At 63.8% G+C, this 57,671-nt stretch carries 28 protein-coding genes, 1 pseudogene and 2 riboswitches; of the genes and pseudogenes, 20 read left to right on the top strand and 9 right to left on the bottom strand.

Features of this window, described 5'->3' with window-relative positions; translation table 11 throughout:
- Window positions 1–386 precede the first annotated feature (386 nt).
- From BM279_RS15330 to BM279_RS15315, 4 genes are all read left to right on the top strand, one after another.
- A complete protein-coding gene (locus BM279_RS15330) occupies window positions 387–9,884 on the top strand; it encodes a non-ribosomal peptide synthetase (protein ID WP_093505053.1) in 9,498 nt (3,165 codons plus the stop codon).
- Window positions 9,881–27,592, top strand: coding sequence for a non-ribosomal peptide synthetase (locus BM279_RS15325; protein ID WP_093505051.1), 17,712 nt, complete (start codon window positions 9,881–9,883; stop codon window positions 27,590–27,592). Before BM279_RS15330 ends, BM279_RS15325 begins: the two co-directional genes overlap by 4 nt.
- 137 nt (window positions 27,593–27,729) lie before the next feature.
- A complete protein-coding gene (gene macA / locus BM279_RS15320) occupies window positions 27,730–28,878 on the top strand; it encodes a macrolide transporter subunit MacA (RefSeq protein ID WP_093505049.1) in 1,149 nt (382 codons plus the stop codon).
- Window positions 28,879–28,880: 2 nt separating this feature from the next.
- Window positions 28,881–30,878, top strand: coding sequence for a MacB family efflux pump subunit (locus BM279_RS15315; RefSeq protein WP_093505047.1), 1,998 nt, complete (start codon window positions 28,881–28,883; stop codon window positions 30,876–30,878).
- Between the two features lie 24 nt (window positions 30,879–30,902).
- Here BM279_RS15315 and BM279_RS15310 read toward each other — a convergent pair whose 3' ends face one another.
- Window positions 30,903–31,541 (bottom strand): response regulator transcription factor, encoded by a 639-nt coding sequence (locus BM279_RS15310; RefSeq protein ID WP_093505045.1) that lies wholly within the window; start codon window positions 31,539–31,541, stop codon window positions 30,903–30,905.
- Window positions 31,542–31,957: 416 nt separating this feature from the next.
- Here BM279_RS15310 and BM279_RS15305 point away from each other — a divergent pair, with 416 nt between their 5' ends.
- The 11 genes and pseudogenes from BM279_RS15305 to BM279_RS15255 all read left to right on the top strand — a co-directional run bounded on the left by BM279_RS15305 (window position 31,958) and on the right by BM279_RS15255 (window position 44,974).
- On the top strand, window positions 31,958–33,043 hold the full coding sequence (locus BM279_RS15305) for a polyamine ABC transporter substrate-binding protein (RefSeq protein ID WP_093505043.1): 1,086 nt from the start codon (window positions 31,958–31,960) through the stop codon (window positions 33,041–33,043).
- 192 nt (window positions 33,044–33,235) lie between these two features.
- Window positions 33,236–34,603 carry a Na+/H+ antiporter NhaA gene (nhaA, locus tag BM279_RS15300; RefSeq protein ID WP_093505041.1) on the top strand — a complete coding sequence of 456 codons (1,368 nt, stop codon included), beginning with the start codon at window positions 33,236–33,238 and terminating at the stop codon, window positions 34,601–34,603.
- A gap of 87 nt (window positions 34,604–34,690) precedes the next feature.
- A riboswitch (yybP-ykoY riboswitch) is annotated at window positions 34,691–34,857 on the top strand.
- A 40-nt stretch (window positions 34,858–34,897) separates the two neighbouring features.
- A pseudogene (gene mntP, locus BM279_RS15295) lies at window positions 34,898–35,425 on the top strand (manganese efflux pump MntP).
- 212 nt (window positions 35,426–35,637) lie between these two features.
- Entirely contained in the window at window positions 35,638–38,073 is a 2,436-nt protein-coding gene (locus BM279_RS15290; RefSeq protein WP_093505038.1) for a membrane-bound PQQ-dependent dehydrogenase, glucose/quinate/shikimate family, read from the top strand.
- Between the two features lie 268 nt (window positions 38,074–38,341).
- Window positions 38,342–38,537, top strand: a riboswitch (cobalamin riboswitch).
- A 169-nt stretch (window positions 38,538–38,706) separates the two neighbouring features.
- Entirely contained in the window at window positions 38,707–39,714 is a 1,008-nt protein-coding gene (locus tag BM279_RS15285) for an ABC transporter substrate-binding protein (RefSeq protein ID WP_093505036.1), read from the top strand.
- Window positions 39,711–40,745 carry a FecCD family ABC transporter permease gene (locus BM279_RS15280; RefSeq protein ID WP_093505034.1) on the top strand — a complete coding sequence of 345 codons (1,035 nt, stop codon included), beginning with the start codon at window positions 39,711–39,713 and terminating at the stop codon, window positions 40,743–40,745. Before BM279_RS15285 ends, BM279_RS15280 begins: the two co-directional genes overlap by 4 nt.
- Window positions 40,742–41,509, top strand: a complete 768-nt coding sequence (locus tag BM279_RS15275; RefSeq protein ID WP_093505031.1) for an ABC transporter ATP-binding protein — start codon at window positions 40,742–40,744, stop codon at window positions 41,507–41,509. Before BM279_RS15280 ends, BM279_RS15275 begins: the two co-directional genes overlap by 4 nt.
- A gap of 14 nt (window positions 41,510–41,523) precedes the next feature.
- Window positions 41,524–41,961 carry a pseudoazurin gene (locus BM279_RS15270; RefSeq protein WP_093505029.1) on the top strand — a complete coding sequence of 146 codons (438 nt, stop codon included), beginning with the start codon at window positions 41,524–41,526 and terminating at the stop codon, window positions 41,959–41,961.
- Window positions 41,962–41,985: 24 nt separating this feature from the next.
- The gene (locus tag BM279_RS15265; protein ID WP_093505027.1) at window positions 41,986–43,194 is read left to right on the top strand and encodes an MFS transporter; all 1,209 of its coding nucleotides are present in this window, start codon (window positions 41,986–41,988) and stop codon (window positions 43,192–43,194) included.
- A 2-nt stretch (window positions 43,195–43,196) separates the two neighbouring features.
- Window positions 43,197–44,549 (top strand): OprD family porin, encoded by a 1,353-nt coding sequence (locus BM279_RS15260; RefSeq protein ID WP_093505025.1) that lies wholly within the window; start codon window positions 43,197–43,199, stop codon window positions 44,547–44,549.
- A 44-nt stretch (window positions 44,550–44,593) separates the two neighbouring features.
- A complete protein-coding gene (locus BM279_RS15255) occupies window positions 44,594–44,974 on the top strand; it encodes a hypothetical protein (RefSeq protein ID WP_093505022.1) in 381 nt (126 codons plus the stop codon).
- Between the two features lie 11 nt (window positions 44,975–44,985).
- Here BM279_RS15255 and BM279_RS15250 read toward each other — a convergent pair whose 3' ends face one another.
- Window positions 44,986–46,122 carry a mechanosensitive ion channel family protein gene (locus BM279_RS15250; RefSeq protein WP_093505020.1) on the bottom strand — a complete coding sequence of 379 codons (1,137 nt, stop codon included), beginning with the start codon at window positions 46,120–46,122 and terminating at the stop codon, window positions 44,986–44,988.
- Between the two features lie 243 nt (window positions 46,123–46,365).
- Between BM279_RS15250 and BM279_RS23400 the strand changes: the two genes are divergently transcribed.
- Entirely contained in the window at window positions 46,366–46,506 is a 141-nt protein-coding gene (locus BM279_RS23400; RefSeq protein ID WP_167363152.1) for a hypothetical protein, read from the top strand.
- A 236-nt stretch (window positions 46,507–46,742) separates the two neighbouring features.
- On the opposite strand, the gene BM279_RS15245 is transcribed toward BM279_RS23400, so the two are convergent.
- Window positions 46,743–47,147 carry a hypothetical protein gene (locus BM279_RS15245; RefSeq protein ID WP_093505017.1) on the bottom strand — a complete coding sequence of 135 codons (405 nt, stop codon included), beginning with the start codon at window positions 47,145–47,147 and terminating at the stop codon, window positions 46,743–46,745.
- 186 nt (window positions 47,148–47,333) lie between these two features.
- The gene (locus BM279_RS15240) at window positions 47,334–48,338 is read right to left on the bottom strand and encodes an NADP-dependent oxidoreductase (RefSeq protein WP_093505015.1); all 1,005 of its coding nucleotides are present in this window, start codon (window positions 48,336–48,338) and stop codon (window positions 47,334–47,336) included.
- Window positions 48,339–48,521: 183 nt separating this feature from the next.
- On the opposite strand from BM279_RS15240, the gene BM279_RS15235 reads away from it, so the two are divergent.
- Window positions 48,522–49,418: a bile acid:sodium symporter family protein gene (locus BM279_RS15235; RefSeq protein WP_093505012.1), complete on the top strand. Its 897-nt coding sequence runs from the start codon at window positions 48,522–48,524 to the stop codon at window positions 49,416–49,418.
- A gap of 33 nt (window positions 49,419–49,451) precedes the next feature.
- Here the strand turns inward: BM279_RS15235 and dapF are convergent, their stop codons facing one another.
- The 4 genes from dapF to BM279_RS15215 form a co-directional block, all read right to left on the bottom strand.
- Window positions 49,452–50,273 carry a diaminopimelate epimerase gene (gene dapF, locus BM279_RS15230; protein ID WP_093505010.1) on the bottom strand — a complete coding sequence of 274 codons (822 nt, stop codon included), beginning with the start codon at window positions 50,271–50,273 and terminating at the stop codon, window positions 49,452–49,454.
- On the bottom strand, window positions 50,254–51,447 hold the full coding sequence (locus BM279_RS15225; RefSeq protein WP_093505008.1) for a benzoate/H(+) symporter BenE family transporter: 1,194 nt from the start codon (window positions 51,445–51,447) through the stop codon (window positions 50,254–50,256). The genes dapF and BM279_RS15225 overlap by 20 nt, the downstream gene beginning before the upstream one ends.
- A complete protein-coding gene (locus tag BM279_RS15220) occupies window positions 51,447–52,061 on the bottom strand; it encodes a LysE family translocator (protein ID WP_093505006.1) in 615 nt (204 codons plus the stop codon). Before BM279_RS15220 ends, BM279_RS15225 begins: the two co-directional genes overlap by 1 nt.
- A 96-nt stretch (window positions 52,062–52,157) precedes the next feature.
- On the bottom strand, window positions 52,158–52,604 hold the full coding sequence (locus BM279_RS15215; protein WP_093505004.1) for a MarR family winged helix-turn-helix transcriptional regulator: 447 nt from the start codon (window positions 52,602–52,604) through the stop codon (window positions 52,158–52,160).
- A gap of 80 nt (window positions 52,605–52,684) precedes the next feature.
- On the opposite strand from BM279_RS15215, the gene BM279_RS15210 reads away from it, so the two are divergent.
- Both BM279_RS15210 and BM279_RS15205 read left to right on the top strand, forming a co-directional pair.
- Window positions 52,685–53,851 carry an aminotransferase-like domain-containing protein gene (locus BM279_RS15210; protein WP_093505002.1) on the top strand — a complete coding sequence of 389 codons (1,167 nt, stop codon included), beginning with the start codon at window positions 52,685–52,687 and terminating at the stop codon, window positions 53,849–53,851.
- Window positions 53,852–53,874: 23 nt separating this feature from the next.
- On the top strand, window positions 53,875–54,477 hold the full coding sequence (locus BM279_RS15205; RefSeq protein ID WP_093505119.1) for a glutathione S-transferase family protein: 603 nt from the start codon (window positions 53,875–53,877) through the stop codon (window positions 54,475–54,477).
- Between the two features lie 135 nt (window positions 54,478–54,612).
- On the opposite strand, the gene BM279_RS15200 is transcribed toward BM279_RS15205, so the two are convergent.
- A complete protein-coding gene (locus tag BM279_RS15200) occupies window positions 54,613–56,724 on the bottom strand; it encodes a heavy metal translocating P-type ATPase (protein ID WP_244154170.1) in 2,112 nt (703 codons plus the stop codon).
- Window positions 56,725–57,141: 417 nt separating this feature from the next.
- Between BM279_RS15200 and cadR the strand changes: the two genes are divergently transcribed.
- Window positions 57,142–57,588 (top strand): Cd(II)/Pb(II)-responsive transcriptional regulator, encoded by a 447-nt coding sequence (cadR, locus tag BM279_RS15195; protein ID WP_075930373.1) that lies wholly within the window; start codon window positions 57,142–57,144, stop codon window positions 57,586–57,588.
- Window positions 57,589–57,671 lie beyond the last annotated feature (83 nt).

Raw genomic sequence — 57,671 nt, 5'->3', positions numbered from 1 at the left:
CGGCGCTCGATATATCTATTGTCAATTCGCTTATTTCTAGGCCATGAATGGGTACTACATCGCCAATCAGTTCCAGGACTCTGCTGGCGAAAGTGGGGCCGCCAGTACTCGCTACCACAAGAGCGAGGCGCTGGCAAAAGACTGGGTCGTCAGCTTCATCGGCGAATTTCGCACTAATCATGATGATTTCACAGTCCTCAAAAGTCCTCAGGCAGAGATGCTGGTGAGCTCCTAAAAGGCTCAGACTAGATTCAAACTTCGTGAGGAGGTCCTGTCAAAAGGTTACAAATAATTACTATTTCGGTTGCCCCGGTTTGAGGGGTCATGCATGACAAAAACGGCAATGTTTAATTCCCGCTTAAATTTGCCAAGAAGGACCTTGAGCCATGCCTGCCCGCGCTGTCGAACGCTTTCCGCTGAGTGCCGCTCAACAGGATGTCTGGCTCGACCAGATCAGCCATGGCGATTCTCCGCTCTATAACATCGGCGGCTACCTAAGACTGACAGGGGCTCTCGACATCAGCAGGCTGAGGCTGGCAGTTGAGCGCCTGGTGGCCGCTCACTCGGCGCTACGCACGGTGATAATGCCCATGGAAGAGGGCGATGGTTTGCCGGTGCAATCCTTCGCAGCACCCACTTCGGTGGATATGGCGCTACATGATCTGAGTGCCGAGCCAGAGCCGTCACTTTCTGCACAGCGACTAGTCGATGCACAGATGCAACGCCCCTACCAGTTATACAGCAGCTCTCTGATAACTTTCTGTCTGATCCGTGTGGCCACAGAGGAGCATTGGCTGGCGATCCATGCCCATCATCTGATTCTCGACGGCTGGGGCTTCGGGCAGTTGGTCAAGGTGCTGGGCGAGCATTACACAGCGTTAGGCGAGGGTGTAGAAGTCGAGGATCAAGGTCTTTGCTACAGCGCGTTCATTGAGGATGACCTGCGTTATCGGCAATCTGCCCCGTTCATGCGCGACCAGAGCTACTGGCTTGACAAGTACCAGAGCCTCCCCGAGCCGGTACTTATAGCGCGCCATCGGCGGCCTGACGAGACAGCGGCAACGCCATCAAATACTTGGGTACAGGCGCTGCCCGCGGATCTGCACCTGCGAATGCAGGCGCTCGCACAACATCACCGATCCTCTGCCTTCCATGTACTACTTGCGGCAGCGCACATTTACTTCACTCGCACCCTGCAGCGTTCAGAGTGGGTGGTGGGTGTACCGCTACTCAACCGCAGCGGGGCGCGCGGCAAGGCGACTCTGGGGCATTTTGCGCAGGTGAGTGCGGTGCGTCTGCAAAGCTCTGAACATGACGATTTCGGCGGACTGATCGTAGCCATTCGAGACAGCCTCAAGCGTGACTTTCGCCATCAGCGTTTTCCCTTGAGCGAGCTCAATCGGCAGCTGGGACTGTCGCGCGAGGAGCGGTCGCAGTTGTTCGAGGTGTCGGTATCCTACGAGCAGGAAAATCATGACTACCGCTATGGCGATGCCCAAGCCAGCACGTTCAAGGTCTCCAATGGGCATGAAAGTACGCCCCTGGCCATCCATCTGCGCAGCAATGCCCTAACTGGTGCTACATGGTTACACCTGGTCTATAACCGTGCGTGGCTGGGGGATGAGGACGCTGCCGCAATTGGCGAGCGCCTGCTGCAGATTCTAGAGCAGGGGCTTGAAAACCCTGAGCGGATGATTGCCGATTTCAGCTTGTCAACACTGTCCGAGCAGCAGCTTATGGCAGGCTGGAACGCCACCGAGATGATCTCGTCGAGCGAGCCACTGATTCATCAACGCATCGAGCAACAGGCTCGTCAGCGCTCGGATGCCCTTGCAGCGGTACACCTCGACCAGCAGCTGACCTACGCGCAGCTCGAGCAGCGCGCCAATACCTTGGCTGTGCACTTGGTCGACTGTGGTGCCGGCCCCGAGACCCGTGTAGCGGTCGTTTGCCAGCGCGGGCTGGATACCCTCGTGGGGCTGCTGGCGGTGCTCAAGGCAGGTGCCGCCTATGTGCCGGTCGATCCGGCGCACCCGCAGGAGCGCCTGGCCTATCTGCTCGACGACAGCGCTCCGGCCGTGGTGCTGACCCATACCACCCTGGTCGACCGCCTGCCGCCGCTGACGGCGCCGTTGGTCGCGTTGGACACCTTCGCGTTCGAGGCAGCGAGTGGTGTCACGGCGCCGCTGAGCGAACTGGGCGGCGACAATCTGGCGTATGTCATCTACACCTCGGGTTCGACCGGCCAACCGAAAGGGGTGATGGTCGAGCACCGCATGCTCGCCAACCTGGTGGACTGGCACTGCACTGCCTTCGATGTGAAGCCGGGTACCCACACCTCTAGCCTGGCGGGCTTTGGTTTCGATGCCATGGCCTGGGAAGTCTGGCCGACCCTGTGTGCCGGAGGCACCCTCCACCTGGCCCCCGTTCAGGAGGGTGGCGATGATGTCGAAGCCTTGCTGGACTGGTGGCGAGCTCAGCCGCTAGAGGTCAGCTTCCTGCCTACGCCGGTGGCGGAGTACGCCTTTGGTCTCGCGCAGGAGCACCCGACCTTGCGTACCCTGCTGATCGGCGGGGATCGCCTGCGTCAGTTCAGCCAGGCGCGTCGCTACCAGGTGATCAACAACTACGGCCCGACCGAAACCACCGTGGTCGCCACCTCCGGTGTGGTGCAGCCTGATACCTGTCTGCACATCGGCGGGCCGATCGGCAATACCCAGGTTCACGTGCTGGACGCCCATCTGCGATCAGTACCGGTCGGCGTGGTCGGTGAGTTGTACATCGGCGGGGCAGGGGTCGCGCGCGGTTACCTGAACCGGCCAGAGCTTACCGCCGAACGCTTTATCGACGACCCGTTCAGTAGCCTGCCCGGTGCTCGCCTGTACCGCAGTGGCGACCAGGTGCGTTGGAACGCCGATGGCACCCTGGAATACCTGGGCCGTAACGATGATCAGGTGAAGATTCGCGGCATGCGCATCGAGCCGGGCGAGATCGAGGTGGCCATCGCGGCCTGGCCGGTGGTCAAGGACGCTGTGGTGCTGGTGCGTGACGAGCACCTGGTGGCATGGTTCACCGAGTCGGCGGCTGTCGATATCGGCCAGTTGCGCGAGGCGCTGCGCGCGCAGTTGCCGGCTTACATGGTGCCGCGTGCCTTCGTGCGCCTGGAGCAGTGGCCACTGACGCGCAATGGCAAGCTCGACCGTCGAGCGCTGCCTGTTCCGGATAGCGCTAGCTTGGCTCTCAGCGCTTACCAAGCTCCGCAGGGTGGCGTGGAAACCCGCATGGCGGAAATCTGGGCCGAGGTGCTGGGCACCGAACGGGTCGGGCGGCAGGACAACTTCTTCGAACTGGGCGGCCATTCGCTGCTGGCCATCGAGCTGGTCAAGCGCCTGCGCAGCGCTGGCCTGGAAGCCGATGTGCACACCCTGCTCAGCCACCCGACCGTGGCCGCGCTAGCCGCCAGCGAGCGGCGCGCTGCGGCGCTCAATATTCCGGCCAACCGTATTCCGGACGGTTGCACGCACATCACTCCGGAGCTGCTGAGCCTGACCCGATTGAGCCAGGCTGAGATCGATGTCATCGTCGCTGGTGTACCGGGTGGCGCGGGTAATGTCCAGGACATCTACTCGCTGACACCGCTGCAGGAGGGCATTCTCTATCACCACCTGAGTGCCGGGCAGGGCGATCCCTATCTGCTGCAGTGGCGTCTGACTTTCGACTCGCTAGCGCGATTGCAGGCTTGGGCGGCGGCGTTGCAGCAGGTGATCGAACGGCATGACATCCTGCGCACCGCGCTGGTCTGGGAGGGCCTGGAGACTCCCCATCAGGTGGTATGGCGCCAGGCGCCGCTGTCGGTGCAGGCCATCAGTCTCGATCCGAGCGACACCCAGGGTTCGACCCTCGAACGCCTGCAGCGCCAGTTCGATGCCCGGCACCATCGCCTCGACCTGACCCAGGCCCCGCTGATTCGCCTGGTGCATGCCCGCCAACCGGACAGCGATGAAATCGTGGCGATCATCCTGTTCCACCATCTGGTGCTGGACAACAGCGCCATGGAAATCGTCAGCCGTGAGATGGCCGCCGTTCTCGAAGGCCGCCTGGCCGAGCTGGCAGCGCCGCTGCCATACCGCGACTACGTGGCCCAGGTGCGTCTGGCTGGATACGATGCGCGGCACACCGCGTTCTTCAGCGAAATGCTTGGCGATGTCGACGAGCCGACGCTGCCCTTTGGCCTGCAGGAGGTCGCAGCGGATGGCAGTGCCGTCGAAGAGAGCCGCCGCGCGCTGAGCGGCGAACTCGCCCGGCGGGTGCGTGAGCAGGCCAGGCGCGCCGGCGTGAGTGCGGCGAGCCTGTTGCACGTGGCCTGGGCGCGGGTGCTGAGCACCCTGGCCAATCGCAGCGATGTGGTGTTCGGCACCGTACTGCTGGGCCGCATGGGGGCGGATGATGGCGACCGCTCGCTAGGGGTGTTCATCAACACCTTGCCGCTGCGTGTCGCAACAGCCCTGGATACCCGTAGTGCGGTACAGGCCGTACACGCCCGATTGTCGGCGCTGATTGCCCACGAACAGGCTTCGCTGGTGCTCGCTCAGCGCTGCAGTGGCGTGCCGGCCGGCGCACCCTTGTTCAGCGCCTTGCTCAATTACCGGCACAGCGCGGCCGTGAAACCGCGCGAAGGCCAGGGCCTGTGGCAGGGCGTGCGGGTGCTGGGCGGCGACGTGCGCAGCAACTACCCGCTGACCCTCAGCGTCGATGACCTCGGTGAAGGATTCGACCTGCACGTGCTGGCCCAGCAAGGCCTGGGCGCGCAGCGCATCGTCGGCTGGGTGGAGCATTGCCTGGAGCAACTGGTGCAGGCCCTGGCCTCGGCGCCGGCCACCGGCCTGCAGCAACTGCCGATGCTCAGCGCCGACGAGCGTCGCCAACTGCTGGAGGCCGGACGCACCGAGGTGCAGGCGTTCCCCCGGCATGCCACGGTGCAAGCCCTGGTCGAGGCGCAGGCACGGGCGTATCCCGACGCTGCTGCGCTTATCCAGGCCGGACAGGTGCTCAGTTACGCCGAACTCAATACCCAGGCCAACCGCCTGGCTCATCACCTGATCGCCCTTGGCATCACGCCGGAACAGCGTGTCGCGCTGTGCCTGCAACGTGGTGTGCAGCGCGTGGTCGCCATGCTGGCGGTGCTCAAGGCCGGCGCCGCCTATGTGCCAGTGGATCCGGCCTATCCGGCCGAACGCATTGCCTACCTGCTGGCCGACAGTGATCCGCGAGTGGTGCTGACCGAGACCACCACCGAGGCGCTGGCTGCAGGCCGGCCACACTTGAATATCGAATCGCCGGTCTGGCGCCAGGCTGACGGAAGCAATCCGCAGGTGCCTGGCCTGACAGCGAACAACCTGGCTTATGTGATCTACACCTCCGGCTCCACCGGGCAGCCGAAGGGCGTGATGGTCGAACACCACACCCTGGAGAACCTGGTGCATTGGCATTGCCAGGCCTTCGCCCTGGCAGCGGGCAGCCATACCAGCAGCGTTGCCGGCTTCGGCTTTGACGCCATGGCCTGGGAAGTCTGGTCTGCCTTGTGCAGTGGTGCGGTGTTGCACCTGCCGCCAGCCGAGGTGAGCAACGAACATGTCGATGAACTGCTCGACTGGTGGCTGGAGCAGCCGCTGCAGGTCAGCTTCCTGCCGACCCCGGTAGCCGAGCAGGCGCTGCGCCGCCCACGTCAGCACCCGACGTTACGCACCCTGCTGGTCGGTGGCGACCGCCTGCGCCAGTTCGACCGCGACCCGGGTTTCACGGTGGTCAACAACTACGGGCCTACCGAGACCACGGTGGTCGCCACTTCCGGCGAACTGCGTCCGGGTGGGGCTCTGCACATTGGCCGAGCCATCGCCAACACCTGTGTGTACGTGCTCGACGAACAGTGCCAGCCGGTGCCCGAGGGCGTGGCCGGTGAGCTGTACATCGGCGGAGCAGGGGTGGCCCGTGGCTATCTGCATGCCCCAACGCTGACTGAGGCGCGCTTCCTGGCCGATCCGTTCAGCGACAGCCCCGGTGCGCGTATGTACCGCAGTGGCGATCTGGTGCGCTGGAACGCCGATGGCACACTGGACTACCTGGGTCGCAACGACGACCAGGTGAAGATCCGTGGCATGCGCATCGAACTGGGAGAAATTGAAGCGGCCCTGGTCAGCCTCGACGAGGTACAGAGCGCTGTGGTGCTGGTTCGCGATCAACGCCTGCTGGCTTGGTTCACGGCGGCTGCCGAGGTGTCTGGCGAGGCCCTGCGTGACGCTTTGCAGGTGCGCTTGCCGGCGCATATGGTGCCTCTGGCATTCACCCGCCTGGACAGCATGCCGCTGACCGCACATGGCAAGCTCGACCGCCGTGCATTGCCTGACCCGGATCGCGATGCCCTGGTCAGCCGTGTCTACGAGGCACCACAGGGCGAGGTGGAAGAACGTATCGCCGCACTCTGGGCCCAGGTGATGGACGTGGAAAAGGTCGGCCGCCAGGACAACTTCTTCGAGCTCGGCGGCCATTCGCTGCTCGCCGTGACTCTGGTCGAGCGTCTGCGCAGTGCCGGCCTGCCGGTCGATGTGCGGGTGCTGCTCGGCCAGCCCACCGTCGCCGCACTGGCGGCCTCGGTCGGCAGTGGCCGTGAGATCCAGGTGCCGGGCAATCGAGTACCGGAAGACTGCACGCGCATCACTCCAGAGCTGCTGAGCCTTACCCAACTCGACCAGGCGAGCATCGACCGTATCGTCGCCGGTGTGCCTGGTGGGGCCGCCAACGTGCAGGAAATCTATCCGCTGGCGCCGCTGCAGGAGGGCATTCTCTATCACCACCTGACCAGTGAGCAGGTCGACCCCTACCTGCTGCAACTGCACATGAACATCGACAGCCGCCAGCGTCTGGAGGCCGTCGTCGAGGCCTTGCGCAAAGTCATCGCCCGCCACGACAGCCTGCGCACTGCAGTGGTGTGGGACGGTCTGACCACGCCGCAGCAGGTGGTCTGGCGCCACGCCGAACTGTGCGTCGAGGAAGTGGCGGTGCTGGCTCGGGACAGCCAAGCCGTTCCGGCACGCATGGATCTGACCCAGGCGCCGCTGCTGCGCCTGGAGTTCTGCCAGCGATCCGATGGGGAAGGGCTGGCGGCCACCTTGCTGTTCCACCATATCGTGCTGGATGCCACCGCCCTGGAGGTGATGCGCGAGGAAATGCTCGCCCACCTGCGCGGCGATGCGCCGCCGACGCAGCCGGCCGTGCCGTATCGCAATTACGTGGCGCATGCACGCCTGGGCATGAGCGAGGCGGAACACGAAGCCTATTTCCGTGAGCAACTGGGTGATATCGAACAGCCGACGCTGCCGTTCGACCTGCACGATGTACAAAGCGGCGAGCACTCACTGGAAGAAGCCTGGCACCGCCTGCCTGACACGCTGTTGAGGCGCCTGCGCAGCCAGGCCCGGCAACTGGGCGTCAGCCTTGCCAGCCTGTTGCATCTGGCCTGGGGCCGAGTGCTGGGTGCGGCCACCGGCAACGGCCAGGTGGTGTTCGGCACCGTGCTACTTGGGCGCTTGCAAGGCGGCGAGGGAGCCGACCGCGGCTTGGGCATGTTCATCAACACCTTGCCGCTGCGGGTGGATCTCGACGGCGTCGGCGTGCGCGACGCTGCGCGTGCCACTCATGCGCGGCTGGCCCAGTTGCAGGCCCACGAACATGCCTCGCTGGCCCAGGCGCAGCGTTGCAGCGCGGTATCCGCTGCGCTGCCGTTGTTCAGCGCGATCCTCAACTACCGCCATGCCGCCGGCCAGGCGCGCCAGGATGCCCAGCGCGATGCCTGGCGTGGCCTGGAAATCCTCGACAGCGACAACCACACCAACTACCCGCTGAGCCTGAACGTCGACGACCTCGGCGAGCGCTTGCGCGTGGGCGTTACCGCACCGCAAAGTGTCGGCGCACAGCGAGTAGGCGAGCAATTGCTGGAGGCGCTGGAAGGGCTGGTCAATGCGCTGGAGAGCCAGCCGGAGTTGTTGCTGCAGCGCGTGCAGGTTTTGCCTGCCTCGCAGCGCAAACGTTTGCTAGTTGAGTTCAATGACTCAGCGCTACCGTTCGATGAGCATCAAACCCTGCCTGCGCTGTTCGAGAAGCAGGCCCGCCTGACGCCGGATGCCATTGCCGTGCGCAGCGAGCACGAACAGCTCAGCTACCGGCAGCTCAACGAGCGCGCCAACCGCCTGGCTCACCATCTGCTCGCGCTGGGCGTGAAACCAGATGACCGTGTGGCGCTGTGCGCCGAGCGCGGCGTATCGCTGGTGGTCGGCCTGCTGGCGATTCTCAAGGCCGGTGGCGCCTACGTGCCGCTCGACCCGAGCTACCCGCGCGAGCGCCTGCAGTACATGCTCGAAGACAGCGCGCCTACGGCGTTGCTGGTTCAGGCTGGCACTCGTACGCTGCTCGACCAGCCGGGCGTACCTTGTATCGACGTGGATGCCGACGAGCACGGGCAACAGGCCGCGCACGACCCGCAGTTGCCTGGCCTGGAGGCGAGCAACCTCGCCTATGTGATCTACACCTCCGGTTCCACCGGGCGACCCAAGGGGGTGATGGTCGAGCACCGCAACGTGGTCAACCTCGTGCACTGGAGCGCCCGGCAGTTCCCGCAGGGTGAGCAAGGCCGCGTGCTGCACAAGACCCCGATCAGCTTCGACGCCTCCGTGTGGGAGCTGTTCTGGCCACTGTGCAGCGGCCTGCCTTTGCTGCTGGCGCGCCCCGACGGGCAGCGTGACCCGGCCTACCTGGCGCAGTTGATCCGTGAATGGCGGGTCAGTGTGGTGCAGTTCGTGCCGGTGCTGCTGCAGCATTTCCTCGAGCTGCCGCAAAGCGCGGCCTGTGACAGCCTGACCGATATCGTCTGCGGCGGCGGCGAACTGACCCCGGCGCTGGCCAGCCTGCTGCGCCAGCGTCTGCCCAAGGTGCGCCTGCACAACGTCTATGGCCCGACTGAAACCACCGTCGACTGCAGCGTCTGGACGCTGGCCCCGGATCAGCCGGTGCCCGAGCGCTTCCTGCCGATCGGCGGGCCGGTAGCCAACACCCATCTGTATGTGCTCGATGCCCACGACCAGCCCGTGCCGCAAGGTGTTGTCGGCCAGTTGCATATCGGCGGCGCAGGCGTCACCCGTGGCTATCGCAACCTGCCAGAGGCCCAGGCCGAGCGCTTCATCGCCAGCCCGTTCGTGGCCGGTGAGCGGCTGTACCGCAGCGGTGACCTGGTGCGCCAGCATGCCGACGGCAGCCTGGAGTTCCTCGGCCGCAACGATGACCAGGTCAAGCTGCATGGCCTGCGCATCGAGTTGGGCGAAATCCAGGCGGCGCTGGCGCAGTGCGACGGTGTCGAGGACGCCGTGGTCATGGTGCGTGACGACGGCCCGGGCGGGCAGCGCCTGGTGAGCTATTACACCGGCACGCCGAGCGGCACCGAGGTTTTGCGCGAGGCGCTGCGCAACCGGCTGCCGGACTACATGCTGCCGGCGTTCTACCTGCACCTGCAGAGCCTGCCGCTGAGCCCCAACGGCAAACTCGACCGCCAGGCCCTGCCGGCACCTGGCAGCGAGGCCTTGCCCGCGCGTATTCACGAAGCCCCGCAGGGCGAGCTGGAAGAGCTGCTCGCCGACCTGTGGCGCGAGCTGCTCGGCGTGGAGGCGGTGAGCCGACATGACAATTTCTTCGAACTCGGCGGGCATTCGCTGTTGGCCATCAGCCTGACTGCGCGCCTGCGGCAGGAAGGTATCGAGGCCGACGTTCGCGCCCTGTTCGAGCAACCGACACTGGCCGGTTATGCCGCCATCACAGAGAGCATGGAGATTATCCTGTGAGCATCAACGAGCTTCTGGCGACACTCAAGGCACTGGACATCCAGCTGGCCGTCAAAGATGGGCAACTGGCCGTGCAGGGGAATCGCCGCGCGCTCAGCGACAACGGTTTGGTGGAGCACCTGCGTACGCACAAAGCGGGGCTCATCGAGCTGCTTGAGCAGGGCCAGTACAGCAACGAAAAGCGCGGCCAGCCGACGTTACCGGCCAATGGCATCGCCGCCGACTGCACACGCATCACCCCGCAGATGTTGACCCTGGCGGCCGTCGACCAAGTGACCATCGACGGTTTGGTCGAGCTGATCCCCGGCGGCGCTGTAAACGTCCAGGACATCTATCCGCTGGCGCCGTTGCAGGAAGGCATCCTCTACCACCACGTCAGTGCCAGCGGTCGCGATCCCTATGTGATGCGTGTGGACTTCGCGGTGGCCGACGCGCAGCGTCTGGAGGCTTTTGCACAGGCCTTGCAGACTGTCATCGATCGGCATGACATCCTGCGCACCTCGGTACATTGGCAGGGTCTGGAGCGGCCGCTACAGGTGGTCTGGCGCCATGCCCGGCTGAGCGTCGAAGAGCGCGCCAGCGGCCTCGATGCCGAGGCATCACCATGGCTGGATCTGACCCAGGCGCCGCTGCTGCGGCTGGTCTGCGGCAGCACCGCCGATGGCCGGGTGCAAGTCAGCCTGCTGTACCACCATATCGCCCTCGACCACAGTGCGCTGGAGGTGGTGCGTCATGAAATCCATGCCTGCTTGCAGGGCCTTGGGGCGAGCCTGGGCACGCCGGTGCCGTTTCGCAACTATGTCGGGCAGGCACTGCTGGGCGTCAGTGAGGCCGAGCATGAGGCGTTCTTCCGCGGCATGCTGGGCGACATCGTGGAGCCGACTCTGGCCTACGACCTGCAGGATCTGAGCGGCGACGGCGAACAGACCCGCGAGCACAGTATCACCCTGGATACGGCGCTGAGCCTGCGCCTGCGGGCCCAGGCCCGTAGCCTCGGGGTGAGTGTCGCCAGCCTGTTCCACCTGGGCTGGGGGCACGTGCTGGCGGGGCTGAGCGGGCGTCAGCGCGTGGTCTTCGGCACCGTGCTGATGGGCCGCCTGCTGGGCGCCGAGGCCACCGAGCGGGCCCTGGGCATCTTCATCAACACCCTGCCGCTGTGCCTGAACCTGGAAGCCCAGGACATGGTGGCGGCGATCCGCACCACGCACCAGCGCCTGACCACGCTGATGCGCCACGAGCATGCCCCGCTGGCTCTGGCGCAGCGTTGCAGCGGCGTGGCCGCGCCGACGCCTCTGTTCAACGCGCTGCTCAACTACCGGCACAGCTCGGCCGAGCATGGCAGCGGTGAACTGTGGCAAGGCATCGAAGTGCTGCAGGCCACCGAGCGCAGCAACTACCCGCTGGTGATGAGCGTCGACGACCTGGGCGAAGCCTTTGCCTTTACCGCGCAAACGATTGCGGGCGTCGACCCGCTGCGCACCTGCCTGTACCTGCAGCGCGCCATGCAGCAGATGCTCGATGCACTGGAGCAGGCGCCCGCGGCAAGCTGCGCTCGGCTCGATATCCTGCCGGACGACGAGCGTATCCAGCTGCTGCAGGACTTCGCCGGTTCGCGCAGTGCCTATGAAAGCCTGCACACCGTGCACTGGCGTATCGAACGCCAGGCCCTCGAACGCCCCGACGCCATGGCTGCCCAGGTGGGTGAAGCAGCCCTCAGCTATGGCGAACTGAACGCCCGCGCCAACGGCCTGGCCCATCGCCTGATCGAGCTGGGCGTACGCCCGGACGAGCGCGTGGCGGTGCTCGCCCGTCGCGGCCTGGATACCCTGGTTGGCCTGCTGGCGGTGCTCAAGGCCGGCGCTGGCTACGTGCCGATCGATCCAGCGCACCCGGACGAGCGCATCGCCTACCTCTTGAGCGACAGCGCCCCGGTGGTGGTGCTCAGCCAGCAGGATCTGCTCGAGCGCGTACCAACCATGAGTGCACCGCTGTTGCTGCTCGACCAGCCAAGCTGGAGCGCCCACGAGGACAATCCGCAGATGGCGGGTCTCAATGCCCGTCACCTGGCCTACGTGATCTACACCTCCGGCTCCACCGGCCAGCCGAAAGGCGTGATGGTCGAGCACCAGAGCCTCAACAATCTGGTGGATTGGCACTGCCAGGCCTTCGACCTGGGCGCTGGTAGCCACACCGCCAGCGTGGCGGGTTTCGGTTTCGACGCCATGGCCTGGGAAGTCTGGCCGGCGTTGTGCGCCGGGGCGACCCTGCACCTGCCACCGGCACATATCGGCAACGAACAACTGGATGCCTTGCTCGACTGGTGGCAGGCCCAGCCGCTGCAGGTGGCCTTCCTGCCCACGCCGGTAGCCGAGTACGCCTTCAGTCGTGAACTGAAGCACCCGACGCTGCGCACGTTGCTCATCGGCGGCGACCGCTTGCGCCAGTTCCCGCGTGATCCCGGCTTTGCCGTGGTGAACAACTACGGGCCGACTGAAACTACCGTGGTGGCCAGCTCCGGACGGCTGTGGCCGGAAGGGCGCCTGGACATCGGCAAACCAATCGCCAACACCCGCCTGTACCTGCTCGACGAGCACCAGCAACTGGTGCCCTGTGGCGTGGCGGGTGAGCTGTACATCGGCGGTGAGGGCGTCGCGCGCGGTTACCTGAACCGCGCCGACCTGACCGCCGAACGTTTCCTCGATGACCCATTCGTGGCCCAACCGGGCGCGCGGATGTACCGCACCGGCGATTTGGCACGTTGGAACGCCGACGGCACCTTGGACTACCTGGGGCGCAACGATGATCAGGTGAAGATCCGCGGCATGCGCATCGAGCTGGGCGAGATCGAAAGCCAGCTCGGCCAGGTGCCGGGGGTCGAAGAAGCGCTGGTGCTGGCCCGTGAAGACATGCCCGGCCAGCCACGCCTGGTGGCCTATTTCACCGGGCCGCAGGCGCTGTCGGCTAGTGGCCTGCGCAGTGCCTTGTTGGCGCGGCTGCCGGGCTACATGGTGCCGAGTGCGTTCGTGCACCTAGAGTCCTGGCCGCTTACCGCCAACGGCAAAGTCGACCGCCGTGCGTTGCCTGCGCCAGATCGCGAAGCCCTTCCGGAGCGCGCATTCGAAGCGCCGCAGGGCGAGTTGGAAAGCACCCTGGCGGCAATCTGGTGCGAGCTGCTGCAGCTCGAGCGGGTGGGGCGGCATGACGACTTCTTCGAACTGGGCGGTCACTCGTTGCTGGCCATGCGCCTGGTGGCCCAGGTCGGCCAGCGCTTGCAACGGGTTTTGAGCCTCGCCGACCTGTTCGCTGACGGCAGCCTGGCGGCTGTCGCCCAATGCCTGGAAGGTGCGACTCCCGATCATCTGCCGGCCATCGAGGCGGCGCCGCGCAGCGGGCCACTGCCGTTATCCGCCGCGCAGCAGCGCATCTGGTTCATGGCGCAGATGGGCGATGCCAACAGCGCCTATAACATTCCGCTGGGCCTTTGCCTCAACGGCGAGCTGGACAGCCGCGCGCTGCGCCTGGCTCTGGAGCGTATCGTCGAGCGTCACGAGGCGCTGCGCAGCCTGTTCGTCGAACACGATGGTGAGGCCCGCGTCGCACTGACCCCGGCCAGCATGCGGCCGGATTTCTGCTGGCAGGATCTGCGTGGCCAGGACAGCCAAGCGGTACGCGAGGTGATCCGCGCCGAAGCGGCCCAAGCCTTCGACCTGCAGCAGGAGCTACCGATTCGCGGGCGCCTGCTGTGCCTGGCCGAAGACCGCCACATCCTGCTGCTGACCCTGCATCACATCGTTGCCGACGGCTGGTCGCTGGGCGTACTCACCACCGAGCTGAGCGCCCTGTACCAGGCGTTCAGCCAGGGCCAGGCCGATCCGCTACCCGCGCTGGTAGTGCAGTACGGCGACTACGCCCTGTGGCAACGCCAGTGGCTCGACGCACAGAGCCTCAACGCGCAGGCCGATTACTGGCAGCGCACCCTGGACGGTGCGCCGATGCTGCTCAGTCTGCCGACCGACCGGCCGCGCCCGGAGCGCCAGGACTACAGCGGCGCCACCGTGGCTCTGCCGCTGGATGCGCCACTGTGCGCCGAGCTGCGCGCCAGCGCCCAGCGCCATGGCGTCACCCCGTTCATGCTGTTCATGAGCGCCTGGGCGGTGCTGTTGGCGCGTTTGTCCGGCCAGCATGAAGTGGTGATCGGCATGCCGGTGGCCAACCGCCGGCGTGCCGAGATCGAAGGGCTGATCGGCCTGTTCGTCAACACCCTGGCCGTACGCGTCGACACCAGCGGTGCGCCCGACGTCGCCACCTTGCTGGCTTGGGTGAAAAACCGGGTAATCGAAGCTCAGGCCAACCAGGATCTGCCGTTCGAGCAGGTGGTGGAGCATGTGCGGCCGCCGCGCAGCCTGGCCCACAGTCCGTTGTTCCAGGTTTCGCTGGCCTGGGATGGCAGCCAGGGTGCGCCCCTGCAACTAGGTGATCTGCAACTCGAAGCGCTGGGCGAACAGCCGACCTTCGCCAAGTTCGACCTGACCCTCAGCGTAAGCGATGGCGCCGAGGGCTTCACCTGCATGCTCGACTACGCCACCGCGCTGTTCGACTCGGCCACGGTCGAGCGCTACGCCGGTTATTTCAAGCAACTGCTACGCGGCATGGCAGCCGATGGCCAGGCAGTGCCCGAGCGTATCGAACTGCTGAGCGCGGCAGAGCGTCAGCGCCTGCTGTTCGAACTCAACGCCAACGATGCCAGCACACAGGTCGAGGAGCGTCTGCCTGCGCTGTTCGAGGCGCAGGTGGCACGCACTCCCGAAGCCATTGCGCTGGACGTCGACGCACGGCAACTGAGCTATCGCCAGCTCAACGAACAGGCCAACCGGCTGGCCCATTACCTGATCGGCCAGGGCGTGAGCGCCGATAGCCGCGTGGCGATCTGCGTGGAGCGCGGTGCGCAACTGGTGGTCGGCCTGCTGGCGACTCTCAAGGCCGGCGGTGCCTATGTGCCGCTGGATCCTGGCTACCCGGCCGAGCGCCTGGCTTACATGCTCGATGACAGTGGCGCCCTGGCGCTGCTGGTCGATGGCAGCACCCGAGACCGCTTTGCTGATGTAGCGGCGCCGCTGATCGACCTGGATGCCTGCATCTGGGCGGAGCAGCCCGCTACCAACCCACACCTGGCAGCGGCCCGCGCCACTGATCTGGCCTACGTGATCTACACCTCCGGCTCCACCGGGCAGCCCAAGGGCGTGATGGTCGAGCACCGCAATTTGTGCAACCTGGTGCAGTGGAGTTCGCGGCTGTGTCCGCCAGTGCCGTCAGGTGCGCTGCTGCACAAGACGCCGGTGAGTTTCGATGCCTCGGTGTGGGAGCTGTTCTGGCCGCTGTGCGTCGGCTTGCGCCTGGTGCTGGCACGGCCCGACGGGCAGCGCGACCCGGATTATCTGGTAGAGGTGATTCGTCAGCGCCAGGTCAGCATCGTGCAGTTCGTCCCGGCGCTGCTGCAGCAGTTCCTCGCGGCGCCGCACTGCCATACCTGCACTTCGCTGACCGATATCGTCTGTGGCGGCGGCGAGCTGACCGCTGCGCTGGCTGCCCAGGTGCGTGAACGCCTGCCCAACGTGCGCCTGCACAACGTCTATGGCCCCACGGAAACCACGGTGGACTGCAGCGTCTGGACCCTGCAACCGGAACAGCCGGTGCCTGCCGAAACGCTGCCGATCGGTCGGCCGATCAGCAACACCCGGCTGTATGTGCTCGATGCCTGTGATCAGCCGGTGCCGCAGGGTGTGGTCGGCCAGTTGCACATCGGCGGTGCCGGGGTTGCGCGTGGCTACCTGAACCTGCCGGCCGCCCAGGCCGAGCGTTTCATCGCCAGCCCGTTCGTGGCCGGTGAGCGCCTGTATCGCAGTGGTGACCTGGTGCGTCAGTTGGCCAACGGCGACCTGCTGTTTGTCGGCCGCAGCGATTTCCAGGTCAAGCTGCATGGCCTGCGCATCGAGCTGGGCGAGATCGAAGCACGCCTGCTCGAACACCCGGCGCTGCGCGAAGCCGCCGTGCTATTGCGTGACGAGCGCCTGGTGGCCTGGTTCAGTTGCGCAGCGGGGCCGCAGCCGGGCATCGACGCCTTGCGCAGCCATCTGCTGGGCACGTTGCCGGACTACATGGTGCCCACGGCGTTCGTCGCCCTGGACAGCCTGCCGCTGACCCCCAACGGCAAGCTTGACCGCCAGGCTCTGCCGGCGCCGGACGACAGTGCCGTGCTGGCGCGCCGCTTCGAGGCGCCGCAAGGCGAAACCGAAATCTGGCTGGCGCAACTGTGGGCCGAGCTGCTCAAGCTGCCGCGCGTCGGTCGGCAGGACAACTTCTTCGAGCTGGGTGGGCACTCGCTGCTGGCCGTCACCCTGGTCGCGCGCATGCGCCGTGCCGGGTTGTCGGTGGATGTCGGTGCGCTGTTCGCCCAGCCGACCCTGGCGGTGCTGGCACGCAGTGTGGTGCGCCAGGCACAGGCGTCGGTACCGGCCAACCTGATCGCGGCAGGCTGCACGCAGATCACCCCCGAGCTGCTGCCGCTGCTCAGCCTCGAGCAGGCTGACATCGACCGCATCGTCGCCCAGGTGCCCGGCGGCGCGGCCAACGTGCAGGATATCTACCCGCTGGGGCCACTGCAGGCCGGCATTCTCTATCACCATCACCTGGCGGCGGGAGAGACCGACCCTTACCTGCTGGAGGCGCGTTTCGCCTTCGCCAGTGCCGAGCGCCTGGACGCCTTCTGCGCAGCGCTGCAACGGGTCATCGAACGTCACGATATCCTGCGTACCGCGCTGCGCTGGGATGGCCTGCAGACGCCGGTGCAGGTGGTCTGGCGTGAGGCTTGCCTGCCGGTGCAGGAGGTGCCACTGGCAGCACTGGACGGCCCGGCGCGCCTGGATCTGACCCAGGCGCCGCTACTGCACCTGGCGCACGCCAGGGATGAAGGCGCTGGGCGGATCATTGCAGTGCTGCGCTTCCATCACGCGATCATGGATCACATCGGCCTAGAGGTGCTCGGCCACGAAGTGCAGGCCATGCTGCTCGGCGAACAGGCGCGGTTGCCTGAGCCCGTGCCGTATCGCAACTACATTGCCCAGGTGCTGCAAGGGCCTGACGAGCAGGCCCACGAGGCTTTCTTCCGTGAACAACTGGGCGATATCGACGAACCCAGCCTGCCGTATGGCATGAGCGCATCGCACAGTGTGCAGGCACCCGGCGTGGCGGTGCTGCCGCTGGAGCCGGCGTTGGCCCAGCGCCTGCGTGCGCAGGCCCGTCAGCTGAATGTCAGTGTCGCCAGCCTGATGCACCTGGCCTGGGGCGAGGTACTGGGCCAGCTCTCTGGCCGCCAGCAGGTGGTGTTCGGCACCGTGCTGCTGGGCCGCCTGCTCGGTGGCGAAGGCGCCGAGCGCGCCATGGGCGTGTTCATCAACACCTTGCCGTTGCGTATCGATCTGGGCGAACTCAGCGCTCGCGATGCGGTACTCGACACCCACCAGCGCCTCAGCGCATTGCTCGCTCACGAACAGGCGCAGCTGGCTCTGGCACAGCGCTGCAGTGCGCTGCCCGCGGGCACGCCATTGTTCAGCACGCTGCTGAACTTCCGACACAGCAGTGCCGCGCGGAGCGACGCTGAGCGGGGTGCCGCCTGGCAGGGCATCGAAGTCTTGCAGGCCGAAGAGCACAGCAACTACCCGCTGACCATGAGCATCGACGACCAGGGTGATGAGTTCCTGCTCACCGCCCGCACTCAAGGGGGGCTGGATGCGCAGCGCATCTGTGCGTACCTGCAGCAGGCGCTAGGTGAGTTGGTCAACGCGCTGGAGCAACACCCAGAGCGAGGCCTGGACGGCGCGATCATTCCGCCGCACGAGCGTCAGCGGCTGCTGGCGACCTTCAACGACACCCGTCTCGATTACCCGCGCGAGCAAGCGGTGCACCAACTGTTCGAACAGCGCGCCGCGCTGCACCCGCAAGCCGTGGCGCTGGTGCATGGCCGCCACTCGCTAAGCTATGCGCAGCTCAATGCCCGGGCCAATGCCTTGGCCCATCATCTGCGCGGGCAGGGCATCCAGGCGGGCGATCATGTCGGCATTCTGCTGCCTCGTTCAGTCGAACTGGTGATTGCCCAACTGGCCATCGGCAAGTGCGCGGCCACCTATGTGCCCCTGGACGTCAACGCGCCCAGCGAGCGACACAGCTACATGCTCGAAGACTGCGCCGCCGTCTGCTTGCTGACTCAGAGCGGGCTGCCAGTAGCGGCGCCGATCCGGCGTATCGACCTGGATACGCTGACCCTCGAGACCCAGGCACAGCACAATCTCGACTTGCCACATGCGCCTGATTCGGCGGCCTATGTGATGTACACCTCGGGCTCCACCGGGCTGCCCAAGGGGGTTCGGGTCGGGCACCGTGGCATCGTGCGCCTGGTGCTGAACAACGGCTACGCTGAGTTCAGCGAGCGCGACTGCTTCGCCCTGGCGTCCAACCCAGCCTTCGATGCCGCGACCCTGGAATTCTGGGGCGCGCTGCTCAACGGTGCGCAATTGTTGGTCGTCGACCACGCCACCCTGATCGATCCAGAGCGCTTTGCCAGCATGCTGCGCCAGTGCGGGGTCAGCGTGCTGTTCCTCACCACGGCGTTGTTCAACCAGTACGCCCAACTGCTGCCGCAAGCCCTGGCTGGTTTGCGCGTGTTGCTCTCAGGCGGCGAGCGGGCCAACCCGGCAACCTACCGTGCGCTGCTGGCCCACGCGCCGAACACTCGGCTGTTCAACGCCTATGGCCCGACCGAAACCACCACCTTCGCCACCGCGTACGAAGTGCAGGCGGTCGAGGCCGATGTGGAAGCCCTGCCGATTGGTCGACCGATCAGCAACACCCGTGTCTATGTGCTCGATGCACGCCAGCGCCTGGCACCAATGGGCGTGGTGGGGGAGCTGTATATCGGCGGCGATGGCGTGGCCTTGGGGTATCTGAACCGCGCCGAGCTCAACGCCGAGAAATTCCTCTCCGACCCGTTCAGCGACAAGCCGGGGGCGATGATGTATCGCACCGGCGACCTTGGGCGCTGGTTGGAAGACGGCCAGTTGGAGTGCCTGGGTCGCAACGACGACCAGGTCAAGATCCGTGGTTTCCGTATCGAGCTGGGCGAGATCGCCAATGCCCTGCAGCAGTTGCCGGGGGTTCGCGATGCCGTGGCCCTGGCCCGGGAGGATGAACCAGGGCAGGTGCGCCTGGTGGCCTACTTCACCGCCGCCGAGGGCGGTGAAACCCAGACGGCACAGCAGATGCGTGCGCAGTTGCAGACCTGCCTGCCGGACTACATGGTGCCGTCGGCCTTCGTCGAGCTGAAGACGCTGCCGCTTACCGCCAATGGCAAGCTCGATCAGCGCGCGCTGCCCAAACCGGATCATTCGAGCCTGGTCGGGCTGAGCTACGAAGCCCCGCAAGGCGAGTTGGAAAACTTCCTGGCGGCGATCTGGGCCGAAGTGCTGCAGGTTGAGCGGGTAGGGCGTCACGATCACTTCTTCGACCTGGGCGGGCATTCGCTGCTGGCCATGCGCATGGTCTCCCAGGTGCGCCAGCAATTGGGCTTGGAACTGCCGCTGGGTGAGCTGTTCACCCTGGGTGAACTATCAGCCGTGGCGGCGGCGCTGGCCAACCAACACGCCGCGCCGGTCGAGTCGATACGCCCGCTGCCACGTGGCGAGGCTTCGGCGCTGTCGTTCGCGCAGCAGCGCCTGTGGTTCCTCAGCCAAATGGACGGAGGCAGCCAGGCTTACAACATTCCCCTGGTCCTGGAGCTGTGCGGGCTTCTCGACGTGGTGGCGCTGCAACGCAGCCTGTCGCGCATCGTCGAGCGGCATGAAACCCTGCGCAGCCGCTTCATCGCCAATGAGCAGGGCGCCGAGGTGGTGTTCGTTTCCACACCGCTGCAACTGCCGCTGGAGGATCTGCGCGAGCAGCCGCAGGCATTGCACGAGCGGCTTGCGCAGTTGGCTGTCGAACCCTTCGACCTGAGCCGCGAACCGGCCCTGCGCGCCTGCCTGTTGTGCCTGGGCGACGACCACCACGTGCTATCACTGAACGTGCACCATATCGTCGCCGACGGTTGGTCGATGGGCGTGCTGACCCGCGAACTGCTGGCCCTGTACCCGGCATTGCACTATGGCCAGACCGACCCGCTGCCGGCTCTGGCGATTCAGTACGCCGACTTCGCCGCCTGGCAACAAAATTGGCTGAGCGGTGAACGTCTGCAGCAGCAAGCCGCCTACTGGCGTCAGACGCTGCAGGGCGCACCAACCTTGTTAAGTCTGCCTACCGATCGGCCACGGCCGGCGCATCAGGACTTCGCTGGTGCCAGCCTGGCGCTGAACCTGGACGCCGAGCTGACCGCCGGCCTGCGGGCGTTGGCACAGCGTCAGGGGGTGACGCTGTACATGACCTTGATGGCCGCCTGGGCCTCCCTGCTGGCACGCTTGTCCGGCCAGGCCGACGTGGTGGTCGGCAGCCCGATAGCCGGGCGCAACCGGGCCGAGTTGGAGCCGCTGATCGGCCTGTTCGTCAACACCCTGGCGATTCGCCTCGACCTGTCGGCAGCGCCCACCGGCGAAGCCTTATTGGATCAGGTGCGCAGCCGGGTGCTGGATGCACAGGATCATCAGGATCTGCCGTTCGAACAGGTGGTCGAGAGTGTGGCTCCAGCCCGCAGCCTGGCGCATTCGCCGTTATTCCAGACCACCCTTAACTGGCTGGCCGGCGAAACCAAGCTACCGACTCTGGACGGCCTGGCACTGTCGGTGGTGGAGCAGAGCAGCCAGGTGGCCAAGTTCGACCTGTCGTTGAACCTGGGCGAGCGCGGCGATGTGCTGATCGGCACCCTGGACTACGCCACGGCGCTGTTCGATGAGGCCAGCGTGCGCCGCTATGGTCAGTATTTCGAGACTCTGTTGCAGGCACTGGTCAGGGACGAGCAATGCGCTATCCAGGCAGTGCCGCTGGTCAGCGATGCAGAGCGGAAAACCTTGCTCGACACCTTCAACGCCACTGCCATGCCGTTCGCCATCATGCAAATCCTGCATGGGCGCATCGAGGCCCAGGCGCTTGAACGTCCCAACGCGATTGCCGCTCAGGCTGGTGAAGCAACCCTCAGCTACGGCGAACTGAACGCCCGCGCCAATGGCCTGGCCCATCGCCTGATCGAACTGGGCGTGCGCCCGGATGAGCGCGTGGCGGTGCTCGCCCGCCGTGGCCTGGATACCCTGGTCGGTCTGTTGGCGGTGCTCAAGGCTGGCGCTGGCTACGTGCCGGTTGATCCGGCACACCCGGACGAGCGCATCGCGTACCTCCTGAGCGACAGCGCCCCGGTCGTGGTACTCAGCCAGCAGGAACTGCTTGAGCGCGTACCCGCCACGAGTGTGCCACTGTTGCTGCTCGACCAGCCAAGCTGGGGCGCCCGTACAGATAACCCGCAGGTGCCGGGGCTCAATGCCCGTCACCTGGCCTACGTGATCTACACCTCCGGCTCCACCGGTCAGCCGAAAGGCGTGATGGTCGAGCATCAGAGCCTCAACAATCTGGTGGATTGGCACTGCCAGGCATTCAACCTGCACGCCGGTAGCCACACCGCCAGCGTCGCCGGCTTTGGCTTCGATGCCATGGCCTGGGAAGTCTGGCCGGCGCTGTGCGCCGGGGCGACTCTGCACCTGCCACCGGCAGATATCGGCAACGAACAGCTCGATGCCTTGCTGGACTGGTGGCAGGCGCAGCCTCTACAGGTAGCCTTCTTGCCCACGCCGGTGGCCGAGTACGCCTTCAGTCGTGAACTGAAACACCCGACGCTGCGCATCCTGCTGATCGGCGGTGATCGCCTGCGCCAGTTCCCGCGTGATCCGGGCTTTGCCGTGGTGAACAACTACGGGCCGACCGAAACCACGGTAGTGGCCAGCTCTGGACGGCTGTGGCCGGAAGGGCGCCTGGACATCGGCAAGCCAATCGCCAATACGCGCTTGTACCTGCTCGACGAGCACCAGCAACTTGTGCCCTGTGGCGTGGCGGGTGAGCTGTACATCGGCGGTGAGGGCGTGGCGCGCGGTTACCTGAACCGCGCCGACCTGACCGCCGAACGTTTCCTCGATGACCCGTTTGTGGCCCAACCGGGCGCGCGGATGTACCGCACCGGCGACCTGGCGCGCTGGAACGCCGACGGTACCCTGGACTACCTGGGGCGCAACGATGATCAGGTGAAGATTCGCGGCATGCGCATCGAGCTGGGCGAGATCGAAAGCCAGCTCGGCCAGGTGCCGGGGGTCGAAGAAGCGCTGGTGCTGGCCCGTGAAGACGTGCCCGGCCAAGCACGCCTGGTGGCCTATTTCACCGGGCCGCAGGCGCTGTCGGCTAGTGGCCTACGCAGCGCCTTGTTGGCGCGGCTGCCGGGCTACATGGTGCCGAGTGCGTTCGTGCAGTTGGAATCCTGGCCGCTGACCGCCAACGGCAAGGTCGACCGCCGTGCGTTGCCGGTGCCGGATCGTGAAGCGCTACCGGAGCGCGACTTCGAAGCGCCGCAGGGCGAGCTGGAAACCACCCTGGCGGCAATCTGGTGCGAGCTGCTGCAGGTCGAGCGGGTGGGGCGGCATGACGACTTCTTCGAACTGGGCGGTCACTCGATGCTAGCGGTGACCCTGATCGCCCGCCTGCGCGCTCTGGGGCTGGAAGCCAACGTGCGCGTGCTGTTCGCTCAGCCAACCCTGGCAGCGCTGGCGGCCAGCATCGGCTCAGAGCTCGTACAGACTGCGCTACCGGAAAACCGCATTCCTGCCGGTTGCCAGCGCATCACCCCGGACATGTTGACCCTGGTGCAACTGGAGCAGCCAGCCATCGAGCGCATCGTTGCCGCGGTGCCCGGTGGTGCCGCCAACGTGCAGGACATCTACCCGCTGGGGCCGTTGCAGGCCGGTATTTTCTACCACTACCTTTCGCGCCCGGACGACGACCCTTATCGCCTGCAGGCACGCTTCGCATTTGCCGACCGCTCGCGCCTGCAGGCTTTCTGCCAGGCACTGCGCCAGGTCGTCGCGCGCCATGACGCGTTGCGCACTGCGCTTTTCTGGGAAGGGCTGGAGGCGCCGGTGCAGGTGGTCTGGCGGCATGCCGAACTGATGCTGCACGAAGTGCCCCTGGCCAGGCTCGACGACCTGGTGGTACTGGATCTGCAACGCGCGCCGTTGCTGGGCCTGGCCTATGCCGATGACCCGCAAAATGGCCGCATCCTGGCGGTGCTGTCGTTCCATCACCTGATCATGGATCACCTCGGTCTGGAACTGCTGGGCCAGGAGCTGCAAACCCTGCTGCTCGACCAGGGCGCGGCATTGCGTGAGCCGGTGCCGTATCGCAACTACATCGCCCAAACCCTGAGCGGGCCGGGGCAGGGCGCCCATGAGGCGTTCTTCCGCGAGCAACTGGGCGATATCGACGAGCCGACCTTGCCTTATGGGCCTACGGCGCTGCAAAGCAGCCGGGCGCCAGGCGAGGCCAGTCAGCGCCTAGATAGCGCGCTGTGTGCACGCATCCGCGAACAGGTGCGGGCTTATGGCGTTAGCCCAGCAAGCTTGATGCACCTGGCCTGGGCACAGGTGCTAGGGCAGTTGTCCAGCCGTGAACGCGTGGTGTTCGGCACCGTGTTGCTGGGCCGTCTGCAAGGTGGCGAGGGCGTGGAGCGCACGCTTGGTGTGTTCATCAATACGCTGCCGTTACGGGTCGATCTGGCTGACCAGTCCGTGCAGCAAGCGTTGCGCCAGACCCACATACGCCTCACTGATCTGCTGGCTCACGAGCATGCACCGCTGGCCCTGGCGCAGCGTGCCAGTGCCTTGCCGGCCGGTGCACCGCTGTTCAGTGCCTTGCTCAACTATCGGCACAGCAGCCGGCAAGAAGGCACCGGGGAGGCTTGGGAGGGCATCGAGTTGCTCCAGGCGAAGGAGCGCAGCAGCTACCCATTGACGGTCAGCGTTGATGACTTGGGCGACCGCTTTGCGGTGACCGCACTGACCGCCAACGGGATCGATGCACAGCGCGTCTGCGGCTATCTCGTATGCGCCGTGCAGCAACTGTTGCTGGCCCTGGAACAGGAGCCAGAAAAAGCGCTGAGTACCTGTAGCGTTTTGCCTGAAACCGAGTGCCACGAGCTACTGGAGCGCTTCAACCCGAACTACGTGATGCCAACAGATACCCGGCCTGTCCATCAGCGTGTCGAGCGCCTGGCGCTTGAGCAGCCCGACGCGATTGCCGCCCAGGTAGGCGATGCCACCCTGAGCTACGCCGAACTGAACGCTCGCGCCAACGGCCTGGCCCACCACCTGATCGAACTGGGCGTGCGCCCGGACGAACGCGTGGCGGTGCTGGCCCGCCGTAGTCTGGACACCCTGATCGGGCTGCTGGCAGTGCTCAAGGCCGGCGCCGGCTACGTGCCGGTGGATTCGGCACACCCGGACGAGCGCATTGCTTACCTCTTGAGCGACAGTGCGCCAGTGGTAGTGATCAGCCAGCGGGATCTGCTCGAGCGTGTGCCAACGCAGTCTGCGCCGGTTGTGCTGCTCGACCAACCAAGCTGGAGCGCCCGTGAAGACAACCCGCAGGTGCCGGGCCTCAATGCCCGTCACCTGGCCTATGTGATCTACACCTCCGGCTCCACCGGCCAGCCCAAGGGCGTGATGGTCGAGCACCAGAGCCTAAATAATCTGGTGGACTGGCACTGCCAGGCCTTTGACCTGGGCGCCGGCAGCCACACCGCCAGCGTCGCCGGCTTCGGCTTCGACGCCATGGCCTGGGAAGTCTGGCCAGCGCTGTGCGCCGGGGCGACCCTGCACCTGCCGCCCGCGCATATCGGCAACGAACAGCTCGATACATTGCTCGACTGGTGGCAGGCGCAGCCGTTGCAAGTGGCGTTCTTGCCCACCCCAGTGGCCGAATACGCCTTCAGTCGCGAGCTGAAGCATCCGACGCTGCGCACGCTGCTGATCGGCGGCGACCGCCTGCGGCAGTTCCCGTGTGATCCCGGCTTTGCCGTGGTGAACAACTACGGGCCGACCGAAACCACGGTGGTGGCCAGCTCTGGGTTGATGGAGCCTGGCGGTATATTGCACATCGGCAAACCGGTGACGCATGCCCGCCTGTACGTCCTGGATGCCCGCCAGCAGCCTGTACCGATTGGTGTACCTGGCGAGTTGTATATCGGCGGCGACGGGGTCGCGCGTGGCTACCTGAATCGCCAGGATCTGACTGACGAGCGTTTCCTTACCGATCCATTCGTGGCGCAGCCGGGCGCGCGGATGTACCGCAGCGGCGACCTGGTGCGCTGGCTGGACGATGGCACCCTGGATTACCTGGGGCGCAACGATGATCAGGTAAAGATTCGTGGTGTACGTATCGAACTCGGCGAGATCGAACAGCACCTGGCGCAGTGCCCCGGTATCGGCGAGGCTGTAGTAGTCACCCGGCAGTTGGACGATGCGTCCGTGCGCCTGGTCGCCTACTTCACCCGTCGTGACCCAGCACTGGACGGCGCTGCGATTCGCAGTAATCTGCTGGAACGCCTGCCGGAGTACATGGTGCCAGCCTTCTATATGGGTCTGGATGCCATGCCACTGACCCAGAACGGCAAGGTCGACCGCCGCGCGCTGCCCGATCTGGCCGCGCATGAGGTTGGGAGTGCGGCCAGCGAACCACCGCGCACGGCGCTGGAGCAGCGCCTCGCCGAATGCTGGATGCGGGTGCTGCAGACGGGGCCAATCGGGCGCTGCGACAGCTTCTTCGAACTGGGCGGGCACTCGCTGTCAGCGATTCAATTAGTCAGTCTGCTGCAGGACGAGGGACTGTCGGTGACCCTGGCCGAGTTGTTCCAGCGGCCGAGCATCGCCGCCTTGGCCGAACTGCTTGAACAGCGTCCGGCGAAGGCCGTCACACAAAACATTGTCGAGGTGCGTGCGGGGGGTAAGGAGCCGGCGCTTTTCCTGTTCCACGACTTCACCGGCCTGGATGCTTACTTCCCGGTGTTGGGGCAGCATCTGCCGGGTGATTTCCCGATCTATGGCCTGCCGGGTATCACTCTCGGCGAGCCACAGCTGAGCACCATGGAGCGCATGGCGGCGCACATGATCGAGCATATCCGCAGCGTACAGCCCAGCGGTCCTTATCGATTGGCTGGCTGGTCATTCGGCGGGGTGCTGGCCTATGAGGTCGCTACGCAGCTGGTGGGTATGGACGAGACGGTCGGTTTCGTCGGTCTTATCGACAGCTACACGCCGCGCCTCACCGATCAGGGCAAGGCGCGCTGGCATGCGCCCGATGTATTGCAGCGTCACCTGCTTGTGCATTGCCAGAGCCACTGGCAAACCCAGGGCGAGGCGGGGCACACTGCTGTGCGGCAGTTGGCGAGCTGGCAGGCCCAGGCGATCTTGCCAGGCTTCGATGAGCTGCTGCAGGCGTGTCGCGACGCCGGGCTGCTCTACGAGGAGCTGGCCAAGGCCAGTGACCTGACCCTACGCCACTATCTGGAACGCGAGGTGGCCCACGGTCATGCCCTGGCCAACTACCAGCTGCAGCCATTGGGATTGCCGGTACATTTATTCTGCGCTGAAGAGCGTGGCCAGGCTCCGGCGCAGGCCAGTGCCAATAACGGTTGGGAAACGGTACTGCCCGAGCCGTACCTGCAGCGCATGAGCGTACCGGGCGATCACATGAGCCTGATGCGTGCGCCCCATGTCGCGGTGCTGGCTCAGGCACTGGGCGAGGCGATGTCCAGAGCATCGCTGCAACGGCCGACCACTCCAGTACATGCTGCGCTTCTGGCGATCCAGAGTGGCCAGGGCGACAGGACACCGTTGTTCTGTGTCCCAGGCGCCGGTGACAGCGTGACCAGCTTCATCGGCTTGGCCGAAGCACTGGGCAGCACCTGGCCGATCTTTGCTCTGCAGCATCGAGGCCTGGACGGACGTAGCCTTCCGCACAGCCGGGTGGAAGCCGCGGCACGCTGCTACGTGACGGCGCTGGAAGCCCAGTATCCGCAGGGACCGCTGCACTTGGTCGGGCATTCGTTCGGCGGCTGGGTAGCGCACGCGATGGCCGTGATGCTCGACGCCAAGGGACGAGAGGTGTGCTCGCTGACCCTAATAGACAGTGAGGCGCCGAACGGCGAGGCACTGTGTGGTAAGTCCCATACCGGTACGGCAGTGCTGGAGCGCCTGATCGAAGCGCTCGAATTGTCCAGCGGAAGATCCCTGGATCTGGATCGTCAGACCTTTGCTAGCCAGGACGACAGCACGCAGATGCGCCTGCTGGAAGAAGCCATGGTGCGTGCTGGGCTGTTACCGCCACGGCTGGCCGGCCAAGCATTACAGGGCATCGTGCGCACCTTCGGCAGCGCTCTGCGCAGCGAGTATCGACCGAAGTCTGGGGTGTACAGCGGCTCAACGCATCTGGTGCTGGTTACCGACGCCGGCCTCGGCGAGCAAGAGAATCGACTGGAGCAGGCGCGCATGGCGGCGACCTGGAGGCAATTGTTGCCAGGGCTGAAGCTTTGGCATGGCCCAGGTGACCATTTCAGTATCCTCAAAACACCTGACGTCTATAGCCTGGCTGCCTGGTGGTATGAGGCGCAGGCCAGCAGTGTCGAGAAGGTCCTGTCATGAGCGATTGACCTTAGCGGTAATAACAACGGTGGTCACTCGTCACCCGCGCCTGCCCGGCGCGGTTTGGCACCGCTACAGACAGTCAGACGCTGCTCGGTTCAGGCGGGCAGCGCTTTTTACAGGGTAGTTAGGCAAAAATGAACAAATCAAAAAAGCGGCTTATCGGGTGGGTAGCGGCGTTGACCGTTTTTTCAGGCGTGGTGCTTTACGCCATCAGTGCACCAGCCAAACCACCGCATTACATCACTGCTGAAGTTAGCCGTGCTGATATCGAGGATGCTGTACTGGCCACCGGTACGCTGGAAGGCGTCAGGCAGGTGGATGTGGGCGCGCAGGTATCCGGGCAGCTGCTGTCTCTAAAGGTGAAGTTGGGCGACAAGGTAGAAAAGGGCCAGTGGCTCGCACAGATAGATCCACTGGTCTTGCGCAATACCCTGCGCCAGGCCGAGGTCGACGAGGAGCAGTTGCAGGCGGAGCGGCGTTCGACCCAGGCGCAGGTGAAACAGGCCAAGCGGCTGTATGAGCGGTATCAACAACTGCAGGAAGATCAGGCCGTTTCGCGTCAGGATTTCGAGAAGGCCGAATCAGACTACGAGGTACTTGAGGCCAATCTTGGATCGTTAGACGCAAAGATCAAAAGTGCCCGAGTACAAATCGATACCGCAAAGGTAAATCTGGATTACGCGCGTATCGTCGCCCCCATTGATGGCGCTGTGGTGGGCATCGTGACTCAGGAAGGCCAAACGGTCATTGCTCAACAGATGGTGCCAGTGCTGCTGAAACTGGCTGATCTGGACACCATGACGATCAAGGCGCAGATATCTGAAGCCGATGTGATCCATATCAGCCCAGGGCAGGCGGTGTATTTCACGATTCTGGGTGACGATAAGCGCTACTACGCCACACTGCGAGGCACCGAACCAGCACCCCAAGATTATCTGGAAACCGAGAACAGCACCTCGACGCGGCAGAATGCAGCAGTTTTCTACAACGCGCTGTTCGACGTGCCCAACCCCGATCAGCGCCTGCGCATCGGCATGACGGCTCAGGTGCGTATCGTGATCGACACCTCTACCGATGCGCTCAACGTACCGGTTGCCGCACTCGGGGCCAGCAATGGCGATGGCACGCACAAGGTGCGGGTGCTGGATGCGCAAGGTTTCGCACAGACGCGCCAAGTGAAAGTCGGCATCAATAACAACGTGCAGGCAGAAATCCGCGACGGGCTCAAGGAGGGCGAGCGCGTGGTGATCGCCGACCCGCAGGCGCTGGCGGCGGGGAGCTGAGCATGAATCAGAAGGTTGACCTTCAGGGGTTGGATAACCACCCCCTGAACACCGACGAACCGTTGCTGCGGCTGCGTGATGTGAGCCGCTGCTTCATGGCCGGTGACCGTGAGTTCCACGCCTTGCGCGGCATCGACTTGGATATTTATGCCGGAGAGCTGGTGGCAATCATCGGTTCTTCAGGCTCGGGCAAATCCACGCTGATGAACATCCTCGGTTGTCTGGATCACGCCAGCGCAGGCAGTTACCGGGTCAAGGGGCGTGAGACTCGCACCCTTGATGACGACGCTCTGGCGGCGCTGCGCCGCGACCACTTTGGTTTCATCTTCCAGCGCTACCACCTGTTGCCGCACCTGAATGCGATGAGCAATGTGGAAATTCCGGCGATCTATGCCGGCACCGCGCAGACTGCGCGGAACCAGCGTGCCGAGGCACTATTGGTTCGGCTGGGCCTGGGCGGGCATCTGGAGCACCGGCCCAGCCAGCTCTCCGGAGGTCAACAGCAGCGAGTGAGTATCGCCAGGGCGTTGATGAACGGTGGCCAGGTGATACTCGCCGATGAACCGACTGGTGCGCTGGACAGCGCCAGTGGCCGCGAGGTAATGAGCATCCTGCGCGAGCTGCACGCGGCCGGACATACGGTGGTGCTGGTCACTCACGACCCGAAGATCGCCGAGCATGCCGAACGGGTGATCGAGGTTAGTGACGGGCAGATCGTCAGCGACCGAAGCAATGTCCCTGTAGTAGCAGCGTTGTCGCAGCCTGACGCCGAGGCTGCGCCCCAACGCGGCTGGCGGGTCGGCCTTGGGCTGTTCCGTGAAGCCTTCGCCATGGCCTGGATCGCGCTGATCTCACACCGTATGCGCACCTTGCTGACCATGCTCGGAATCATCATTGGAATCACCTCGGTGGTGTCGATCTCGGCCATCGGCGAGGGTGCTAAGCGCTACGTGCTCAAGGATATTCAAGAAATCGGCAGCAATACCATCGACATCTACGCCGGCAGCAATTTCGGTGATAGTCGGGCCAAGTCGATTGAAACCCTGCTGCCAGCAGACGTGGTCGCGCTCAATCAGTTGTATTACGTCGACAGCGCCACGCCGGTGCTAGGCCGCAGCATGCTGCTGCGCTACCGCAACCTGGACGTTGACGCCCAGCTCAATGGCGTCAGCAGCCGTTACTTCCAGGTGCGCAATCTGCAACTCGCCGCCGGAATAAGCTTCAGCGACGAGGACGCTCGGCGCCAGGCCCAGGTGGTGGTATTGGACCACAACACCGCGCAGCGGCTGTTCGGTCCGGATGTGAACCCGCTCGGCCAGGTAATTCTGGTTGGCCAATTGCCGTGTACGGTTATTGGCGTGACTGCCGATCACAAGAACCTGTTCATCGCAGGCAACACATTGAATGTCTGGATGCCCTATGAGACGGCTGCTGGGCGCGTTCTCGGCCAGCGGCATCTGGACAGTATCAGCGTAAGGGTCAAAGACGGTATGCCCAGCAAGGCCGTTGAGGAGCGCATCAATGCATTGATGCTACAGCGCCATGGCACTAAGGACTTCTTTACCAACAACTTGGACAGTGTGATGCAGACCGTCGATAAGACCAGCCGCTCGCTGACTCTGCTGCTGTCGCTGATCGCGGTGATCTCGCTGGTGGTTGGTGGTATTGGGGTGATGAACATCATGCTGGTTTCGGTAACCGAACGGACTCGCGAAATCGGCATTCGCATGGCAGTGGGGGCGCGACAGTCGGACATCCGCCAGCAGTTTCTGGTCGAGGCGATCATGGTCTGCCTGATCGGCGGAGTGATTGGTATCGCCTTGTCCTATGCCATCGGTTACCTATTCACCCTGGTGGTCAGCCAATGGGAGATGGTGTTTTCGCCACTGTCGGTGGTGACTGCGTTCGCTTGCTCGACGCTGATAGGCGTTCTGTTTGGTTTCGTGCCGGCGCGCAACGCTGCCCGGCTCGATCCAATCAATGCCTTAGCCCGGGATTGAGAGTCTTGCAAGGGTTATAAGACCCTAGTTGGCTGACGGCATGGTGTCGGATGATTCATACAGCCAGCGCATCAGTGCGTTCCGGCCGCTGATACCGAGCTTTGCCGTGGCGCGGCGCATGTAGCTGCCGACTGTGTTGACGGTAAGCTTAAGACGCTCGGCCTGCTGCGGGGCTGTATGCCCTGCAAGCAGTCCCAGGCAAACCTGTTTTTCGCGCTCTGATAATTTCATGCCCGTTACGCGTAAGCGCTCTTGAAAACGCTCCTCGATACTGGTGGAAATGACGGCACGGCTTCGTTGGCATTGCAGATGTTGTTCGAGTAGTGAAAACAGCAATGGGGCTAGATGATTGAGTTGGTTTGCCTCCTCATCACCAAGAGGCTCCTGGCGGAATACCACGATGCTGTGCTGGAAATGTTCGGTGCTTTCTTGAATGCGCAGGCGCGAGGCGCTATCAGGCGGTAATTGACCGCTGTTCGATGTTATCAAGTCGTCAAGCGTTTGCTCGGGCTCATTGGGCGAGGCCAGGAGAGCGATCGACTGAAAGTGGGCAGCATCCACGCCCAGTTTTTCCATGATCAGATTGTGAAGAGCAATGGTGAACTGGTTGCTTCCAATACTGGCAATCGCTCTACCTATCTGTGGCAGCAGACGATAAGGCATGATTTTCATCCATGAATTCAAAACTGAGAATTTGTTGTCAGGTGATTATATGACCTGCTGGTCATTTTGGTGTGATTCGCTTGGCATTCAGATTCGGAAAGCGATGAAAGGGCTATTGCCATGCCGTGCCAGAGTAGTCCTGGTGTTGTGACCACTTGACGTCGACTTTGAAACCAGCTCCGCTCGGTTACGCGCCTTAGTTCCTCCAAAGCGTTTTATTTGTGCACATGTAGGGGGAGTTCGCTGCGCGCCGTTCCCATTTTGTGAAAATGTGGCTGGCTTTTTGGTTGGGCACGTGTAGAAAAGACTCGAAGTCTTTGAAGGGTATTCAGGGTAATTCTGCGAATTCGTTCCTATGCTTGCCTCAAGTAGTGCCATTCACGGCTGCCTGACTTGTTGTTCCAGGAGAAACGACCATGAACAAGCTGCTGTTCGCCAGTCTCAGCCTCATCGCCTGCACCACCGTCCAAGCCAATGACAAACAGGTGCATTTCTACAACTGGTCCGACTACATGGGCCCCGACACCCTGAAGAACTTCGAGAAGGAAACCGGCATCGCCGTGGCCTACGATGTCTTCGAAACCAACGAGATGCTGGAAGCCAAGCTATTGTCCGGACACTCCGGCTACGATCTGGTGGTGCCGTCCAGCCAGTTTCTGTCAAAGCAGATTCGCGCCCAGGTGTACCAGCCGCTGGAGCGCGGCAAGCTGCCCAACTGGTCGCATCTGGATCCGCGTCTGATGCAGCGCCTTGAGGCCGCTGACCCTGGAAACAAATACGCGGTGCCGTATATGTGGGGGACGGTCGGTATTGGCTACAACGCCGAGAAGGTCAGGGCGGTGCTGGGCGATGGCGCGCCGGTTGATTCCTGGGAACTGGTGTTCAACGCCGACAATCTGGCCAAGCTGAAGGGCTGTGGCGTGGCCTTTCTCGATGCGCCGGTGAAGATTATTCCCCAGGCGCTGCATTATCTTGGGCTCGACCCCAATAGCCATGAGCCCGACGATTACACCAAGGCCTCGGCGCTGCTTCAGAAACTGGCGCCGTCGGTGACCTACTTTCACTCTTCGCGCTATATCTCGGACTTGGCCAACGGTGATATCTGCGTGGCGGTCGGCTATTCGGGTGACGTGATGCAGGCCCAGAGTCGTGCCAAGGACGCCGGCAAGTCGGTGGATATCCGTTATGTGATTCCGAAGGAGGGCGCCAACCTGTGGTTCGACATGCTCGCCATTCCCCGCGATGCCCGTAACCCCGATGGCGCCCATGCGCTGATCAATTATCTGCTGCGCCCCGAGGTGATCGCGCCGGTCAGCGATTACGTGGGCTACGCCAACCCCAACAAGGATGCCACCGCGCTACTCGAGCCGGGCGTGCGTGACAACCCGGGCATCTACCCGGCCGATGAGGTGATCGGCAAACTCTACGTGTCCGCCGACCTTCCAGCGCCAATCCAGCGCATCATCACCCGTGAGTGGACGCGGATCAAAACCGGGCGCTGAGCCCGCGTAGCGGCGCCTTGTGAGCGCCGCCGTTACGCTATTTCGACAGTTCTCTCATCTTGCATCTGATCGTCGGTGGGGCTGGTGCCTGAAGTGATCATCTGTGTAGGATGACGCCCGGGTGTTAGCCGCATGGTGCGGTGAGACAGGTCTGTTGCGTTGGTCGGGCCGCCGCGCGGAGCTCGTTCGTCCATGAAATCGCGCCCGTCCTTTCAGGATATTCCCCGTGCCCAGCGTTTGGCTGAGCATGCCTTCGCCTGCGTTCGTAACCTCCTTCATCGTGAAGCCTTCAGCGGTGTGGTGCTGCTGCTGGCCACCGCCGCCGCGCTGATCTGGGCCAATTCGCCCTATGCCGACAGTTATCACGCGCTCTGGCATGCGCCCGTGTCGTTTGGCTTCGGTAGCTTTGGCGTTAGCCAGTCCCTGCATTTCTGGATCAACGATGGCCTGATGACCCTGTTCTTTCTGGTCGTCGGCATGGAGATTCGCCGCGAGATGCATGATGGCGCCCTGGCCGATCTGCGCCAGGCGTCGTTGCCCATTGCCGCAGCCTGCGGCGGGGTGATCATGCCCGCGCTAATCTACGCCAGCCTCAATTTGAAGGGCGCCGGTCTGCACGGCTGGGCGATTCCGGCCGCCACCGATATCGCCTTCGCGGTCGGCCTGCTGGCCTTGCTGGGCAAAGGTATTCCTTCTGGCGTGCGCATCTTTCTGCTGACCCTGGCGGTGATCGATGACGTGATCGCGGTGATCCTCATCGCGCTGTTCTATTCCGACGGCCTCAACTACAGCGGCTTTGCCCTGGCTGGCATCGGTGCACTGGCAGTGCTGGGTCTGCAGCGCATTGGTATTGGCTCGGCTTTCGCCTATGTACTGCCTGGCGGCCTGATGTGGGGGGGACTGCTGATGACCGGTGCGCACCCGACTCTGGCTGGGGTGATTCTCGGCCTGATGACGCCGGTGATCTGCCTGCCAACCCGCGAGCTGCCGCGTGATGCCGTGGGCCGTATCGCCCGTGAGCTGGAAGACGACAGTGGTACGGCGGTGGCGTCCAACGAAGCTGCCCAATCTGTGCGTGAATTGCGCCTGGCCCAGCGCGAGCTGTTGCCACCGGTGGTGCGCGTGCAACTGGCACTGCACCCCTGGGTCACCTTTGGCCTGATGCCGCTGTTCGCCCTGGCCAACGCCGGTGTGAGCCTGGGCGGAACCGATCTTTCGTCGGCAACTTCGCACTGGGTGATGCTGGGCGTGGCCATCGCGCTGCTGGTCGGCAAGCCGGCCGGGGTTATCAGCGTCAGCTGGCTGGTGGTCAGGCTTGGCCTGTGCCGCCTGCCGGCCGACGTGTCCTGGCGCGGCGTCGCGCTGATCGGTCTGCTGGCCGGGATCGGCTTCACCATGTCGATCTTCATCGCCAACCTGGCGTTCAGCGATGCCAACCTGCTGGCTGCAGCCAAGCTGGGCGTGCTGCTTGGCTCGCTGGCTTCGGCAATCTTGGGGTTGATCTGGGGTGTGCTTTACGTAAAGCGTTTGCGTAGCCAGGGTTCTTCCAGCGCGGCCTGATCTGCTGCTTGTCTTTCGGCCTTCGGCAAGCGAATGATACCCAGAGAAAATGGTTTTTTCGGCCCGTACTTTTGGGTAAAGTGCGGGCCTCTTTGGGGAGTAGCCTGCTGCCAATTTTATTTGGCAGCGTTCGTATCAACATTCTCGGCAGCAGCCGTGGTACGAACACCTTTCGGTTGGTGAGACCAATGACAGATACGTGCCTAAGGTCGGGCGCGTGTATCCGTCATTGACTCATAGCCCGACCGAGACGTAACCGTGAGCTTCCTATCCCTCGTTCTCCTGGCTTTCGCCATGTCCACCGATGCCTTCGCCGCGGCTGTTGGCAAGGGTGCTTCGCTGCATAAACCCCGTTTTCTCGACGCGCTGCGTACCGGGCTGATCTTTGGCGTGATCGAAGCTATTACGCCGGTGATCGGCTGGTTCATCGGCCAGGCGGCTGCCAGTTTTGCCGAAGAGTGGGATCACTGGATCGCCTTCACGCTATTGCTGCTGCTCGGCGTGCATATGATCTAAGCAGGCTTGCGACCCGACGCTGATGAGGAAGAGGAAAAGCCCAAGTCCCATTCGTTCTGGCTGCTGGCCGCCACGGCGCTCGCTACCAGCATCGATGCGCTGGCGGTGGGCATCGGCCTGGCCTTCGTCGACGTGAACATCTGGGTGGCGGCACTGGCTATCGGCCTGGCGACCATGACCATGGCCACCATCGGTGTGATGCTCGGCCGTCTGATTGGCACCGCCATCGGTCAAAAGGCTGAGATCCTCGGCGGCCTGGTGCTGATTGGCGTGGGCGCAGCGATTCTCTACGAGCACACCATGTGATGCTCGCGCCCGCTGCGCTGCAGCGCGTTCGTCAGGCTTTTGCGGACGTTGGAGTAGGGCGGTTGCGAGTACTCAGCGAAACGGCATCGTGAAAAACGATACATATAGATGAATTCAGCCATGTTTCTGAATGTTTCGACAGCCGCCGCGCTTGTATAATTACCGGTTAACCGCCCGCTGGGCTCTTCTAAAACGACTTCTTGGATTATTCGATGGCAAACGATAGATCGCCACCTTCGGCTGTCGCGCGACTTTGGCTCGCGGCGCTCGGCCTGGTCATTCTGGCAACCGGCCTGTTTTTCAGTGTTTACGGGTACCGCCTGGTCGCGCTCGGCGGCAGTGCCTACTTCCTGATCGCCGGTGTGGTGATGCTGGTCGCTGGCATACAGATCGTGCGTGCTCGGGCTTCGGGCGGTGTGCTGTTCGCAGCGGTGTTCGTCGGCTCCCTGGCCTGGTCCCTGTGGGACGCCGGCCTGGATTTCTGGCCGCTGATCTCGCGGTTGATGGTGCTGACCGGCTTCATGATCTGCGTGGCGTTGTCCTATCCGCTGCTGCAGCACGGTAGCGGCCGTACCGCCAGGCCGGCGCCGGCCTTCGTGGCGGCCGGTGTGTTGTTACTGGGTTTCGGCGCCGCGGTATGGGGCATGTTCCAGCCCCATCCGGTGGTGGCCGCCAGTGGCAATGCGCCGGTGGCGACGCCGGCGAGCGAGGCGCAGCAAAACTGGGAGCACTACGGCAACACGCCAGGCGGCTCGCGTTTCGTCGCGCTGGACCAGATCACCCCCGATAACGTCAAGAATCTGCAGGTCGCCTGGACCTATCGCACCGGTGACGTCCCGGAAAGCCCGACCGGCAATGGCGCCGAAGACCAGCAAACGCCGCTGCAGGTCGGTGACCGCGTATTTCTGTGCACCCCGCACAACAACGTCATCGCCCTGGAAGCGGCTACCGGCAAGGAAATCTGGAACCGGCAGATCAATGCCCAGCAGAAGAAGTGGATGCGCTGCCGCGGCCTCGCGTACTTCGATGCCACGCGGCCGATTGCCCAGCCCACGCAGCCGAATTCCACGCCGATCAAGGTGGCCAGCGTAGCGGCCGGCGCCGCCTGCCAGCAGCGCATTCTGATGAACAGCATCGAGTCCGAGCTGATCGCCCTGGACGCCAACACCGGCGAGTTCTGCTCAGACTTCGGCGTACAGGGTCGTGTCGACCTCAAGGCCGGTTTGGGCAAGGGGGCCGATGCGGGCCAGTATTCACTGACCTCGGCGCCGACCCTGGCCGGCACAACCGTGGTGGTTGGCGGGCGTGTAGCCGACAACGTCAGCACGGATATGCCGGGCGGCGTGATGCGCGGCTTCGACGTGATCACCGGTGAGATGCGCTGGGCCTTCGACCCGGGCAAGCCGGAAGATCGCGAAGCGCCAGCGGTGGGCGACACCTATACCCGTTCAACGCCGAATGTATGGGCGCCGATGTCCTACGATCCGGATTCCAACACGGTGTTCATGCCGGTCGGCAGTGCCGCCATCGACTTGTGGAGCCTCAAGCACACCGCGCTGGACCGCAAGTACGGCGCCTCTATGCTGGCGCTGGACGCCACCACCGGTGACGAGAAGTGGGTCTATCAGGTCGTGCACAACGACCTCTGGGACTTCGACGTGCCGATGCAGCCGAGCTTCATCGACTTCACCCAGCCCGACGGCAGCAAGGTTCCGGCCCTGGTGTTCGGCACTAAGGCCGGCCAGCTGTTCGTGCTCGACCGCCTGACCGGCAAGCCGCTGACCGAAGTGCAGGAGCGCCCGGTGCAACCGGGGCAGATCGAGGGTGAGCGTTATTCGCCGACCCAGCCGGTTTCCGTCGGTATGCCGCAGATCGGTGCGGACACTCTGACCGAGTCCGACATGTGGGGCGCCACGCCGTTCGACCAGCTGATGTGCCGCATCAAGTTCAAGTCGATGCGCTATGACGGCCTGTTCACGCCGCCGGGTACCGACCCGTCGCTGAATCTGCCAGGCTCGCTGGGCGGCATGAACTGGGGCGGCCTGTCGGTCGATCCGACGCGCAACTACCTGTTCGTCAACGACATGCGTGTCGGTCTCGAAGTGCAGCTGATTCCTCAGCCAGCCAAAGGCAGCGTGCCGAAGAATGACGGCGGCGAAGCGGCCAACATCGCCAACGCCGCGGTACCGCTGGAAGGCACGCCGTACGCGATCAATGCCAAGCTGCGTTTCACCTCGCCGTTGGATATCCCGTGCCAGAAGCCGCCGTTCGGCACCCTGACCGCCGTTGACCTGAACACCCGGCAGATCGCCTGGCAAGTACCGGTCGGCACCGTGCAGGATACCGGCCCGCTGGGTATCAAGATGCACCTGCCGATTCCAGTCGGTATGCCGACCATCGGCGGCACGCTGTCCACCCAGAGCGGCCTGCTGTTCATCGCCGCCACTCAGGACTACTACCTGCGCGCCTACGACAGCGCCACCGGCCAGGAAGTCTGGAAAGGTCGTCTGCCGGTCGGCAGCCAGGGCACGCCGATCAGCTACAAGGATCCGGCCACCGGTAAGCAGTACATCGTGATCTCGGCGGGCGGCGGCCGTAACTCGCCGGACCGCGGCGACTACGTGATCGCCTACGCACTGCCGGACTGAGTCCGTAAGCCCCTGCAGCGAAGTCGCTACAGGGGCCTTTTTCTATGGGGCGGCGATCGTCGTGCCGGTCTATTGCATTCATCGGCGCCTTTTTGCTCTGAACCTGCCTGTATTGATTCCCCGTCTAGCTGTTGGTTATCAGCCATGACCGAATCAGCTTGCTAAAATGTTATGTTGTAACAATAATGGCCGCGCTTTCGCGCAGGTCGTTGCGTTGCCCTGGCTGAACGAGCCGGCGCCGCAAAACACTGCAGGCGGACTACTTATTGGTTAAGATGCCGCCGCCGGTTTCCGCGAGGAATTAATAGGGAATCCGTCGCCACCTCGGGTGGCCAAACGGAACTGCCCCCGCAACTGTAGGTACAGAGCAGCGCTGCAATCTTGTCACTGGAGTCATTTCCGGGAAGGCCGCATCGCTGTGCAGACGTACCAGTCAGGAGACCTGCCGGCATGGGGCTGACCTCGCTTTCGGGCGGGCAGGCGCCAGTCATCGAACCACCGGCGGGGTGTCCGGGAGGGGCATCCGTGATCACTTCCCGCAAGGGACAGGTGCGGCCATGGCCGCGCAGCGTGATGTGTTCTCCAGCCTACGCACTGCCGTCATGCGTATTTGTCGATTAGGAGATCACCCGCATGTTCGTGTCACGCCTTGCCGTCATTGGCGCCGCCCTGGCGCTGTCTTCCATGGCCCATGCCGCCGGCCCGACCCAGTACCCGCTCACCCTGGAAAACTGCGGCCAGCAACTGACGTTCGCGAAAAGCCCCGGCAACGCCGTGACCATCGGCCAGGCGGGCACCGAAATCCTTTACGCCCTGGGCCTGGGAGAACGCCTGGCCGGCACCTCGCTATGGTTCAGCCACGTGCTGCCCGAATTCGAAGCGCAGAATGCCAAGGTGCCGCGCCTGGCCGACAACGATCCGAGCTTCGAGTCGGTGATCAACAAGCGCCCAGGCCTGGTTGCGGTGCAGTTCGAGTGGATGGTGGGCGAGCAGGGCGTGGTGGGTACGCGCAAGCAGTTTCACGACCTGAACATTCCCACCTACATCATGCCGACCGACTGCGAAGGCAAGGACAACCTGGTTGGCGCCGACGGTACCCGCCTGCAGCCGTTCCAGATCGACAGCCTGTACAAGAGCATCAGTCAGCTGGCGCAGGTCTTCGACGTGCAGGACAAGGGTGACGTGCTGGTCGCCGACCTGCAGAAGCGCCTGGCCGCGGCGGTGGCCGGTGCCGAGCAGCGCCAGGCCAAGGATATTTCCGCGCTGTTCTGGTTCTCCAGCCCGGACATGGATCTGGACCCGTACGTGGCCGGCCAGAAGGGCGTGGCCGACTACATGATGAAGTCCTTGGGGCTGCGCAACGTGGTCGAGTCCAGCGAGGAGTGGCCGAGCGTCGGCTGGGAAACCCTGGCCAAGGCCAACCCCACGGTGCTGGTGCTGGCGCGCATGGACCGTCGACGCTTTCCCGCCGACGACGTGGAAAAGAAGCTCGAATTCCTGCGCAACGACCCGGTCGCCAAGCACATGGACGCCGTCAAGAACGGGCGCATCGTGATCATCGACGCCGATGGCATGCAGGCCTCGTTGCGCATGATCAGCGGCATCGAAACCCTCGCCAAGGTCGTTGACGAATTCCAATGATCGCACGCAGTTCTCGCCTGTTCCTGCTGACCATCGCCTGCCTGCTGCTCCTGGGTGTGGCGGTGATCGCCGGGGTCGCCCTGGGCGAAACCCGCATTCCACCCTTGGTGGTGTTTCAGGTGCTGGCCAACAAGCTGTTCGCGGCGGGCTTCGTGCTCGACCCGATCGACGAGGGCATCGTCTGGAATTACCGCCTGACCCGCGCCCTGGTCGCTGCCAGCTGCGGGGCCGGGCTGGCGGTGTCCGGGGTGGTGCTGCAGGCATTGTTGCGTAACCCGCTGGCCGACCCCTATCTGCTGGGCATTTCCGCTGGCGCGTCCACCGGCGCGGTCTCCGTGGCATTACTCGGCTTGGGCGCCGGCATGCTGTCGTTGTCCATGGGCGCCTTTCTCGGCGCGGTCGCCGCCTTCGCGTTGGTCGCGCTGCTGGCCCGGGCGGCGGGTGGCGGTGCGATCAGCGGCAGTGCGCAGATCATTCTTGCCGGCATCGCCGGTTCCCAGCTGTTCAACGCGCTGACCTCGTTTCTGATCACCAAGTCGGCCAGCGCCGAGCAGGCTCGCGGCATCATGTTCTGGCTGCTCGGCAACCTGAGCGGGGTCGACTGGCAGGATGTGCTGCTGGCCGTGCCGATGGCCCTGGCCGGGGTCTTGCTGGTCGCCTGGCACACGCGGGCGCTGGATGCCTTTACCTTTGGCGCCGAGTCGGCGGCTTCGCTGGGCGTGCCGGTGCGTCGTGTGCAGGCCACCTTGATCGCTTGTACCGCATTGGTCACGGCGGTGATGGTATCGATCGTCGGCTCCATCGGCTTCGTCGGCCTGGTGATTCCCCATGCCGCGCGGCTGCTGGTTGGTGCGCGGCATGGCAGGTTGGTGCCGGTTTCAGCGCTGATCGGCGCGGTGTTCCTGATCGCCGCCGATGTGCTGTCGCGCACGGCGATCAAGGGCCAGGTGCTGCCCATTGGTGTGGTCACCGCCCTGGTGGGTGCACCGGCATTCGCGGTGATTCTGGTGCGCGGGAGGCGGGTACGATGAGCACCGTGTTGCAATGCAGCGACCTTGGCTGGTCGGTGAAGGGCCGGGCGATCGTGGCCGGCGTCGATCTGCAGATTCGTCAGGGCGAAACCCTGGGGCTGATCGGGCCCAACGGTTCGGGCAAATCGACCCTGCTCAAGCTGCTCTCCGGTATTCGTGCGCCAGGCAGTGGCCAGGTGCAGTTGCATGGCAAGCCATTGACGAGCCTGAGCCGCCGCGACGTGGCTCGGCAACTGGCTTTCGTCGAGCAGCAGGCCGACACCAGTGACGCGGTGACGGTGCGCGATGCCGTCGAGCTGGGACGCACGCCCTGGTTATCGGCGCTGCAGCCGTGGTCCGCCAGTGACGAGCGCATCGTCATGCAGGCTCTGGCCGACGTGGACATGGCCCACATGCACGAGCATGCCTGGAGCACCCTGTCCGGCGGCGAGCGCCAGCGTGTGCATATCGCCCGAGCGCTGGCCCAGCAGCCGCAGATCCTGCTGCTCGACGAGCCGACCAACCATCTGGACATTCAGCACCAACTGTCGATTCTCAACCTGGTGCGGGCGCTGCCGGTCACCACGCTGATCGCCCTGCATGACCTCAACCAGGCTCTGGAATGCGACCGCCTAGGCGTCATGGAGCGTGGCCGACTGGTGGCACTGGGCGAACCCGATGAGGTGCTGACCACCGAACGCCTGCGCGACACTTTTGGCGTGCGTGCCCGCTACCTGACCGACCCGGACGACGGCGCTCGCATCCTGCGCTTCTATCCGGCCTAACACGGACGACTGCCATGCCCATTCGCTACGCCGCCGCTTTGCTGGCCACCCTGTTCTGCACTGCGGCCCTGGCCGAGGTGCACGAAGTGAAGATGCTCAACCGTGGCGCCGGCGGTGCCATGGTCTACGAGCCGGATTATCTGGCCATCGCGACGGGCGACACAGTGAAGTTCATTGCCACTCAGCCAAGCCACAATGCCGCCAGCGTGCTTGGTTTTCTGCCCGATGGCGCCGAGCCGTTCAAGGGCAGGATCAACGAAGAAATCGAGGTGAAGTTCGACGTGCCGGGCTTCTATGGCATTCAGTGCATTCCGCACCTGGCGATGGGCATGGTGATGCTGATTCAGGTCGGCGAGTTGCCGGTTGGCGATGTGCAGATTCCTACATCCTTGCCTGCGCGTGCCAGGCAGCGTTTCGAGCAGATCGTCGAGCGGGCGAGTTCGGCGTACTAATTATTTCAAGAGTGTCGTGTCCTGATGCGCCGTGTTCTGACCACCCTGAGCTCACTATCTCCTGCTGCTCGCGTACTGATCCTCAACGGGCTGACGTTCAATTTTGGCTTCTATATGCTGATGCCCTATCTGGCCGGGCACCTGAGCGAGAACCTCGGGTTGGCCGGCTGGGCCGTGGGCCTGGTGCTCGGAATTCGGGTGTTCAGCCAGCAGGGATTGTTTCTGCTCGGTGGCCTGCTGGGTGACCGGATTGGCTACCGGCGCGCCATTCTGATCGGCTGCGGTGTGCGTTGCGTCGGTTTCGCGGTATTCGGCTTCTCCGAAAGCCTCACGGTGTTGCTGCTGGCTGCCTGCCTGAGCGGCTTCGCTGGCGCGTTGTTCACGCCCTGTGCCCAGGCTTACCTGGCGGATGAGTGCCAGGATGCCCAGCTGCGCAAGCAGGCGTTCGCCCTGCACAACATGGCCAGTACCGCCGGCATGCTGCTGGGGCCGCTGGCAGGCCTGTTGTTCATCAGCGTCGATTTTTCGGTGACCGGCAGCATAGCGGCAGCGCTTTTTGCGGTGATGACCCTGGTGCAATGGCGATTCCTGCCGCTCAAGGATCTGGTATCGGGCGAAGAGCCGGTTACCATGCTGCGCCAGTGTCTGGACATGCTCCAGCAGTGGCCCTTTCTGCGCTTCGCCTTGCTGGCGGCCGCCTATCCCTTGCTGTTTCACCCGTTGTACCTGGCTGTGCCGGCCTACAGCCACGTCTATGGCGGCGGCCAGGAGTGGATCACCCAGGTGTTCGTGATCACCGCACTGGTCGGCGTGTTGCTGCAAATGCCGGTCAGCACCCTGCGCCAGCGTTGGCTGAGCGAAGGGCAGGGGATGGGCGCTGGTCTGGCGCTGATGGCAGCCAGCTACGGCCTGTTGGCCGAGCCGCTGGTCAGCCTGCTAGGCGCGCAGTTGGCGGTGCAGGTGATGGCGGTGGTGTTCAGCCTTGGCAGCCTGCTGGTGTTGCCGCTGCTGTCGGCCCATGTGCCACATTACGCCAAGCGTGGCCAACTGGCTGCCTATTACGGCTTCTTCGCTGGGGTAGGCGGTCTGGTCGCGCTGGTCAGCAACGTATTGATCGGCCGCTTTCTGCCGGCCGACCAGGCGCCACCGCAGCTCTTGTGGTGGATGTTGCTGGGTATCGGCCTGGCCGCCGCATTCAGTCTCTTTTTGCATATGCGTTCAATCAAGGAGTAATCGTGAACAGATCATCTCTGGGGCTTCTGGCATTGACGGCATGCTGCGTGTCTCCACCAGCGTTCGCCGCCGACGAGCAAGTCAAGAGCAACGGTTTCATCGGCGACGCCACCTGGAGCATGGTCAACCGTACCGTGTACGAGAATCGCGATTATCGAAATGGTGGGCGCAGCAACGGTGCACGTAACGCTTACAAGCCGCGCGATGCGCGTAACGGTTACGCCGAGGAGTGGGGCTATGGAATGCAGGGCGAGGTGAAGTCCGGGTTTACCCAGGGCGTCGTCGGTTTCGGACTCGATGGTCACCTATATGTTGCGCAGAAGCTCGATGGTGGCGGTGGGCGTGCCGGAAAGATGCGCCATATGCCGGTGGACAATGAGGGTTACGACCAGAATGAGGTTGCTCGCGGCGGTGCTGCAGTCAAGGCGCGGTTGTCATCGACCTGGTTGCGCTACGGCGAGCAGCGGGTCAAGACGCCGATCTTTTCTTCGTCCGACAGCCGCCTGTTGCCGGAAACCCATACCGGCTGGTTCCTCGATAGCCGCGAGATCGATGATCTGGTGCTGACCGGTGGGCACTTCACCGGCTCGGCGGATCGCAATTCGCGCAGCAATAACAATCCTTTGATCATCAACTACGCAAATCCCAGCAAGCCATTGGGTAATTCGTTCAGTTTCGTGGGCGGCACCTACACAGGCGTGCCGGCGTTATCACTGAGCCTCTATGGCGGTGAATTGGAAGACAGTTGGCGTACGGGCTATCTGGGCGTCAACTACGTCCATGCGCTGGGTGACAAGCGAGCGCTGAGCGCCGATCTCAATCTATACCGCAGCAACGACATCGGCCAGGCACTGGCGGGGCGCGTCTCCAACACCACTGGCAGCTTGTTGCTCAGCTATAGCGAGGGTTTTCACAAGATCGCGCTGGGCTATCAGAAAGTCGATGGCGACAGCCCCTTCGATTACGTAACGCGCGGCGCCATCTGGTTGGGCAACGCTGTCCAGTTATCCGACTTCAACGCACCCAATGAACAATCCTGGCAACTGGCTTATACCTATGACATGGCCGGTATGGGCATTCCCGGGCTCAGCGCTGGAGCCGCCTATGTACGTGGCAGCGGCATCGATGGCAGCGATGTGGACCCGAACGGCAGCTACGCCTGGTTGGGTTACGGCGACGGCGGCAAGCACTGGGAGCGCGACCTCAACCTGCGCTACGTGGTGCAGTCCGGCACCTTCAAGGGCCTCAATGTGCAGCTTCGGCAGAGCGTGCACCGTGGCAATGCTGCCCAGGCCGAGGGGGATACGGATCAACTACGCCTGGCGGTCGAATACCCACTGACTGGCCGATTCTGAACGAGCCGCCAGGCTTTTCGCCTGCTATGCGAAGGAATAACTCCATGCCACGCCTGTTCGCCGCCGTACTATTATGCTGCCTGACCCTATCGGCACAGGCTGCCTTTACGCTGCCAGGTGACGCCATGCGCTGTACCCGCAGCGCAACGCTGCTCAACTGCTCGGATCGTTTCGGCAATCACTACGGCATGCGCCAGCAGGGCAGCGATACGCTGATGCGCGGCTTCGACGTGATCAGCGGGCTGAGCTGGGCGCAGACCAGCACCACCTATGGTCGCTTGCAGATCTTCACCGGGGTAAGTGCCGACGGCGAGGTGTGGTTCGGTTCCAGCCGGCGCATCGGCTGGAACGTGGTCAGTCGGCTGTCCAGCTCCCAAGGCGAGCGCGACCGGGTCAACTGCAACCGCCTGAACGGTTGCCGCTGACTCGAGGGTCATCAGCTGAAACGCGGCAGGCGCTGGTCCTGATCGTCTGCATCGTGCTCGGCCTGGTGCGGCACACCTGCAACTTTAAGCATCGGCATGCGCTCGCCGACCAGGCGCAGGTCGCGGCGCGGCAGGGCGAAGCGCACATCCAGCTCGCGTAGCGCGTCGAGCAGCTGCAGGTTGATCTCCTGCTGAATGTCCATGTACTGGTTGTAGTCCGAACTCTGCACGATATACACCACCTCGAAGGTCAGCTGACTCTCGTCGAAGCCCAGAAAATGCGCGCGGTCGAAGGTGGTTTTCGGCGTGGCGCGGATGATCTCGCCGACCCGTTCCGACACCTGGCGCACCTTGTCGCTCGGCGTGTCGTAGCTGATGCCGAACTTGAACACGATGCGCCGGGTGTCCATGCGCTTGTAGTTGTGCACGATCTGGCGCAGCAGGTCGGCGTTGGCGCAGACCACCTGCTCGCCGCTGAGGCTGCGGATGCGCGTGGTCTTCAGGCCGATATGCTCGATGCTGCCGGCCACCTCGCCGAACACCACGAAGTCGCCGATCTCGAAGGGCTTGTCTACACCAATGGACAGCGAGGCGAATACATCACCCAGCACCGTCTGCACCGCCAGCGCCACGGCGATACCGCCGACGCCGAGACTGGCCACCAGCGCAGTGATGTCCACACCCAGATTGGCGAGAATCGACAGCAGCATCACCGACCACACGACGATCAGCACCATGATGCTGATGATGGTGGTCATCACCGGGTTATAGCCGCTGCCGCCATGTTTGCCGACCACCAGGCTGCGTGACCACAGGCGCACGCCGGTATCCACCCACAGAGCGATCTGCAGGGCCAGGGCGACGAACCAGGTGTGGCTCAGTGCAGCCTGCCAGCTACCGGGCAGATCCGGCAAACGCAGGGCGAGCAGCAGCGAGAATGCGAGGAGCAGAACGCGACTGGTACGGCCGATCACCACCGCGACGAAGTGTTGCCAGTTGCCGTCCTGGCCTTTGGACCAGGTGGTCAGGCGCTTGTGCAGGATGCCGACCACGGCGCGCAGGATGGTATAGATCACTGTGGTGGCGACCAATACGATGCCCACGCCGAGCCACAGATCGCGCTCGAGCCAGATGTTCCACTGTTCCATTGATGCGTCCCCCGAAAAAAATCCAATACAGTTTTCTGTAGGCCTCAGGACGCAGAAGTTCAGGTCAATGGCCTGATGGAAAGGGCAGGTTGGTCGCTTGCGTGCGGCAGCCTGTCGCACGCCGGCAAGTTATTGGCCGGCCGCTGAGCTAATGTATGCGGGTGATCTGAAGGCGCGCGCTGCCATGACGATGTGTGCGACCGGGCAGTGATCACAGGCCTCTGTCGCCGCAATCGATGCGGCGTGGGTAACCCTGAAGCGGGCACCAAGCCTGTCCGCCTGGAGAATGACGTGACCTTCTATAGCCTTGATCTGCTGCTGATTCTGTTCGTGGTTACGCTGTTGTTCACTGCCTTGCCGATCATCCTTATGCGCAGCTTCTAGGCTTTGTACGAAAAGTACCTGCGCTCGGTGATGCTTCGTTAACAATCGGCTGGAGTGCCAGCCCAGTCGGAAGCCGCTTGCGGCTAACGTGTTTTAGCGCGGCCCGAAGCGAGTACTGCTGATTTACAGCTCGTAAACTCGAATGCGAGCCCAGTCCGTTTCTCACCGATTTTTGCCTCGCCTGACCTTCGCTCGGAGACCTTTCGTACGGACCCTGGCGCACCTGTCGCAGTCGCTCAGGCGGCGACAGCCTGGCCTAATAACTCACGAAAGCTTTCTGGCTGCACGTCGCGAATCAGCAGCAGAGCGCCGACGGTGCGCGCGGGCGTCTTGGGTAGCGCGTGGGAAGGGATGGCGATGGGCAGTTGCGCCTGCCAGGTGCGGATCAACTCGACGGGGTCGCCACCTTCCAGCAGCTCATCGAGATAGACCTCCACCCCCATCTGCGACGCCAGTTCGGCCGATTGGCGCAGCAACACTTCGGCCATCTCGTGTTGCTCGATTTGAGACGCCGCTTCGAAGCGTGCCAGCCAGTCACTGATCTGCTTGCGACATTGTGCCGAAGGGCTGCGCAGATGCTGGAACACGAAGTAGATCGCGCCGACCATGGCAAGTGTTGTGGCAGTGAAGATCAGTTCCATCCTGGCTCCGGCACATCAAGGCGTTCAGCCTCGACGGGCTGCATGGCGGCGAAACTAACCGAACAGTCAGGCGCGCTCAAGCAATTTAATGGCGAGTGGCCATCTTTGTGTGCTGGCAATTGAATGGCGGCGATAATTTGTCGCCAGAGGAGCGCAATGGGCGGCCCAAAGGCCGCCCGGTTAGCCTCAGACCTTGAGTACCAGCTTGCCGAAGTTCTCGCCCTTGAACAGCTTGAGCAGAGTTTCCGGGAAGGTTTCCAGGCCTTCGACGATATGCTCTTTGGACTTGATCTTGCCTTCGGCCAGCCAGCCGCCGATTTCCGCCGCCGCGCTGGCGAAATTGGCGGCGTGATCCATGACCACGAAGCCTTCCATGCGTGCGCGGTTGACTAGCAGCGACAGGTAGTTGGCCGGACCCTTGACCGCATCCTTGTTGTTGTACTGGCTGATCGCGCCGCAAATGACGATGCGTGCCTTGGGCGCCAGGCGACCCAGCACCGCATCCAGGGTTTCACCGCCAACGTTGTCGAAGTACACGTCGACGCCCTTGGGGCATTCGCGCTTGAGCGCTTCGCAGAGGTCTTCGCTCTTGTAATCGATGGCCCCATCGAAGCCCAGTTCGTCAGTGAGGTAGGCGCATTTTTCCTTGCCGCCAGCGATGCCGATCACCCGGCAGCCCTTGAGCTTGGCGATCTGCCCGGCGATGCTGCCCACCGCGCCGGCTGCACCAGACAGCACCACGGTGTCGCCGGCTTTCGGCGCGCCGACATCCAGCAGCGCGAAGTAGGCGGTCATGCCGGTCATACCCAGCGCCGACAGGTAAACCGGCAGCGGCGCGCGCTTGGGGTCGACCTTGTAGAAACCGCGGGGCTCACCGAGGAAATAATCCTGCACGCCGAGGGCGCCGTTGACGTGATCACCAACTTTGTAATCCGGATGGTTGGAGGCGACGACTTCACCCACGCCCAGGGCGCGCATTACCTCGCCCAGGCCTACCGGGGCGATGTAGGACTTGCCCTCGTTCATCCAGCCGCGCATGGCCGGGTCCAGCGACAGGTAGAGGTTCTTGACCAGAATCTGTCCATTGGCCGGTTCGCCGACCGGTTTTTCCACGTAATCGAAGGTGTCGCGGCTGACCATGCCGCTGGGGCGTTTGGCGAGCAGGAACTGACGGTTGAGCTGAGTGGACATGGAGAGCCTCCGTTGAAATAAGCTGTGGTGATAATCCTCATGCCTGCGATGGACAAGCATGTCGCAGTGGCCGAATGTTTGCCGATCCATTGAACTGATGGGGTCATCGCCCGCCAGCAAGGCGTCGATAGCCCGCTACAGTGTGGATCACGATCACGGAAGTCTGACCACATCGAGGTAGCGATGACTGCAAGTCCTTTGCTGAGTGTGTTTCTCCCCCTGGCGCTGGGCATCATCATGCTTGGGTTGGGCCTGTCGCTGACCCTGGCGGATTTCACCCACGTGGTGAAGTACCCCAAGCCGGTGCTGGTCGGCCTGTTCTGCCAGCTGTTGCTTTTGCCGGTGGCCTGCTTCTTCATGGTTCAGGCGTTCGGCCTGGCGCCGGCTCTGGCGGTGGGCATGATGCTGCTGGCAGCCTCGCCCGGCGGCACCTCCGCCAATCTCTACAGCCACCTGGCCCACGGCGACGTGGCGCTGAACATCACTCTCACGGCGGTGAATTCGGTGGTTGCGGTGCTGACCATGCCTTTTATCGTCAACCTGTCGCTGGCCTATTTCATGGAGGGCGATCAGGCCATTCCCTTGCAGTTCGCCAAGGTGGTGCAGGTGTTCGCCATCGTGCTGGGGCCGGTGGCCATCGGCATGTTCCTGCGCAGTCGCTTCCCCGGTTTCGCGATGCGCATGGAAAACCCGGTGAAGATCGTCTCGGCGCTGTTTCTGCTGCTGATCATCTTGCTGGCGCTGGTCAAGGACTGGCAGACGGTGCTCGACTACGCGCCGGTAGTCGGCGCAGCGGCCCTGGCCTTCAACCTGCTGAGCCTGGCGGTCGGCTATTTCGTGCCGCGCTTGCTCAAGCTGAGCCTGCGCCAGGCCATCGCCATCGGTATGGAAATCGGCATCCACAACGGCACCCTGGCCATCGCCCTGGCGCTCAGCCCGGTGCTGCTCAACAACAGCACCATGGCGATTCCGGCGGCGCTTTACAGCATCATCATGTTCTTTACCGCCGCAGCCTTCGGCTGGTGGGTGAATGCGGCGCATGGCAAGCAATTGAAGGCCGAGGGCCAGTCTCCCGCCTGATTTCGCAGCGTTGTTGAAATCGCCTGCGGCACTTCAGTTGCCGTCTGTAACGATGCCTGAAAAGCTGCGCGTTACCGGCCCGGTGAGAAAGACCGGGCCGATGCCATCCCACTGAACCGTCACGATACCCCCATCGCATTCGACCTCGACGGTGCTGTCCAGCAGGCCGCGCCTGATTCCATTGACTGCCGCTGCGCACGAGCAGGAGCCTGAACCGAGGGGAACACCGCCACCGCGCTCCCAGATGCGCAACCGGATATGCCGGCGGTTGATGACCTGGACGAAGTGGACGTTGGTCTTGCGGGGGAACAAGGGGTGAGTTTCGATCACCGTCCCTTGGGCTGCAACATCGAGGTGGGCCAGATCATCGACGAAATAGGTGCAATGCGGATTGCCCATGCTGCAGGCCGCGGGTTTACCCGCGAGTGACAGGGCGAGCGTGTCCTGCGCCTCTGCCAGGGGGACGTCCGCCCACCCAAGCAGTGGTTCGCCCATGTCCACGGTAATGGCACCGCTGCTGGTCCGTTCGCAGGTCAGCAAGCCGCGCCCGGTTCGAACGGTCACCTGAGTGGCATTCGACTCGTTCATCAGCAGGTCGGCCGCCCCGCGCGTCGCGCTGCCGCAGGCGTTGAGTACGCTGCCGTCAGCGTTCCAGAACAGCAGGTGTGCATCGGCGTCATCGCATGCGAGCAGCACTGCCAACTGATTGAAGCCAATTCCGTGGTTTCGGTCAGCGAGGTATCGAACCAGATCGCTCGTCACGGGGTTGTGCTTGTCTCTCGAGTCGACCAGTAGGAAGTCGTCCCCGTTGGCGTGCATTTTGTGAAAGCGCAATTCAGGTACGTTTCCCGCCATTGAGCAGCACTAGCGTCAGCAACCCGGCGACGATACCCCAGAACGCCGAGCCGACGCCGAACAGCGTCATGCCCGACGCGGTGACCAGAAAGGTGATCAGCGCCGCTTCGCGTTCCCTTGGCTCGCCCATGGCCTGGGTCAGGCCGCCGATGATCGAAGCGAACAGCGCCAGCGCCGCCACCGAAAGAATCAGCGCCTTCGGCAGGGCGGCGAACAGGGCGGCGAGGGTGGCGCCGAATAGCCCGGCGATCCCGTAGAAAATCCCGCACCAGACCGCGGCGGTGTAACGTTTGCGCGGATCTTCGTGGGCTTCCGGGCCGGCGCAGATCGCCGCGCTGATGGCCGCCATGTGGATGCCGTGGGAGCCGAAGGGCGCCATCAGGATCGATACCAGGCTGGTGGTGTTGAGCAGCGGCGAGGCCGGTACGTCGTAGCCGTTGGCGCGCAGTACGGCCATGCCCGGCAGGTTCTGCGAGGCCATGGCGACGATGAACAGCGGAATGCCAATGCTGATCGCCGCGGCGATGGAGAAGCTCGGCGTGGTCCACTCAGGGGTCGCCAGTTGCAGCTCGAACTGGGAAAAGTTCAGCAGCCCCAGCGCGCCGGCCAGCACGCAGCCGACCACCAGCGCACCGAGCACGGCGTAACGCGGCTGCAGGCGCTTGCCCAGCAGGTAGGTGAACAGCATGGCGATCACCAGCAGCGGTTGTTGCTCGGCGGCCACGCAGATTTCCAGGGCGATCTTGAACAGCACGCCGGCCAGCAGCGCCGCAGCGATGGAACCAGGGATGCGGCGCATGATGCGGTCGAAACTGCCGGTCAGGCCGCAGACCAGAATCAGTGCCGAGCAAACGATGTAGGCGCCGATCGCTTCACTGTACGGCACGCCGGGCAGGCTGGTGATCAGCAGCGCCGCTCCAGGCGTCGACCAGGCGACCATCACCGGGGCGCGGTAGCGCAGTGACAGGCCGATGCAGGTCACCGCCATGCCGATCGACAGCGCCCAGATCCACGAGGAAATCTGCCCGCTGCTCAGCCCGGCTGCCTGGCCTGCCTGGAACATCAGCACTAGGGAGCTGGTATAGCCAGTGAGCATGCCGATGAAGCCGGCCACCACGGCAGCGGTGGAGGTATCGGCCAGCGGGCGCAGGCGCGGTTGGCTGCTCTCGAGCATTACAGCACTCCTTTGAGGTCGGCGAGAATCGGGTACAGCGAGATCACCAGCAGCACGGCCATGCCGACATTGAAGACGCGCAGCACCGTGGCATTGCGCAGCCAGTTGCGCAGCAGGCTGCCAGCCACCGTCCACAGGCCTACGCAGGGTCCGCCGACCACGGCGAAGAGCGCGGCGATCAGCAGCACGTTGATCAGGAAATTCTCTTGCGGGGTGTAGGTGGCGATGGCGCCGATGGCCATGACCCACGCCTTGGGATTGACCCACTGGAACGCCGCAGCCTGCAGAAGCGTGAAGGGCTTGCCGCGTTCGCCACCGGTGCTGTCCGGCGCGCCGGAGCGGGCGATTTTCCAGGCCAGGTAAAGCAGGTAGGCGGCGCCCAGGTAACGGAGCAAGGTGTACAGCACCGGAAGCTGCTCGAACAGCTGACCCAGGCCCAGTCCCACGCAGATGATCAGCACCATGAAGCCAAGGCTGATGCCCAGCATGTGCGGCAGGCTGCGGCGCAACCCGAAGTTCACCCCGGAGGCGAGCAGCATCATGTTGTTGGGGCCAGGCGTGATCGAGGTGACGAAAGCGAAGGCGACGAAGGCGAGTAGCAGTTCCGTTGTCATTACAGGTTCTCCTGATTGAGCGACGACGATAAGGGCATTGGCCCAGCTCGTCGCCGTACAGCCCTCGCGATAAATAACCGTACAGTTGCGCTCACATCACTCGGCGGCGTGACCTGTACCGCTGAGCGCCTTGTTCACTGCCAACCACCCATCCACTGCGTGTTTGCCGCTTTCGTCGAAGGCGCGCTGCAGCAGCTTGACCTGCTCGCGGCGTAGCGCACGCTCCAGCTTGGCACCCTCGGCGGTGAGGCCGAGCAGGCGTTTGCGCTTGTCGTCCTCGGCGGTGACGCTCTGGGTCAGGTGCATTTCCATCAGCTGGCGCAGCGGGATGCTCAGCGCCTGTTTGCTCACCCCCAGGTAACCGAGTAGCTCGCTGACACTCAGCCCCGGATGTCGGGCGATGAAGAACAGGATGCGCTGATGCACCCGCGACAGGCCGCGGCGGGCGAGCATTTCGTCGGCCTTGGCGGTGAACGCTTGGTAGCCGAAGAAGAAGGCTTCCATCGCGGTTTGCTGATCGGCTGAATTTTTAAGGTCAATCATGTTGACGTATATATCTCGGGCGTCGTACTTTCGGTCAAGCAGTTTGACCTAGTTTCCATGAATTATCATCTGGTGACCCCATGGCCTTCTCCGAACGCATCACCCGCCTGAAAAGCTCCCTGATTCGCGAAATCCTCGCAGCCGCCCAGCGCCCGGAAGTGATGTCGTTCGCCGGTGGCCTGCCGGCCGAGGAAATGCTGCCGGTGCTCGATTGGTCGCAGATGCCCACCGGCATGGGGCAATACGGCATGAGCGAGGGCGAGCCGGCATTGCGTGAAGCCATCGCCGCAGAGGCCCGCCTGCTGGGTGTGCCCTGCGAAGCCAGCCAGGTACTTATCGTCAGTGGCTCGCAGCAGACCCTGGACCTGGCCAGCAAGCTGTTCATCGACCCGGGCACCAAGGTGCTGCTCGAAGCGCCAACCTACCTGGCGGCCTTGCAGGCGTTTCAGCTGTTCGGTGCCGATTGCGTGGCCGTGCCCCAGGAGGCCGACGGCCCGCAGCTGCAAGCGCTCGAAGCGCAGCTGGAGCGCCAGCGCCCGGCGTTCGCTTACCTGATTCCAACCTTCCAGAATCCCAGTGCGGTGCGCTACAGCGAAGCCAAGCGCGACGCCGTGGCGGCCCTGCTGGATCGTTATCAGGTCACGCTGATCGAGGATGAGCCGTACCGCGAGCTGGTGTTCGACGCCGGCAGTGCCACGCCCATCGTCAGCCGCCTGCGCAAGGCCAGCTGGATCTATACCGGTACCGTTTCCAAGACGCTGCTGCCCGGGCTACGTGTCGGTTACCTGATCGCGACGCCGGATCTGTTTCCCCATCTGCTGCGCCTCAAGCAGTCGGCGGACCTGCACACCAACCGCGTCGGCCAATGGCAGGCGCTGCAATGGCTGGGTACCGAGCAATACCGCGAGCACCTGGCCGAGCTGCGAGATTTTTATCGCCTGCGCCGTGATGCGATGCAGGCGGCGCTCGTCGAACACTTCAGTGAGCTGGCCGAGTGGCAGGTTCCCCAGGGTGGCCTGTTCTTCTGGTTGAAGCTCAAGCAGCCCCAGGACACGCGCCTGCTGCTCGATGCGGCGCTGGCGCAGAACGTGGCGTTCATGCCGGGTGAGCCGTTCTTCATCGACCCGGATCGTGAGCCCGGTTACCTGCGGTTGAACTTCAGCCACGTGGCACCGGAGCGCCTGGATGAAGGGCTACGCCGGTTGGCTGGCGTGGTACGTCAGGGATTGGCCGCGGACGCGGCGTGATTATCGGCAACGGGGGGATGAACATGTACAAGGTGTATGGCGATTACCGCTCGGGCAACTGCTACAAGGTCAAGCTGATGCTCAGCCTGTTGGGCAAACCGTTCGAGTGGGTGCCTATCGATATTCTCAATGGCGATACCCAGCGGCCCGAGTTCCTGGCCAAGAACCCCAACGGCAAGATTCCGGTGCTCGAACTGGAAGACGGCACCTGTCTGTGGGAGTCCAACGCCATCCTCAACTTCCTGGCCGATGGCAGCGAATTCCTCGAGACCGAGCCATGCCTGCGTACCCAGGTGTTGCAGTGGCAGTTCTTCGAGCAGTACAGCCATGAGCCGTATGTGGCGGTGGCGCGTTTCATTCAGCTGTACCAGGGCATGCCGGCTGACCGTCAGGAGGAATACAAGGTCTGCCAGGTTCGCGGCCACAAGGCGCTGCGGGTGATGGAGCGGCAACTGCAGCAGACGCCGTATCTGGTTGGCGATCGCTACACCATCGCCGACATCGCCCTGTACGCCTACACCCATGTGGCTCACGAGGGTGGCTTCGACCTCAGCGCTTACCCGGCCATCAATGCCTGGCTGGATCGCATCGCCAGCCACCCGAAACACGTGACCATGCTGGGCTGATAGCAGCGTCCGCTCTTGTAGCCTGGCGTAGAGCGCAGCGAAACCCAGGGATCGGTTTTCGCTGCTTACACATGCCGATAGCGAAACCGCTCCCGCACATCGCTTCGCTCAGTGACGGGCTACAGACGCAAATGACTACTTTCGCAACAACCGCAACCCATTGAACACCACCAGCAGGCTCACGCCGACATCGGCGAACACCGCCATCCACATGGTGGCGTGGCCGGTGACGGTCATGGCCAGGAAGACTGCCTTGATGCCCAGGGCCAGCACGATGTTCTGCTTGAGGATCGCCGCGGTCTGCTGAGACAGGCGGATGAACGCCGGGATCTTGCGCAGGTCGTCGTCCATGATCGCCACGTCGGCGGTTTCGATGGCCGTGTCGGTGCCGATCGCAGCCATGGCGAAACCGACATCGGCGCGTGCCAGGGCTGGGGCGTCGTTGATGCCGTCACCGACCATGGCCACCACGCCTTTCTGTGCGAGCAGGGTTTCGACGGTTGCCAGTTTGTCGGTGGGCAGCAGGTCGCCGCGGGCCTCGTCGATGCCAACCTGGGCGGCGATGGCCTGGGCGGTGTGCTGGTTGTCGCCGGTCAGCATGATGGTCTTGATGCCCATGGCGTGGAGGCTGGCGATGGCCTCGCGGCTGCTGTCCTTCAAGGTATCGGCGACGGCGAACAGGGCCAGGGGGCGGGTTTCGTCGCTGAGCACGATCACCGTCTTGCCCTGGCGCTCGAGTTCATCGAGTCGGGTTTCGAGCGCCGCCGAACACAGGCCCAGCTCCTCGAGCAGGCGATGGTTGCCCAATTGGTAGCGCTGGCCATCGATCACGCCCCGCACGCCGCGCCCGGCCAGGGCTTCGAATGCCTGTACCTCGGCCAGCTCGATACCCTGTTGCCGGGCTGCACTGGCCACCGCCAGGGAAACCGGGTGGTCGGAACGGGCAGCCAGGCTGGCGGCGAGTATGTGGTAACGGGCGGCATCCTCGCCCAGCGCCTGGTAGTCGGTCTGCACCGGCTTGCCGTGGGTGAGGGTGCCGGTCTTGTCCAACGCCAGGTGAGTGATGTGTCGGCCGTTTTCCAGGTACACGCCGCCTTTGACCAGAATGCCCTTGCGCGCCGCTGCGGCGAGGCCGCTGACGATGCTTACCGGCGTGGAAATCACCAGCGCACAAGGGCAGGCGACCACCAGCAGGACCAGGGCGCGATACACCCAGTCGAACCAGCTGCCACCCAGCAACAATGGCGGCACCACGGCCACCGCCAGGGAGAGCAGGAACACCAGCGGCGTGTAGATGCGCGCGAAACGGTCGACGAAGCGCTGCGTCGGTGCGCGTGCGCCTTGAGCCTCTTCGACGGCCTTGATGATGCGTGCCAACGCGCTATTGCTGGCTGCGGCGCTGACCTGGTATTCCAGTGCGCCGCCCTGGTTGATGGTGCCGGCGAACAGGGTATCGCCCACGGTTTTCTCGATGGGCAGGTTTTCCCCGGTGATTGGCGACTGGTCCACCGTCGAGTGCCCGTCGAGTACCTGGCCGTCGAGGCCGATGCGCTCACCCGGTCGCACCCTCACCACGCTGCCGATGGCCACCTGGGCGACGTCGAGCGCCTGCCAGCTGCCGTCGGCCTGGCGTACCGTCGCCTGTTCCGGGGTCAGGGCCATCAGGCCGCGAATAGCGTTGCGGGCGCGATCCAGGGATTTCGCCTCGATCCGCTCGGCGATGGCGAACAGCACCATGACCATGGCCGCCTCGGGCCACTGCCCGATCAGCACGGCGCCGGTCACGGCGATGCTCATCAGCGCATTGATGTTCAGGTTGAAGTTTTTCAGGGCGATCCAGCCCTTCTTGTAGACGTCGAGCCCAGCCGTGAGGATGGCGCCCAGGGCGATCAGTGCGACCACCCACTCCGGCGCGCTGTCGGTGAAGTGCACCAGTTCGGCCATGAAGGCGGCCACGCCGGCACCGATCAGCCGCCACGGCAAGCCGCTGGCCACAGGCTCGGCGGGCGCGGCCTGGGCTTCGCTTTCGAGTTGTGGGGTGAAGCCGAGCCCGCGGATCGCCAGCAGGGCGGGCTCCAGGGCGTCCGGGCGGTGGCGAATGGTCAGCACCCGCTGCATGAGGTTGAACTGCAGCGCCTCGATGCCGGGCTGATGGGCCAGCTTGTCGCTGATCAGGCGTTCCTCGGTCGGGCAGTCCATCTGCTCGATACGCACGCGGGTCTCGGCGGCCAGGGGTAGCGCCTGCATGCCCAGGCTGGCGATCGCCGCGATCACCTGCGGCGCGGCGCCGGCCTGATGCTCGACGACAAGGCTGCGGTTGAGCAGATTGAACTGCAGGTCGTGCACCTCGGGCATGGGCTGCAGCTTGCCGCGGATCAGGCTCTCCTCGGTCGGGCAGCACATCTGTTCGATGCGCAGTGCACTGCTCTCCGTGGCGAGATCTGCCTGGCTGCCTGCAGGCTCACTGATTCCCGCGACCAATTGGCTGCCCGGCGTGCAGCACGCAGGCTTCGTATCGCTCGCGCAGCAGCCTGCCTGAGGGTGTACGGGTTTTGGAGCATGGTCATGATCACAGCAATTCGACATGGGGGCTCTCCCAACTATCCTGTTGCAGAGTGAACACCCTGTAGCCACTATAGGGTCAAGCATCGGAGGAAAGTGATCATGAAAATTGGCGAATTGGCGACGGTTACCGGTTGTCAGGTGGAAACCATCCGCTATTACGAGCGTGAAGGATTGCTGCCCGCGCCCCAGCGTAGCGAAGGCAACTACCGTCTTTACCTGCCGGAGCACGTCGAGCGGCTGACCTTCATCCGCAATTGCCGCACCCTGGACATGACGCTCGACGAAATTCGTGAGCTGCTCAGCCTGCGCGGCCGGCCAGCGGAAAACTGCGAGGCCATCAACAGCCTGATCGACGAGCATATCGAGCACGTCAACGCGCGGATCGCCAGCCTGCAGTCGCTGCAGGAGCAACTGGTCGAGCTGCGCAACAGCTGCCTGGCGGATCAGCAATCATCGCCGTGCGAGATCATCCGGCAACTCAGTACCAGCGATACGCTGCACGCCGAGAAGGATGTTTCTCATGTCGGCCGGGCGCATCGGCACTAGCGGGCTGCTGAAGAACTTGCCTCGCCTACGTTTTTCAACGACCTGTTAGTCGCGCGGCTGCAAGTTGGGCATAATCGGGCTCT

Origin of the sequence: Phytopseudomonas straminea (assembly GCF_900112645.1) — a bacterium.
GTDB classification, from domain to species: Bacteria; Pseudomonadota; Gammaproteobacteria; order Pseudomonadales; family Pseudomonadaceae; genus Aquipseudomonas; species Aquipseudomonas straminea.
The sequence above is the reverse complement of the archived record's forward strand: the minus strand, read 5'-3'. Positions and strand labels throughout refer to the sequence as shown.

Coding starts and splice junctions, on each gene's coding strand:
- BM279_RS15330 (WP_093505053.1), top strand. CDS start 387: ATGCCTGCCCGCGCTGTCGAACGCTTTCCGCTGAGTGCCGCTCAACAG.
- macA (WP_093505049.1), top strand. CDS start 27,730: ATGAACAAATCAAAAAAGCGGCTTATCGGGTGGGTAGCGGCGTTGACC.
- BM279_RS15315 (WP_093505047.1), top strand. CDS start 28,881: ATGAATCAGAAGGTTGACCTTCAGGGGTTGGATAACCACCCCCTGAAC.
- BM279_RS15310 (WP_093505045.1), bottom strand. CDS start 31,541: ATGCCTTATCGTCTGCTGCCACAGATAGGTAGAGCGATTGCCAGTATT.
- BM279_RS15305 (WP_093505043.1), top strand. CDS start 31,958: ATGAACAAGCTGCTGTTCGCCAGTCTCAGCCTCATCGCCTGCACCACC.
- nhaA (WP_093505041.1), top strand. CDS start 33,236: ATGAAATCGCGCCCGTCCTTTCAGGATATTCCCCGTGCCCAGCGTTTG.
- BM279_RS15290 (WP_093505038.1), top strand. CDS start 35,638: ATGGCAAACGATAGATCGCCACCTTCGGCTGTCGCGCGACTTTGGCTC.
- BM279_RS15285 (WP_093505036.1), top strand. CDS start 38,707: ATGTTCGTGTCACGCCTTGCCGTCATTGGCGCCGCCCTGGCGCTGTCT.
- BM279_RS15280 (WP_093505034.1), top strand. CDS start 39,711: ATGATCGCACGCAGTTCTCGCCTGTTCCTGCTGACCATCGCCTGCCTG.
- BM279_RS15275 (WP_093505031.1), top strand. CDS start 40,742: ATGAGCACCGTGTTGCAATGCAGCGACCTTGGCTGGTCGGTGAAGGGC.
- BM279_RS15270 (WP_093505029.1), top strand. CDS start 41,524: ATGCCCATTCGCTACGCCGCCGCTTTGCTGGCCACCCTGTTCTGCACT.
- BM279_RS15265 (WP_093505027.1), top strand. CDS start 41,986: ATGCGCCGTGTTCTGACCACCCTGAGCTCACTATCTCCTGCTGCTCGC.
- BM279_RS15255 (WP_093505022.1), top strand. CDS start 44,594: ATGCCACGCCTGTTCGCCGCCGTACTATTATGCTGCCTGACCCTATCG.
- BM279_RS15250 (WP_093505020.1), bottom strand. CDS start 46,122: ATGGAACAGTGGAACATCTGGCTCGAGCGCGATCTGTGGCTCGGCGTG.
- BM279_RS15245 (WP_093505017.1), bottom strand. CDS start 47,147: ATGGAACTGATCTTCACTGCCACAACACTTGCCATGGTCGGCGCGATC.
- BM279_RS15240 (WP_093505015.1), bottom strand. CDS start 48,338: ATGTCCACTCAGCTCAACCGTCAGTTCCTGCTCGCCAAACGCCCCAGC.
- BM279_RS15235 (WP_093505012.1), top strand. CDS start 48,522: ATGACTGCAAGTCCTTTGCTGAGTGTGTTTCTCCCCCTGGCGCTGGGC.
- dapF (WP_093505010.1), bottom strand. CDS start 50,273: ATGGCGGGAAACGTACCTGAATTGCGCTTTCACAAAATGCACGCCAAC.
- BM279_RS15225 (WP_093505008.1), bottom strand. CDS start 51,447: ATGCTCGAGAGCAGCCAACCGCGCCTGCGCCCGCTGGCCGATACCTCC.
- BM279_RS15220 (WP_093505006.1), bottom strand. CDS start 52,061: ATGACAACGGAACTGCTACTCGCCTTCGTCGCCTTCGCTTTCGTCACC.
- BM279_RS15215 (WP_093505004.1), bottom strand. CDS start 52,604: ATGATTGACCTTAAAAATTCAGCCGATCAGCAAACCGCGATGGAAGCC.
- BM279_RS15210 (WP_093505002.1), top strand. CDS start 52,685: ATGGCCTTCTCCGAACGCATCACCCGCCTGAAAAGCTCCCTGATTCGC.
- BM279_RS15205 (WP_093505119.1), top strand. CDS start 53,875: ATGTACAAGGTGTATGGCGATTACCGCTCGGGCAACTGCTACAAGGTC.
- BM279_RS15200 (WP_244154170.1), bottom strand. CDS start 56,724: ATGCAGGCGCTACCCCTGGCCGCCGAGACCCGCGTGCGTATCGAGCAG.
- cadR (WP_075930373.1), top strand. CDS start 57,142: ATGAAAATTGGCGAATTGGCGACGGTTACCGGTTGTCAGGTGGAAACC.